The organism is Hathewaya proteolytica DSM 3090, assembly GCF_900142225.1.
In the GTDB taxonomy this organism is placed as follows: domain Bacteria; phylum Bacillota; class Clostridia; order Clostridiales; family Clostridiaceae; genus Hathewaya; species Hathewaya proteolytica.
This window is the reverse complement of sequence record NZ_FRAD01000004.1, coordinates 115,343-173,013: the sequence shown is the minus strand read 5'-3', so window position 1 is coordinate 173,013 and position 57,671 is coordinate 115,343. Positions and strand designations below refer to the sequence as shown.

General features: G+C 33.4%; 50 protein-coding genes and 3 pseudogenes (2 of these 53 running past the window's edge). 2 read left to right on the top strand and 51 right to left on the bottom strand.

The features are described from left to right. The 42 genes and pseudogenes from BUA73_RS02360 to BUA73_RS02160 all read right to left on the bottom strand — a co-directional run. Window positions 1-1,244: the 5' portion of an AAA family ATPase gene (locus BUA73_RS02360; RefSeq protein WP_072901901.1), read on the bottom strand. Its footprint begins 1,390 nt before the window's first position; 1,244 of the gene's 2,634 nt are visible here — the first part of the coding sequence; the start codon lies at window positions 1,242-1,244; its stop codon lies beyond the left edge, outside the window. Next, entirely contained in the window at window positions 1,241-2,353 is a 1,113-nt protein-coding gene (locus BUA73_RS02355; protein WP_072901899.1) for a metallophosphoesterase family protein, read from the bottom strand. Before BUA73_RS02355 ends, BUA73_RS02360 begins: the two co-directional genes overlap by 4 nt. A gap of 152 nt (window positions 2,354-2,505) precedes the next feature. Beyond that, window positions 2,506-3,477: an ABC transporter ATP-binding protein gene (locus tag BUA73_RS02350; protein WP_072901896.1), complete on the bottom strand. Its 972-nt coding sequence runs from the start codon at window positions 3,475-3,477 to the stop codon at window positions 2,506-2,508. After that, window positions 3,470-4,447: an ABC transporter ATP-binding protein gene (locus tag BUA73_RS02345; RefSeq protein WP_072901895.1), complete on the bottom strand. Its 978-nt coding sequence runs from the start codon at window positions 4,445-4,447 to the stop codon at window positions 3,470-3,472. Before BUA73_RS02345 ends, BUA73_RS02350 begins: the two co-directional genes overlap by 8 nt. A 12-nt stretch (window positions 4,448-4,459) precedes the next feature. Next, the gene (locus tag BUA73_RS02340) at window positions 4,460-5,320 is read right to left on the bottom strand and encodes an ABC transporter permease (protein ID WP_072901892.1); all 861 of its coding nucleotides are present in this window, start codon (window positions 5,318-5,320) and stop codon (window positions 4,460-4,462) included. Between the two features lie 11 nt (window positions 5,321-5,331). Further along, window positions 5,332-6,252, bottom strand: a complete 921-nt coding sequence (locus BUA73_RS02335; RefSeq protein ID WP_072901890.1) for an ABC transporter permease — start codon at window positions 6,250-6,252, stop codon at window positions 5,332-5,334. A gap of 66 nt (window positions 6,253-6,318) precedes the next feature. After that, window positions 6,319-7,974 (bottom strand): ABC transporter substrate-binding protein, encoded by a 1,656-nt coding sequence (locus BUA73_RS02330; protein ID WP_072901887.1) that lies wholly within the window; start codon window positions 7,972-7,974, stop codon window positions 6,319-6,321. A gap of 369 nt (window positions 7,975-8,343) precedes the next feature. Next, entirely contained in the window at window positions 8,344-8,532 is a 189-nt protein-coding gene (locus tag BUA73_RS02325; RefSeq protein ID WP_072901885.1) for a hypothetical protein, read from the bottom strand. A gap of 56 nt (window positions 8,533-8,588) precedes the next feature. Further along, window positions 8,589-9,695, bottom strand: a complete 1,107-nt coding sequence (locus BUA73_RS02320) for an alpha/beta fold hydrolase (protein WP_242942310.1) — start codon at window positions 9,693-9,695, stop codon at window positions 8,589-8,591. Further along, the gene (locus BUA73_RS02315) at window positions 9,661-10,524 is read right to left on the bottom strand and encodes a nucleoside hydrolase (RefSeq protein ID WP_072901882.1); all 864 of its coding nucleotides are present in this window, start codon (window positions 10,522-10,524) and stop codon (window positions 9,661-9,663) included. Before BUA73_RS02315 ends, BUA73_RS02320 begins: the two co-directional genes overlap by 35 nt. Window positions 10,525-10,534: 10 nt before the next feature. Then, on the bottom strand, window positions 10,535-11,227 hold the full coding sequence (locus BUA73_RS02310; protein ID WP_072901879.1) for a TIGR04283 family arsenosugar biosynthesis glycosyltransferase: 693 nt from the start codon (window positions 11,225-11,227) through the stop codon (window positions 10,535-10,537). Beyond that, window positions 11,217-12,215 carry an aminoglycoside phosphotransferase family protein gene (locus tag BUA73_RS02305; RefSeq protein WP_072902061.1) on the bottom strand — a complete coding sequence of 333 codons (999 nt, stop codon included), beginning with the start codon at window positions 12,213-12,215 and terminating at the stop codon, window positions 11,217-11,219. The genes BUA73_RS02310 and BUA73_RS02305 overlap by 11 nt, the downstream gene beginning before the upstream one ends. Next, entirely contained in the window at window positions 12,208-12,882 is a 675-nt protein-coding gene (locus tag BUA73_RS02300) for a TIGR04282 family arsenosugar biosynthesis glycosyltransferase (RefSeq protein ID WP_072901877.1), read from the bottom strand. The genes BUA73_RS02305 and BUA73_RS02300 overlap by 8 nt, the downstream gene beginning before the upstream one ends. 239 nt (window positions 12,883-13,121) lie before the next feature. Next, complete coding sequence (locus BUA73_RS02295; protein ID WP_072901874.1) at window positions 13,122-13,619, bottom strand: rhodanese-like domain-containing protein; 498 nt, start codon at window positions 13,617-13,619, stop codon at window positions 13,122-13,124. Between the two features lie 75 nt (window positions 13,620-13,694). Further along, a complete protein-coding gene (locus BUA73_RS02290) occupies window positions 13,695-14,807 on the bottom strand; it encodes a (Fe-S)-binding protein (protein ID WP_072901871.1) in 1,113 nt (370 codons plus the stop codon). 3 nt (window positions 14,808-14,810) lie between these two features. Continuing rightward, window positions 14,811-15,509 (bottom strand): TVP38/TMEM64 family protein, encoded by a 699-nt coding sequence (locus tag BUA73_RS02285; protein WP_072901869.1) that lies wholly within the window; start codon window positions 15,507-15,509, stop codon window positions 14,811-14,813. 17 nt (window positions 15,510-15,526) lie between these two features. Next, window positions 15,527-16,207, bottom strand: coding sequence for a TVP38/TMEM64 family protein (locus BUA73_RS02280; RefSeq protein ID WP_072901867.1), 681 nt, complete (start codon window positions 16,205-16,207; stop codon window positions 15,527-15,529). 233 nt (window positions 16,208-16,440) lie between these two features. Continuing rightward, the gene (locus BUA73_RS02275) at window positions 16,441-17,187 is read right to left on the bottom strand and encodes a class I SAM-dependent methyltransferase (RefSeq protein WP_072901865.1); all 747 of its coding nucleotides are present in this window, start codon (window positions 17,185-17,187) and stop codon (window positions 16,441-16,443) included. A gap of 51 nt (window positions 17,188-17,238) precedes the next feature. After that, on the bottom strand, window positions 17,239-17,634 hold the full coding sequence (locus tag BUA73_RS02270) for a hypothetical protein (RefSeq protein ID WP_072901863.1): 396 nt from the start codon (window positions 17,632-17,634) through the stop codon (window positions 17,239-17,241). Between the two features lie 54 nt (window positions 17,635-17,688). Then, entirely contained in the window at window positions 17,689-18,204 is a 516-nt protein-coding gene (locus tag BUA73_RS02265; RefSeq protein ID WP_072901861.1) for an adenylate kinase family protein, read from the bottom strand. A gap of 52 nt (window positions 18,205-18,256) precedes the next feature. Then, window positions 18,257-19,047 (bottom strand): annotated as a pseudogene (locus BUA73_RS02260) (AraC family transcriptional regulator). Window positions 19,048-19,433: 386 nt separating this feature from the next. Next, a complete protein-coding gene (locus BUA73_RS02255; RefSeq protein WP_072901859.1) occupies window positions 19,434-19,670 on the bottom strand; it encodes a hypothetical protein in 237 nt (78 codons plus the stop codon). A 195-nt stretch (window positions 19,671-19,865) separates the two neighbouring features. Continuing rightward, a complete protein-coding gene (locus tag BUA73_RS13995; RefSeq protein ID WP_178139204.1) occupies window positions 19,866-20,009 on the bottom strand; it encodes a hypothetical protein in 144 nt (47 codons plus the stop codon). A 128-nt stretch (window positions 20,010-20,137) separates the two neighbouring features. Next, window positions 20,138-20,407, bottom strand: coding sequence for an AlbA family DNA-binding domain-containing protein (locus tag BUA73_RS02250; protein ID WP_242942309.1), 270 nt, complete (start codon window positions 20,405-20,407; stop codon window positions 20,138-20,140). Window positions 20,408-20,584: 177 nt separating this feature from the next. Beyond that, on the bottom strand, window positions 20,585-21,325 hold the full coding sequence (qatD, locus tag BUA73_RS02245) for a Qat anti-phage system TatD family nuclease QatD (protein ID WP_072901857.1): 741 nt from the start codon (window positions 21,323-21,325) through the stop codon (window positions 20,585-20,587). Between the two features lies 1 nt (window position 21,326). Continuing rightward, complete coding sequence (qatC, locus tag BUA73_RS02240; protein ID WP_072901855.1) at window positions 21,327-22,643, bottom strand: Qat anti-phage system QueC-like protein QatC; 1,317 nt, start codon at window positions 22,641-22,643, stop codon at window positions 21,327-21,329. Window positions 22,644-22,645: 2 nt separating this feature from the next. Next, the gene (gene qatB, locus BUA73_RS02235) at window positions 22,646-23,458 is read right to left on the bottom strand and encodes a Qat anti-phage system associated protein QatB (protein WP_072901854.1); all 813 of its coding nucleotides are present in this window, start codon (window positions 23,456-23,458) and stop codon (window positions 22,646-22,648) included. 6 nt (window positions 23,459-23,464) lie between these two features. Beyond that, the gene (gene qatA, locus BUA73_RS02230; protein WP_072901852.1) at window positions 23,465-25,510 is read right to left on the bottom strand and encodes a Qat anti-phage system ATPase QatA; all 2,046 of its coding nucleotides are present in this window, start codon (window positions 25,508-25,510) and stop codon (window positions 23,465-23,467) included. A gap of 617 nt (window positions 25,511-26,127) precedes the next feature. After that, window positions 26,128-26,961 (bottom strand): annotated as a pseudogene (locus BUA73_RS14270) (BREX system Lon protease-like protein BrxL); the annotation flags it as partial. A gap of 38 nt (window positions 26,962-26,999) precedes the next feature. Next, a complete protein-coding gene (locus tag BUA73_RS14460) occupies window positions 27,000-27,296 on the bottom strand; it encodes a BREX system Lon protease-like protein BrxL (protein ID WP_072901845.1) in 297 nt (98 codons plus the stop codon). A gap of 570 nt (window positions 27,297-27,866) precedes the next feature. Next, window positions 27,867-28,154, bottom strand: a pseudogene (tnpA, locus tag BUA73_RS02210) (IS200/IS605 family transposase); the annotation flags it as partial. Between the two features lie 230 nt (window positions 28,155-28,384). Further along, the gene (locus BUA73_RS02205; protein ID WP_072901841.1) at window positions 28,385-29,938 is read right to left on the bottom strand and encodes an ATP-binding protein; all 1,554 of its coding nucleotides are present in this window, start codon (window positions 29,936-29,938) and stop codon (window positions 28,385-28,387) included. Window positions 29,939-31,042: 1,104 nt separating this feature from the next. Continuing rightward, complete coding sequence (locus BUA73_RS13990) at window positions 31,043-31,198, bottom strand: DUF6019 family protein (RefSeq protein WP_178139202.1); 156 nt, start codon at window positions 31,196-31,198, stop codon at window positions 31,043-31,045. 521 nt (window positions 31,199-31,719) lie between these two features. Continuing rightward, window positions 31,720-33,273, bottom strand: coding sequence for a glutamine-hydrolyzing GMP synthase (guaA, locus tag BUA73_RS02200; RefSeq protein ID WP_072901839.1), 1,554 nt, complete (start codon window positions 33,271-33,273; stop codon window positions 31,720-31,722). Between the two features lie 45 nt (window positions 33,274-33,318). Continuing rightward, a complete protein-coding gene (gene guaB / locus BUA73_RS02195; protein WP_072901837.1) occupies window positions 33,319-34,773 on the bottom strand; it encodes an IMP dehydrogenase in 1,455 nt (484 codons plus the stop codon). 343 nt (window positions 34,774-35,116) lie between these two features. Continuing rightward, entirely contained in the window at window positions 35,117-36,745 is a 1,629-nt protein-coding gene (groL, locus tag BUA73_RS02190) for a chaperonin GroEL (RefSeq protein ID WP_072901834.1), read from the bottom strand. A gap of 36 nt (window positions 36,746-36,781) precedes the next feature. Beyond that, the gene (locus tag BUA73_RS02185) at window positions 36,782-37,051 is read right to left on the bottom strand and encodes a co-chaperone GroES (RefSeq protein ID WP_072901831.1); all 270 of its coding nucleotides are present in this window, start codon (window positions 37,049-37,051) and stop codon (window positions 36,782-36,784) included. A gap of 216 nt (window positions 37,052-37,267) precedes the next feature. After that, on the bottom strand, window positions 37,268-38,152 hold the full coding sequence (locus BUA73_RS02180; RefSeq protein WP_072902058.1) for a DNA-3-methyladenine glycosylase family protein: 885 nt from the start codon (window positions 38,150-38,152) through the stop codon (window positions 37,268-37,270). A gap of 150 nt (window positions 38,153-38,302) precedes the next feature. Further along, entirely contained in the window at window positions 38,303-39,505 is a 1,203-nt protein-coding gene (locus BUA73_RS02175; protein WP_072901829.1) for a CD0519/CD1768 family membrane protein, read from the bottom strand. Between the two features lie 169 nt (window positions 39,506-39,674). Next, the gene (gene gltA / locus BUA73_RS02170) at window positions 39,675-41,060 is read right to left on the bottom strand and encodes an NADPH-dependent glutamate synthase (RefSeq protein WP_093426665.1); all 1,386 of its coding nucleotides are present in this window, start codon (window positions 41,058-41,060) and stop codon (window positions 39,675-39,677) included. A gap of 8 nt (window positions 41,061-41,068) precedes the next feature. Further along, entirely contained in the window at window positions 41,069-41,938 is an 870-nt protein-coding gene (locus tag BUA73_RS02165; RefSeq protein WP_072901825.1) for a sulfide/dihydroorotate dehydrogenase-like FAD/NAD-binding protein, read from the bottom strand. Window positions 41,939-42,127: 189 nt separating this feature from the next. Continuing rightward, complete coding sequence (locus BUA73_RS02160) at window positions 42,128-42,763, bottom strand: redox-sensing transcriptional repressor Rex (RefSeq protein ID WP_072901822.1); 636 nt, start codon at window positions 42,761-42,763, stop codon at window positions 42,128-42,130. A gap of 203 nt (window positions 42,764-42,966) precedes the next feature. Between BUA73_RS02160 and BUA73_RS02155 the strand changes: the two genes are divergently transcribed. Next, window positions 42,967-44,883, top strand: coding sequence for an ABC-F family ATP-binding cassette domain-containing protein (locus BUA73_RS02155; protein ID WP_072901820.1), 1,917 nt, complete (start codon window positions 42,967-42,969; stop codon window positions 44,881-44,883). Window positions 44,884-44,978: 95 nt separating this feature from the next. On the opposite strand, the gene BUA73_RS02150 is transcribed toward BUA73_RS02155, so the two are convergent. From BUA73_RS02150 to BUA73_RS02115, 8 genes are all read right to left on the bottom strand, one after another. Further along, window positions 44,979-45,515, bottom strand: a complete 537-nt coding sequence (locus tag BUA73_RS02150) for a hypothetical protein (protein WP_072901818.1) — start codon at window positions 45,513-45,515, stop codon at window positions 44,979-44,981. After that, window positions 45,516-48,698, bottom strand: coding sequence for a M4 family metallopeptidase (locus BUA73_RS02145; protein WP_072901816.1), 3,183 nt, complete (start codon window positions 48,696-48,698; stop codon window positions 45,516-45,518). 125 nt (window positions 48,699-48,823) lie between these two features. Next, window positions 48,824-49,804: a cellulose binding domain-containing protein gene (locus tag BUA73_RS02140; RefSeq protein ID WP_072901814.1), complete on the bottom strand. Its 981-nt coding sequence runs from the start codon at window positions 49,802-49,804 to the stop codon at window positions 48,824-48,826. A 558-nt stretch (window positions 49,805-50,362) separates the two neighbouring features. Further along, window positions 50,363-50,638: a hypothetical protein gene (locus BUA73_RS02135; RefSeq protein ID WP_143146963.1), complete on the bottom strand. Its 276-nt coding sequence runs from the start codon at window positions 50,636-50,638 to the stop codon at window positions 50,363-50,365. Window positions 50,639-50,743: 105 nt separating this feature from the next. Continuing rightward, a complete protein-coding gene (locus tag BUA73_RS02130) occupies window positions 50,744-51,310 on the bottom strand; it encodes a YfaP family protein (RefSeq protein WP_072901810.1) in 567 nt (188 codons plus the stop codon). An 824-nt stretch (window positions 51,311-52,134) separates the two neighbouring features. Continuing rightward, window positions 52,135-53,415: a M14 family metallopeptidase gene (locus tag BUA73_RS02125; RefSeq protein ID WP_072901808.1), complete on the bottom strand. Its 1,281-nt coding sequence runs from the start codon at window positions 53,413-53,415 to the stop codon at window positions 52,135-52,137. Between the two features lie 90 nt (window positions 53,416-53,505). Then, window positions 53,506-54,528: a tRNA (adenosine(37)-N6)-threonylcarbamoyltransferase complex transferase subunit TsaD gene (gene tsaD / locus BUA73_RS02120; RefSeq protein ID WP_072901806.1), complete on the bottom strand. Its 1,023-nt coding sequence runs from the start codon at window positions 54,526-54,528 to the stop codon at window positions 53,506-53,508. Window positions 54,529-54,592: 64 nt separating this feature from the next. Continuing rightward, window positions 54,593-55,843, bottom strand: a complete 1,251-nt coding sequence (locus BUA73_RS02115) for a deoxyguanosinetriphosphate triphosphohydrolase family protein (RefSeq protein WP_072901804.1) — start codon at window positions 55,841-55,843, stop codon at window positions 54,593-54,595. Window positions 55,844-55,960: 117 nt separating this feature from the next. Between BUA73_RS02115 and BUA73_RS02110 the strand changes: the two genes are divergently transcribed. Further along, entirely contained in the window at window positions 55,961-57,313 is a 1,353-nt protein-coding gene (locus BUA73_RS02110; protein WP_072901802.1) for an MATE family efflux transporter, read from the top strand. A gap of 66 nt (window positions 57,314-57,379) precedes the next feature. On the opposite strand, the gene BUA73_RS02105 is transcribed toward BUA73_RS02110, so the two are convergent. Then, window positions 57,380-57,671, bottom strand: partial view of a nitroreductase family protein gene (locus BUA73_RS02105; protein ID WP_072901800.1) — the 3' portion only. The gene runs 230 nt beyond the window's last position; the window shows 292 of its 522 coding nt (coding positions 231-522); its start codon lies off the right edge, out of view; the stop codon is at window positions 57,380-57,382.

The window sequence follows — 57,671 nt, the reverse complement described above, 5'->3', positions numbered from 1 at the left end:
TTGACTGTTTGCAAAAGATTACTCTTAGCATTAATATTGTTTTTTCTATTTTTTCTCTCCTCCCATTTTTCAATGAGACTGTCTAGGTACTGAGCATCTGGCAAGCCATTTTTGAAAACCTGTGATAAATAGTTTAGTTCTTTCATTTCATTCTGAGAAAGTGTGTTTTCATTTATTTGTTTTTCATATACCTGCAGAGTTTCTATTTTTTTCTCTAAATCATCCATCACTTCCTCATTAGGTATACCTTTTGAAAACTTTTTATTCAGTTCTATGAGCCTACTTTTTTGTGTCTCATCTAAAGAATAATTTGCTGCATTTTCCTTATATACCATGGCAGAAGTTTGATACTTTATATACTGATCCACTTCATCCATTTGTGGTATCCTCACAGGGAATAAATTTTGCTCTTCCTTTAGTCTATACATAGCCTGGAGCTTTACTGATTTCAATTCATTATATTTTTGTAAAAGTACCTTACTATCCTTTATAGAACTCAACTTTCTTATTTCATCTTGAATATTATTGTCGTCCTTTTGAAGTTCCTCTTTTCTAGAATTAAGCTTTTCTAATTGATTCTGCAAGTTGTGAAGTGCATTTTTTTGAACGTCCTTATTCTTAATTTCAGCATTTAATTTATTAATTTCATCATTCAGTTTATATAATTCGCCTGATTTCCTATGAGGTGTTAACCTATCCAATTCTTTTTTTAACTTTGATTGGACTATTTCATATTGACTCATATCAGATATATCACTAGACACATTTCCTATTTTCGCATAAATATCATCAGTAACTGATGTTTTGCAATTTAGTTGGGCAATAAAAACAGTGTTTCCAAAAGACTCTCTGTTTATGTTGAAAAGCTCTTCTCCTATATTGCCATTTCCCATTTTAAAATCATTAGTTAACAAATTAGTCACGTTATCGTATAAGGCAAAAGAATCCTCCTTTTCTTTACTTCCGAATGTCCTCTCTATACGATATTGTCTTCCATTACTCTCAAAGACGAGCTGTCCACCGTATACCTTGCCATTCCAAGGAGCAAACTTCCCTCGCTCCCTTTCAATTACCTTTCTTTTAGACTCATTTTCAAACCCAAAGAGCATTACTTTTATAAAGGTAACGAAAGTACTTTTTCCCCAACCATTATCCTTTAAAATTATATTAAGGTGTTCATTAAAATTATATGTAATATCATGTAACTTACCAAAGTTTTCTATATGACAGCTTATTAACCTCATATCTCAATTTCCTCCCCTTCTAGGGCTTGAATACCACATCTAATAATTTCAGCCCTCTCCTGTTCATCAAGTGATGTTTCGTTTTGCACTGCACGTACAAATTCACCTTTTAAGCTGGCATCTAATAAGTAATTTTGATAATTGATTGCTAATTTTGTATGGTCATATATTTTTATTTTATAAAAACTACTAGAGAATAACTGAACTAGTGCTTCTATGTCTTTTTCACATTCTACATCCACTTTGCCTTCAAGAACTATTTTTACTAAATCCCGTGGTTGGCAGCAGCTCATTTCTAGCTCTTTATTTATACATCTTTCCATATCAGAAGTGGTGTTACAACCCGTCACATCTACAAAAATACAATACAAATTTCTATAGGCAAAAGATACAAACTTTTTTTTGTAAATATGGGTTACTTCATCAATATCTAGCTCTACAAAACCATGCTCTCCACATTCATCGAAGCCTCTTCCCTCAAGGCATCCCGCATAACAGTACTCACCCCTTGGTGGCAATTCCCCCTCTTGGTATTCATGAACATGCCCTAGGGCTAAATAATCAATATTCTTATTTTTTAATCTAGATAAATCTATTATTTCTCCACCTTCTCTAGCTGTATACTCCGATATTTGACCATGAAGAACTACCACATTAAAGGCTTCATAATCTAGCTCCAATGTACTATATATATCACTTTCATTATCTCCACTTAATTCCACACCAGTAATGACTATGGGCCTCTTATTATTTTCTGTCAAATTATAGCTTTTCCATTCTTTTTCGAATAACTTAAGGTTATTTGGTATTTCAGAAATATTCGATATAAAACCATTCATTTCATGATTTCCTGTTAGATAATAAAAGTCAACTTGCGAATTTTCCCTTATTTGATCAATGACCATATTTTTCGCACTTAATGTTATATTTTTTTTATCGAATAAATCCCCAGCAATTATTATTGCTCTCACAGAATTTTTCTTTGCATATTCTACCATTCTTTTAAAAGTATTTAATAACTCAATACGCCTTTCCCTTGCCTTTTCTACATTCAAATTAGTTTCCATTTTTGAATCAAGATGCAGATCCGCACAATGAATTATCTTCATATTTTTCTATCCCTCCTTCTCCTAAATTCTACTCTAACAATATATATACTAGCACAACTATCAATAGAAATACAAAGATATTAAAAAACGGATTTAGGGCTTTTCCTCTAAATCCGTTTTTTCTATGTTGTAATTGCAACTACTATGTTTTTTTATAACCCATAGTGACAATAAAATTTTACTCCATGTATTTCTTCTTGTCTTGGCAACTCTTTTTTGCATATTTCAGTACTATACTTGCATCTTGAATAGAATGGACAGCCTGTACCCTGTTCCTTTGCATTGGCTTCACTAGCTATACAATTGCCTTCACTTACATTTTCATTCTGCCAATTAGGAATCTGCATTTTAGGAACTGACTGAATCAAATATTCCGTATAAGGATGTCTAGGATGATTATACACTTCCTCTGTTGGGCCTACCTCACATATTCTTCCTAAATACATGATTGCAACCCTATGGGCAATGTATCTTACCACGCCTAAGTCATGAGAAATAAACAAATTACTAAAGGTCTTTTCCTTCTGAATCTTTTTCATCAGATTAAGTATTTGAGCTTGTACAGATACATCTAAAGCCGACACAGGTTCATCGCAAACTATAAATTCTGGTTCTAATGCCAAGGCTCTTGCGATTCCTATCCTTTGCCTCTGTCCACCTGAAAATTGGTGTGGATAGCGTTTCATGTGAATTTCATCAAGTCCTACTATTTTTAATAATTCTTTTACCTTTGCTTTTTTTTCTTCCATGGTATTTCCGATTTTGTTCGCTATGAGTGGTTCTAAAAGTATATCTTGGACCTTCATTTTAGAATCTAAGGAAGCATAAGAGTCTTGGAAAACCATCTGTATGTTTTTTCGTACCTCTAACTCCATTTTTCCCTTATGAAATATATTTTTTTCACGAAAGTAAATATTCCCTTCCGTTGGTGTCTCAATTCCCATAATTATTCGACCTAATGTTGTTTTACCGCACCCTGATTCCCCAACTAAACCTAAGGTTTCATTTTCGTATATTGTCAAATCTACATTATGTAATACACTGTTTTTTTTCTTTCTGCCAAAAACTTCTCTACTGACAAATGTTTTACTAACACCCTTTACCTCAATCAAATTCTTACCCATTTGCTGTATCCCCCCTATACAAAAAACATCTCACAAAAGCTCCGTCTTTCTGTGAATACATTTCAAGATTTTCTTTTGTGCATTGTTCCGTTTTATATGGGCAACGTTCTGCAAACCTACATCCTTCAGGAATATCGTCCATAGTTGGTACTACACCTTCTATGGGATGAAGTTGTTCTATCTTTTTATCTGGATTAGGGCACGCCTCAATTAAGGCTTTTGTATATGGATGTTTTGGACTCTCCAGAAAAGTCTTTATGGGAGCAGCCTCAACAATTTGACCACAATACATTACATAGGTGTAATCACAATTTTCACAAATAACAGCTAAGTCATGTGAAATCAGAATTATTGATATAGCAAATTTTTTTCTTAACGAACGAAGCAACTGTAAAATCTGCGCTTGAATAGTTACATCTAAAGCAGTTGTAGGTTCATCTGCAATTAGAAGCGGAGAATCTAGTGCAATAGCCATGGCAATCATAATTCTTTGATTCAACCCCCCTGACAATTGGTGAGGGTATTGATTATACCGCATTTCTGGATTTGGGATTCCTACTGCCTTCATCAATTCCAAAGTTTTCTTTTTGGCATCTTGCTTTGATAAATTAGTATGAATTTTTAATGTTTCTTCAATCTGCTTCCCTACTCGATGAAGCGGGTGAAGAGCCCTTGTAGGTTCTTGAAACATCATTGAGATGTCTTTTCCCCTAATCTTTTTCATATCCTTCTCGCTTATCTCTACAAGGTCCTTTCCATTAAATAAAATTTGCCCCTCTCTAATTTTAATATTAGAGGGAAGTAGCTTCATAATTGCCTGACTAGTCATGCTCTTACCACAACCCGACTCTCCAACAATGCCAACGATTTCTTTTTTCTTTACTCGCAAATCGAGATTTTCTACGATGGCATTTTTAGATTTTGGATCACCAATGGTCATATTTTTAATTTGTAATAATATATCGTCCATCACTTTATACCTCTACTTTTCTTCTGTTCGGTTAGGATCAAGAATATCCCTCAAACTATCTCCAAAGAAATTTAAACACAACGAAATAACTAAAATGTATATAGCCGGTGCCAATGAAATCCATGGTGCATCAAAAAGATAATTTCTACCTTTGGAAACCATTACTCCAAGACTTGTCTGTGGTGGCTGAGCTCCAAATCCCAGGAAGCTTAATCCCGCCTCAGATAAAATGGCGGTTGGAATTGACATTGTGTATATTACCATTAACATGGGACGAATATTGGGCAGAATATGTCGGATCATAATTTTCCATTTGCTAACACCCATAGAACGTGCTGCCTCAATATATGTACTACTTTTTAACGACAATGTCTGTGCCCTAACTGTCCTGGCAACACCTGCCCATCCTACTAAAATCAACGTAAGGAATAAGTTTTTTGTACTCGCCCCTAGATTATAGACGATTGCCATTGCCAAAATCATAAAGGGATATGAAAGTACTACGTCAACGATTCTCATGATAATTGTATCCACTATTTTTGAGGACATACCTGAAATCATTCCAAGGATAGCACCAATAATCAAATTTATAGTAGTGGGTACAAAACCGATAACCAATGATACTCTAGACGCATATAATATTCGACTAAATATGTCCCTACTTAATTCGTCTGTGCCTAAAATATGTTGAGCTGAAGGTGCTTGTCTTACTGCATTATACTGGGTTTCATTAATACCATAAGGTGTTACATAGTCTGCAAATATGGCCAGAAGAATAAAAATGATAATCATAATACAACTAATAAATCCCACAGGATCTTTTTTCATATATTGCACCAGTATTTTTCCTGTTTTTTTGAAGTTTATTTTCATTGTCATTCCTCCTAATCGTAACGTATTCTTGGGTCAATCAATGCATAAATAATATCTGCAATTAGATTTCCTACGATAATAATCATGGTACTTAGAATAATTGTTCCCTGTAATAATGGTATGTCACGATTGGTAAGTGCAGAAATAGATAACGTTCCAATGCCAGGAATTCCAAAAATATTCTCGGTAATCAATGCCCCTCCAAGTAATGAAGTAAATTGTAACATCATAATAGTTATCACTGGAAGAATAGACATTTTTAATGCATGAAACACCACAATCCCAAGGTAACTTTGCCCCTTTGCTTTTGCAGTTGTTATATAATCTGCATTAATAACATCAATTAAGTTTGTACGAATTAATCGTGAAATCTCTCCTGCCATGCTCCACCCAAGTACTATAGATGGAAGTATTAAATGTGCTAAAGAGGAGAAGCCACTAATGGGAGTCCATTTTAATTTGTAGGCTACTAAATACTGCAAAATAATACCCACTGAAAAAGTTGGCATAGAGATTCCCACTAATGATACTCCCATAAAAAGTTTATCCAACCATGTATTCTTGTGTAATGCCGTAAAAACCCCAATGGGAATGCCAAAAACCCAAGCAAACAATATAGCGGACATTGCTAGTTTTAAAGTATTAGGAAATGCATTTTTAATTAACTGCGATACGGGTTGATTCATAATTATAGACTTTCCCAGATCTCCATGCATAAGGTCTTTCACATAACGACCAAACCGCACTGGTATAGGGTCATTCAAATGCATTTGGGCTTCTACACGGGCCACCGTTTTATTGTTTATTTTATTTTGCATCATTGCCGTAACTGCATTACCAGGAATCAAATTCATGAGGATAAAGGTAATCAAGATAACACCTAGAATGATTGGAATTGATACCAAAATTCTTTTCGCTATGTATTTTTGCATTTTCTTCTCCTAACTATAATAAAAGGTCATCACAGAGAATGACCTTTCAATTATTGATACTCTATTTTATTTATTGTATGACTTGTCAATTTCCACATCATGAGTTGAACAGCAAACCCATCCTTGCCAACCAAGCTTGAAATTCTTAAGTCTTGGGCTAATAATGTAATTCATTTTTTTGCCAACTATAGGAAGGTACAATGATTTTTCGCTTGTAATAACCTTTTCCAAATCCTGCAAAGCCTTTATTCTCTCATTGGCATCTAAAATTCCGTTTGCTTCTTCAATTTTTTTACTTAAATCTTTGTCTTTTATGTTGTATCCATTAGACTTACTATTTTCAACTGTGAAAGTTGTAAAGAACTGACCTGGATCTGGCACGTCTGCAGTTACAGGCCCTAGGTACATAGAAAAACCTTCGCCCTTTGATACTGTATCCCAGAAGCTTGTCATATCCATATTTTTAATCTCAACTTTTATTCCAACTTCAGCTAACATAGATTGTACCATTTCATTCATTGGGTGTGTGTATTCACTTTCACCATTCTGAAGAAGTGTCAATTTCACATCATTTTCATGACCTGCTTTTTTCAATAAAGCCTTTGCTTCTTCTAGATTGTATTGTATTTTAGGTTGTTTATCATTGTATCCAGGAATTGCTGGTGGAAGTACACCATTTAATATTATACCCTCGCCATTATAAAAAGTCTTATTCATTAAATCACGATTAATTGCCAGTTGAACTGCTTTACGAATGTTTTCATCTGCAAGGAATTTGTCATTCTGATTAAATAGGAAGTAATCCATGCTTGGTGGAAGATGTGTACCAATATTTTTCTTCCATAATTCATTTCCCTTAAAATAATCTAGATTTTCTGGACTAAGTTTCATGTAATCTAACTCACCATTTTCAAACATCATTCGCTCTGTAGACTTATCAATATTCATTAAGTATCTTACTCCGCCGATTTTTGCTGGTCCATTGAAGTAATCATCATTTTTTACTAAATTAATTTCTTTATCTTGTGTCCAATCTTTGAATTTCATATATCCAGTACCAACTGTGTATTTAGGTTCAAAGCCAAACTTATCTTTTCCTTCTTCAACAGCTTTACGGTTAAATATAGATGCTGGTGCACCTGTAAGACTTGCTAAAAATGAAGATGAAGGTTTCTCTAGAGTTATCTGCACTGTGTAATCATCAGTTACCTTTACCCCTTCAATAACCTTTGATTTTCCATCTAATCTATCCTGATATCCTTTTATATCTGCAAATTGAGAAGCGTTAACACATGCTTCATCTGGATTTACTGCCTTATCAATAGTAAAAAGCACGTCATCTGCCTTGAACTCTTCACCATTATGGAATTTAACTCCCTTTCTTAAATGGAATGTATATACTAATCCATCATTACTGATATCCCATTTTTCTGCTAAACTTGGTATAACTTCTGTTTCTCCAGAATCGCTTACTTTTACTTCAACCAAACGATCATAAATCTGAAGTGGGATAAAATAATCAGCATTTGTTTTTTGAATATCAAGCGTCTTTGGATTTTGGAATAGTGTTAACACCATAACATCTCCATTTTTACTTGAATATTGTGTCTTCTTAGTGTCGTTTTTTGTCGCTCCATTTTTATCCCCTGCTGCATTACATCCAGTACCTATGGCTAATACAGCTGCTAAAAGAACCGCCAAAACTTTTTTTCTTAGTTTCATAAATTTCCTCCTAAGTATAAGTATTGTTTTTCCACGGTTATTATAGACCCTACCTTCAAAGTTTGTCTAATTGAATATTTCTATACTATTTGACTTATCTATTTATTAAATCTATACGAATGATATTATTTTAACAAAAAAATAACATATTCTATCATTCAAAAAAATCTTTTATCTTAAATATTTTTTTTCAATGAACCCAAAGCTTGTATCTACTTAATTGCAACAATTCTACTTTTTATCACATCATATTTACCACTGTCATATGGTATATTTTACAGAATTGTATACTTGCCACTTTGTTAAAATAAAATTAATATATTTTTAATATTATACTTACCATCATCATATGCATTCAAAGGATCACAATCATAATATAGTGCCAATGCCAATTGGTAAGTCATCATTGTAAATGAATAATGCCCTGCTTCTATCATTTCGATAAGCATAAGCTCTAGCTAATAATGACATATCATTTGATACAAAATCTTTCTGTGACTGAGCAACTTTCAACTCTTCTCTCCAATTATCTGGTGTTATTTCTTCTAATCTAATCATTATTCCACCTCAACCTATTTTAAATTTACCACCGATTCATTTTGGTATATCTTATCCTATTTTGCAAATGTATCACATATCCAATTGTAGAACTTTTCTTTTTCTTCTAGTTGCGGATAATGTGCAGCTCCTTCATAAATAATAAATTCTTTTTGTGGAGCCACAATGGAATTAAAGTATTCTTGTGCAGCTGCAGTTGAAGTCATGTGGTCATATTGTCCCATAATAAAGTAAACAGGTATTTCAACATGTTCCACTAACTTTCTTAATGGATTTTTTAGCTGATTTTCCAGTAAAATATCCTGAAATCTTATTACACCCAAAGCATATCCAATTGTATCTAGTAAATTGTATTCTGAGTTAAAAAGTAGACCTGTGGTCATATCCTTTGTTTCATTAATTTTACGTGCCGCACCACCATATTTTCTCACATAATTTCGCGGTGTATTGATTTCACCCCTAGCAATTGAATTCCGTAATCCTTCAAGATAAGCAACGTCAGATTCATTATGTTTTGCTTTTGCTATTTCTATGCAATAATTAAGATTATCTAACTCTCCTGTAATTTGATCAGCAACCTGTCCAATTCCCGCATATGCTTTGTATAATTCAGGAGACTGTGCTATGGCTTGCATGGAAAGGTATGTACCAAAAGAATGACCCATTAAAATAATTTGCTTATTATTAAATCGTTTTGATATTTCCTGAGATAGTTTAACCAAGTCTTCCACTAACAAAGCTGAAGATATCTTTGAATAATCCTCCAAAAAGTGATATGATTTTCCGCTTCCCCGCTGATCATAGTGAATAATGGTAAACTTTTTTTCAAGTTCTTTTTGATATTTTCTGATGTATGGAATTTCTGAACAGCAAGGACCACCATGTACAACCATAATAATAGGATTATCCTTTTTATATCCTCGTATCATAACAGCTAACTTTGTTCCATTAATCTCAATGTAGTCAAGCTGACTAATACTATTTTCTCCTTTAATTCTAGGAGTCCAAGTAGGAAAAATTAGACCTATTAATATCATAAATAGTATACCTAGTACACAACGTTTAAATAGTTTAATAGTTTTTCTTTTTATGATAACACCTCTTTTCATATTGTATTTATTATTCAAACTAAAATTTCTCTCCAAATTTCTTATATTGTTCATATACATGCTCTATAAACTCATCTGCATTTTTTATTTTTGGTATAATAACTTTTCGTTTTTCTCCTTTGCCTATAAGCATACCTTTTTTTATACTCTTTTTATCTGGAGAAATTTCTACATTTTCTTCTATAAATAGTTGTGGATTTAGCATTGCTGCCGCCGCTATAATGTCCCATATGTATATCCCTTTATTTTTGTAAACCTTTTTTTCTCTCTCAAACCAATAAACACTTTCATGGTATAGCCATTTTTCAAATTTGCTTCCATCTTTTAACTTTTCAAATCTTTCTATAGTGAAAAAACAACTTAAACAAGTGTTGCCAGTGGCTATTATAAGGTTTCTACCATGTTCCATTACGTTTAAAGCTGCTTTGTGATTACAGGAAAAATTCAATTCATTCAACAATTTTGTATTAATGATTAGTGGTTCTGTAATTCCCCCCATTAAAACTATACTTTCTATTTTGTCATAAAAACTATTGTCAATTTGCCAAGCATGATACAAGTTTGTTAGTGAACCTGTAACAATCAAAGATAGCTCACCCTTATAGAGATTAGCCATTTTCACTAAAAATTTTGCTGCCTCATTGTTCTTATGAAAATATTTTGCTCCTTTATAAACTGGAATATTTGAGCAGCCAATATCTTTCATAAACTTAATTGTATTTGGATAAACCAAAGATATTTTATGGTTTCCAAAGGTTGTATTTATTCCTAAAACTTCTACATTTTCTTGTGCTAATGTATATATTATTGCATGTCCATCATCAATATCACAGCCATCTATTGCGAAAGTATTATCACAATCTATTATTATTTTTCTAGACATTATATTCCTCCTATGGTTTATATAAATCTACGATTTTATCAATATCCACACCTTTTCTATACATATGTTGGGCTTTTTGCATCTTGATCATAGTCTTAAGCCTACCTTGCTTTATAAATCGCCTGGCTGAAGTTTCAATTATAGAATTTGCTACTACAATCTTCTCCCCAGTTTTTTTTATATCAATTGATAATTGATAATCTTCCATTAGAGGAATTTCCGCAAACCCACCTAGTTTATAAAAAAAGTTTCTTTCTATGAATATGCCTTGATCACCAAAAGCTATATTCCTTAATCTAACTCTAAGATTAGACATAAAACCACATATTTTCATAATAGGACTTTTACTATTGAATTTTATTTTAAAGCAACCTACCTTATGACCTTGAGACATTATTACGTTAATTTTATCTAATGCATCATGAGATAAATAACTATCTGCATGTAAGAACAATAAAATCTTTCCCTTTGCTAATGTGGCTCCATAATTCATTTGGTAAGATCGACCTTTTTTAGGTGAGTAAACAAGCCTGTGGTATTTTTCAATTATTTTATTAGTACCATCATTACTACCACCATCAACAAATATAATCTCGCTATAAGCTTTAAATTGCTCTATATTGTGCAGTAATTCATTTATTGTTTTAGCCTCATTATATACTGGTATTATGATTGAAATTTTATTTTTTTCTTTAATATCCATATAAATATTCTCTCTTTATCATATCTAAAAACTCAGTGGATAGATATGATTTAATTTTTTCATAAGTATATTTATTGACTATAAGTTTATCTGGATTCTGATACTCTGCGTAAGCCATTGAACACCAAGTTATTCCTCTCAGACAGTTTATAGCAATATAATTTTTAACTGACTTCCATAGTTCATTTTCATCTTTATATTCATTAGAATTTTTACAATACTCTTTTATGAAAAAATCTATTTCATCCCTGGATAAAATCTCATCCGTTTTCCAAAAGGTTGTTGTAGGTGCTAAAAAATGTCCTAAATCTTGAGCTGGATACCCATATACAGGTTTCTCCCAATCTATCAAGTAATTGTCTTTATTTTCACCATTTATAAGGAAATTTCCTGAATTCAATTCTGTATTTATTATGGTTCTGTGTCCTATATCATCATTGCTTATATTTTTACCTATTTCCAATAAATTTTCTATTTTATCTATAGTACTTTCATCCGTATAATTTGATTTCTTATAATTCCCAAACATATTTAAGCATTCTTCATATATAGCTTTTACTGGATTTTCTGGTTTTATTAAATTATTAACCTCTGGAACATTTTCATTGTGAATGTCAGCTAAAATTTCCGCGGCAATTTTTAAATGTTTTTTATAATCCAAAGAATTTCCTGGCAGATACTCCATGATCAAGAATCCATAAGGTAACAACCTTTTACTATCATCATAATAAATAGGCTTTGGAGTTCTTTTAGTATTTTGTAATAGCTCTAAGGCTCTATATTCGTATTCAATCTGATTGTTTAAATCCATCTGACTGTCTGTTGCAATTCTAAGGACTAATTTTTTATTATATTTTTTTGAATTGAAAATATAACTTATATTGTATTCCCCTTGCCCCAAAATTGAAAACTCTTCATTCTCTTCTATTCCAAATTCATCTATGAAATTTTTATCTTTTCTTATTTTATCTAGATTAATTCTACACATTTTTATCACATTCCCTCATAAATTTATTAACTATAATTCTAGTGTTTTCACAAATAATATTATCATCTTCTTTTAAAATTTTATATAATTTCATAAAATCTTTTTTATCATCTATATCCAATTGAATATGTCCCTCTCCGTAACTTAACCCTAAACTTTTGATTTTTTCTATAGTTTCTTCATATACAGAACTAGTACTGTACTTCATTTTGAATAAATCTAAATTAGCTTGCTTCATTCCTATTAAATAATACCCACCATCGTAGGTTGGGGAAATTACCACTTCATTTTTCTCAAGAATATCAAAAGCCAGTTCTATGTCTTTATGATTTATAAGAGGAATATCACTGCCTATAAGAACTACTCTTTTATAGTCTTTTAGTGCGGTAGATATGGCATTATACATCTTGTCCCCTATATCATTTCCTTCTTGTTTTATAAACTTTGCCTCTCTATGTGTAATATTCTTTAGTTTGTCTAAATCTCCTATTGCCGAATAATTAATAATTATATTTATTCCCATAGTGCTTATACAATTATAAATATCCTTAATAAAAGCCGTCTGCAATTCTACACAAAGCTCTTTTGTCAAAAATGGTTCCAATCTTGTTTTTATTCGGCCTAGCTCAGGGGCTTTTGTAAAAAAAACTATTGCTTTATCTTTCATTATTACCACCTCCCTTCCTTAATTTTTATCTGATGGCTAGCCGTTGTAACACACCCTCCTAGGAGGGCGATGACATGAGCCACGCCCCTAGATAACGACTTCTAACCTTCACGTGGGGTTAAAACTCCACGTGAAGCTAAGAATTCTGTTTATTCTATCATTTAATTGTTTATTAGCAACTAAAAAATGACTATTCACTGATTGTTGTAAAGTGAATAGTCATCATTCATCATTTAAAGTTATTTTTCTAATAAATCAGTATACTCGCTGCCGCCTGCTTCCCAAGCCTTCATACCGCCTTTTAATGTGAAAATCTTATCTTTTGATACGCCCATTCCTATCAATAAATCAGTAGCTTTCTGTGCATATGTTTTACCTGAATAGCATATTAAAGCGTATTTTGCATCTGCTTTTCCAGTCTTGCTTCCAGTTGCTTCTAAAAGTCCATCCTCAAGACTAGCTATTCCAGCTTTATCATCTCCACCCTTGTTAGCAGCATCAACATCTGCTTCAAAAGCGCCTTTTATATGAGATTTTTTATAATCCTCAATCTTTCTTACATCAAGAATCACATATTCTTTTGTCTCATCAATTGATTTTTTTAGTTGTTCAATGGAAACATACTCCATAGGGTTGTTGCTTGCAACTTCTTCCTTTTTTCCGCATGCAACTAATACTATTGATAATGATAGTATTACTAACATAGGAATTACTTTAAATAATCTGTTTTTAGTCATAATATCCCTCCGTTTTTTATTTTAAAATAATTTTATAATAAATCTATTAAATTATTAAATAGATATATTTTATAACTAATGTTTACCTATATTTTTAACCTTATATCGATTTATCCATCTGCTAAGTAACTTTTGATTTATTTGTTTTGTATTTCTAAAATCATCGCGGAATAACAAGTCTAATATATGATATGATTTTTTTCCACCTTTTCTCATTGATTCAACGCATTCTTGGCAATAGGTAATAATATATTCTGTTTTTGCCTCATTAGCTCTCCTTAGTATATGTTCATTAGCTATTTGGCTCTGAGTTACTTGTACCATACCTCCTGAACCACAACAAAGGGTCCTATCTTTGTTGAATGTCATCTCCTCTACCTTTAATCCCAAATCATCCAGCACTTTTCTCACAGAGTTATGGACAATTTCCTGTCCCCTGGTAGTGCAAGGATCGTGTATTGTAAATACAGTTTCCACATCCTCACATATATTCTTTTTCTCTTCTGGAATACCTAACTCCGCTAATACTTGCCATAAAGAAATAACTTCTATATCCTTGCTATTACAAGATATAGTATTAAAGCAATTTTGACATCCTGTTATTATTCTTTTTACTCCTTTATCTTTAAATTCTTTATCCAGAATTGAATAATATTCGTTAAATTTATTTTCTTTTCCTAGTGCGTTGGTTGGTTTCCCACAGCACTTTGTATATATACCAATGCCTTGTATCTTACTCCTAAGATATTCGTATGTATTCTCTACTATACTCTGACTATATGAAAGAAGGCCGCAGCCTGGAAAAAATATAGTATCTGACTGTAGGTTTTCAATATCAGAAGTAAATAATTTAGAGAAACTAAACTTCTGATGAAAATCTAATACAAAAGTATTTAAATCCCTTGGAAGCTTACCATTGTATATATTTACAGTATCTCTCCTCAATTGCAAAAACAAGTTTGTTAAATCCACCGACGCTGGACATACCTCAGTGCAGTACCCACATAACATGCATGAATATGGTAAAGAATAATTGAACTCTCCAGTATCTTTAAGTCCGCCTAACAGTTCCTTTGGAGAACTACAAAACTTGTCCAACATTGGACAGCCTTTCATACATTGTTTGCAACCAATGCATTTCTCTTCTTCTTTAATTATTAACTCCATTGTTTTATCATATATTTTCATAGGTTACACCCTTTTGTTTTTATCAGCCTTCTTATTTCTGTCCATCCAAATCATTCTAACTGTGTACACTAAAGCACTAATACCAAATAAGATTAACAATCCACTTACAAAAGTTGAAGGATTAGAGGATTTTGCTGCAGCATATGAATAAACAATAGTTGCGGGTAATTGACCTAATCCAGTAGCTAAAAAGAATCCCCAAAATGTCATAGGAGTTAACCCAGCTGCATAGCTTATAGGGTCAAAAGGTACAAAAGGTAGCAATCTAGCTACAAGAATTGTATTCTTACCATACTTTTCAAAGAAAACCTCAACATCATCAAGAGCCATCTTGCTAGCAAATTTTTCAGCAATATTTCTACCGTAAAGTCTTGAGATTCCAAAACATACTGCAGCTCCAATCATTGCTCCAGACCAAGATAATATGGCGCCCTTCCACCATCCCCAAATTGCTGCATTTGCAAAAGTAATTAAAAATGCAGGTATTGGAGCAGCTATAGATTGCAATACCATCATAGTAATAGATATTACTACTGCCCAAGCTCCAAAGGATCTAATATACTCTTTCACAGATTCTAAATTTTTAAATGCGCCGACCATGTTTTTCAAACCTTGATTTAATGGTTTCACAAAAACAAATGCTAGTACTACTATAATTAAAATGGCAATTTTTATAATTGTAGATTTCTTTATTTTATTCATCTATACCCTCCCAATATCTACTTATACTTATTTTTCAATATGTTTTTGTTCTTCATTGCGACTACCTTTTTTATAATAAAAGACACAACAAATAAAGCTATTAATATAATTATAGCTTTATAAAATTCCGCAGATCCAACATTATTAGTCTTATCTCCAAGATTTGTATAAACAATAATCCCAGGGAGTGATCCAATTACTGTTGCAATGGAAAAATCTTTTAATTTAATATTGGATAATCCTGCACTGTAGCTAACAACTTTAAAAGGAAATAAAGGTATCAATCTAAGCATTAGAATCACAAAAAATCCGCCTAGCTTGTTATCTTCTTTAAACATAACTAAGTCTTTCTTTGTTATTTTTTTAACAAAGTCACGTCCAAGTTTCCTAGACAGCATGAAAGCGATAATACCCCCTAAAAGAGAGCCTATGGATGTAAGAATTGTTCCCCAAACTAATCCGTAAACCATTCCTCCACCTATTACAAGTACTGAATCTGGAAATAACACAAGTGGTAACAAGGTAAGCAATATTATGTACACTACTGGGCCTAAATTCCCTTTACTTAAAATGAAATTTTTTATATCGCTAGGGCCATAGTCATTCACCTTAAGTTTACTAAACAGAAAAAAGACAGAAATCATAATGATTGCTAGGGCAAGGATTTTTACTAATGAATTTTTAGTTTTTTTATCCATAAGCTCCGAAGCTCCTTTTCATTGCAATTATAATGTCTAGTTCTTAATTGTTTTATGTTAGATGTTAGATGTTAATTTTTAAGAATATTCCTATTAAATACACCTCATTTAGTATATCACTGAAATTTCTATATGTACAATAGATAAAATCGATTAAAAACTTTTTTATCATTGATTTTATCTATTAACCCATTATATAAACTATTGCAATTATCTTGTGCTTTTAATAAAATTTACAGTTTTTCTACATAAATAGTTGCTGAATATAGTATTTCGTTGGATATGTCCATTTCAACAAAATTTTTAACAACAAACCCAGCTGCTTCTAATTCGGCAATATAACCTTCTTTATCATTGGCTCTTGCTGGAACTAGTGGAATCATCACTGTAGTCTCACTATTCCCCACATTAATTGTGCGGGCTGCTGGCGTTGTATAATCACTGCCTGAAATAAGCTTCCATTCCTCATATGAATTTACTTTTCCCTTGCAAATACCCTCATTATTGTTATCATCTCTATATGATTCACGGAAGAAAAGCATAGGGCTATTATTTTTTAATGAATTGTAAGCATTTTGAAGATATGATTTTCTGTCTGAATCTGTAACAAGCATATGAAAACCCATACAATCAAGTGCGGCATCATATGTATCTCCTGTTGTTTCTTTTACCATGTCAAGTAAATCTACTTTTGCATTGGGGTATTTACTAATGGCTTCTTTTGTTTTTGCAACAGCAGATGGAGCAATATCAACTCCGTGATAATTACAACCAAGTTCTGATAAAATAACACCACATGCACCCTCACCACAAGCAAATTCAATAATATTTTTTCCTACTAGATTATTTGAAATCACCCATTCTTTAAGAGTTTCAAAAAGCACTTCATCCTCTGGAGAATGCCCCCAGCGGTCTGCCCCTGCTTCAAAAACAGTTTTGTAACGCTTTTCATAAACTAAATAATACGGTTCCTTTTCCATTGCCACCTCTCCTGACTATATAAAATAATTATCATTTTTCTATTCATCTGATTACTTACTTTCCAATGACAGCAAGTAACCATCTGTTTCTTCTGCAACTCTGTCTCCAACTGAAAATTTTTCTTCATCCATCTTTTCCTTAGTAATCCTATATTCTTTTTCTTCTCCATTCTTATCTATAGCGTAAATAAACATATCAAATGATTCATCCACAGCTACAATTCTTACTATTTCCATCATATTTTCAGAAAGTCTTTTATCCTTAGCTGAACCTATTGCTATACCAACACACATTCCTATTGGAAGCCCAAAACTCATTCCAAGTATCATATTGTCAGGAAATAAAATCATGCCATATACTAATCCGCCTGATACTCCAAAGCACATTCCAAGACTCATATATAGAGTCATATATTTTTGAATTTTCTTTTTGTCTTTATCGTTCATTATTCTCTCCCCCGGTTTAATTTTTATCTATAAAAAACACAAAATGCATCACAATCAAGCATCCATATCAATGTTAAAATTGTAGTTTTTCTCTATGAATACATAGTCACAGCTATGCTTTATACATTCCTTAAGTGCCTTAGTATTATCTGATATCATGATTTCTTTTGGATAATGATCGCTTAAACGTTTTTCAATAGCACACGCATTATTCATGATAATATCATAATTATTCTCAACATAATTTTGGCTAAAGATAAGGCATCTATATTTGATAAATTTAAGGTATTCATCGGCAAAATCATTTTTATAATCAAAAGGGATGTAACATCCCTCAATAATAAGATCCTGTTTATTTTCAATGGCTGTTTTAACTATTTCGCAAACTATAGGCCAAAGATAATCAGTAAGTTTATCATCATCCTGTGGCGTCAGTATTGTTTGTCCACTGCGTATTAATCCCATTTTCAGATGGTCAATAGATAAATAAGGATATTTATATTTTTCAAGTATCTTTTGTGCTAGTAATGTTTTCCCAGTATGTGAAGCACCAGCAATTAAAAATATCATAAGTCATACATCCCCTCAATTTTGTTTCTAATTTTAGATAATCCAGTTTTATTTACTTTCTCACTGGTCTGATATACTTAAAAAACCGCTCCGGATCATGATAAAAGTAAATTATTCTACCGGGTGAAGTATCAAAGCAGTAACCGGTGCCTGCAAATTCAAAAGTTTCCATTGCCTTTTCAATCTTTTCCTCCACACTACGATTTTCCCACTCATAATCGAATGGTCCATGTTCAAAAACAATATACTCGGCTTCTGGAACGTCAATCATACACATTGGTTGTGATATTTCGCCTTTATAATCAAAAGGAAGACGTGCACCATAACACTCTATACGTGGAATACCCCAATCACAAAGTCTGCCATCTGGGTCATTAATGTACGCCATAATCTGACCACTGCTGCTGTTAGATTCGCTCCCTCCCTCATCATCCAATTTGCCCTTAATACTATCCAGTAAGCCGCAAATTGTTTCGCAGTCTTGTCCTGGAATAAGACTTTGCTTTTGCCAAAAATCCCAATAACCATTACTCTCATAGTTTTTAATGTGTAAAAATTTGTGTGCTGGAATTGTTACAAAATAAATTTTAACATCATCTTTAGATTTCATCATACCAATCTCTCCCAATCCTAAAAAGTAGGTGCAAAGGCTAATTTTCTATACCGCAGATAATCACTAAATTGCATACACGATATTTCTTTGAATTTTCTCGTTGTATAAAATTCAGAATAACCAAGCCTGTGAGAAGGAAAGCTTACTGTCAAGGCTTCATCATTGTAATTTTTAATACACTTGTCAATTTCATCAACAATTATTTGAATTTGTTTCTGCCACTCGTACATTTGTTTGTTCACCTCGTTTCAACCGTTCTCCATTTATTATAAAGAAATAAAGAGCCTACTGCTTGATTTTACTTGCTGTTATTTCATCTCAAATCATATTCCCCTACTTTGCCATACCCTTTCCAACCATCTGGCATATACTTTTCGCTCATCATGTATGGTTATATTAACAGCTTCATGATCTATGATGTTGTTCCTTTTCATTGTCCACACTAAAATCTAAGTAACCACCATGGGCTCCGTATTCTGCTTGAACTGTAATACCATCCTGTCCAAGCGTATCCATATCTCTCATACTTGTTCTTACCGATACTTCAAATCTATGTCATAATATCAAAATAACTATGACACCATTATGCCATAGTTATAATATACTATATTTTAGCCTAAATGAGTTCTTTTTCTTCCATAAACCTATCGGCAATATACTCTGCTGATTCTGCCCATAACCCATTTTCTGTATTCTGTAATATTGCATATGTTTCCGAGTTATAAAAACGCTCAAGTGCTTCTACAAAACCAATATTTAAACGTTCCTGAAATACATCTACCACTCCTCGAATCTGGATAAAGACATTCATGGTGATATCTTTTCCATTAAATTTATATATAATATCATTCATAATCGTGCCTCCCAATTAATTTCAAATGTTCCAATGCTTTTACTGTATGAAACGAAATATGATTATTCACTTTATTATATTTCAGGCTTTCAACTGTTTCATCTGCTGCCAATATTCCCAAAATATATAATTGAATATTTTATCACTAAATTTCTATTTCCTCTACCATGTATAGCAATAAAAGCTTTTTCAAACTTACTTCTTACTCAAAATAATATGATGAAAAGAAGAAATACTCACATATTCATCTTTCTCAGAAACCCTCTCTTCCAATTGTAACATTTCGTTTTGCCACTCTTCATTCTGAATTATATTAAAGATTTCTTGACGTTGATACATAGCGATTTCCTCCTTATTGTTTTTATATTATGTGTGGTGATATAGTATAATTCGACAAGAATGTGACGAAATCCTATGATATATGTTTGAGTGATAAAAAAAAAGTTAGCCCTAACGGGCTAGTAATATCAATGCCTTGGAATTATGCTCAAGGCTATAGAAAGATATAATGTAGGTGACATTCTATCAGGATTATTAAGCTGATTCACAAAATTTTTTCTCATGTCTTTGCTCATGTTTCTATTAATTCCTATAGGTGTACCATCGTCCTCTACCCCCATAATAATATATCCACCATATCTATTAGAAAACGAGAACACAGTTTCATAAACATCCTCCTGAATTCCATTCTGATATGTTTTGTATTCTACTGTTATTTTTTCTTCATTTGAAAGCAAGTTTCTCATCAATTCAGTTGTAATTTAATCGCCTCCAATTAATTTGCATATAAATATAATCATTTTTCTCATCTTTTAAGACTTACAATTTAAACCTTACTTTTCCTTTTTATTAGTAAAGCTTCAACTCGAGTTTCAAAATTGAATCCACTTTGGGTAATTTGACTAATTCTAATACTATTGGTTATTCTCAAATATTCTCATAGAATTATCCTCAATTTGCGAAATTACATCCTCATTTCGTATACTACAAATTCCTCTTGCAATTCTATTTAATTCTTTATCTAAATCTTCCACAGAATTGCATTTCATGGTAAAAGGTGCATCTGTCTCTAATAATATTCTATCTTCAGGAATATTGCATATTAAATCCTTTCCACCTTTTGTTTGTAACATCTTAGGATTAATAGAAAAATACGCGCCATTACTTATAGCTAATTTTCTCTCTGATACACTTCCTGTAAACCAGTGAAAGATACATTTACAATTATTAAAGACTTTCTCTTCTTGTAGTATTTCAATAGCAACTTTTGACGCCTTCACACTGTGAATCGATAATACTTTTTCCCCTTCTATAGCACATTTTCTTGCAATTTCCCGAAAACAATCGATTTGCATCATCTTCGATTTCCCATAGTCTTTATTAAAATCCAATCCAACTTCCCCAATATATTTAGCTTCTTGTGATAATTGTAAAAATAAATCAATTTCTTGACTTCTTTGTTCCACTAACTGAGGATGTAATCCCAGTCCAACTTTAATAAAATTTCTATTTTCATTGATAAACTTGATTTCTTGTCTATAAGCCAATGGTGTTGTCCCAACAGCTATAATTCCAATATTTGCATCTTTAACTTGCTTTATTAACAATTGCATATTCTCCATCAAATCAAGGTGAAAATGAGTATCAACTAACATATCACTTCTCCTTATTCGCTTGAATCCATTTGTCCACTTCCATAAGTCCTCGATAATAAATATCAGAAAGTTCAACTAAATATTCCTCATTGGCATCAAGAGGGCCTGTCTTATGAATCAAAATTTTTTCCGAATTTGGATTCTGTCTTAGTTTCTGTATTGCATACTGGAAAGAACGCAATTGTTCTCCAACCAATCCACGATTACTCTCAATTGCATATATATCTGAATATAAGTATTCCGAAGGATCATTCTTTCCAAAAGCATGATACATTGCTGCTCGTCTAATAATACACGGTAAACAATGACCGCAATGCTGCGAATGACCACTACGAATATTGGCATTATTTACAGAAGAACATGAATATGATTTTCCAATTGCAGCCATTTCTCCCTTCGTTTTATTCCAATACGGATTTGAAATAGAAAAGCCAAAAATACTCATACTGATTTCATTCCATAATTTTAAATAAAAAGGGTGTGTGGTTCTCGTACTGTGAGAACCAATTCGAGTACTATCAAGAGGAACATTCAATGCTATTAATCCATTCTCTGGCATATATAAATGATTACACCCTTTTGTTCCACTCATTGCACATATTGCAATAGCGATAAACAAAAAGGATCTACTTCTTTGATTTTTGTCTTCATCAGCCTCTGGCAACTCAATATCACTTAAATTTGTCCACAAATACGCATTATCATGCGAAACACTTGAATACTCTTCATCCAATATTTTTAATAAATCAGTTTGCCATTTTCTAACTCTTGGTTCTCCTGCGTGGCTAATCAATAGAGTTTGTTGACCTTGCTCCATATAATTTATAGTCGCAATGAGACTATCCATTCCACCAGAAAACAATGATGCAAATCTATAACTGTCTGTACGATTCTTTTCTTTATCATTGACTGAAAATCTTTCTTCTCTCTTACAAAAATCTATTACCCATATATCACCAGTCAAAAATCTTAGCATTCTTTCAATCGTTTTTCTCTTATCCAGCCATCTGTTATCATATACAGGTATAGAAAGTATAATTTCTCTTGTCCATGAATCTTGAGATTGTTTTCTTCTTGATATTTTCATATCTGCAATATATACCATTAATCCTATTATTATTGCATCAAACCCACTTTCAGATGGATAAATATCTGCTTTTTGAAGTTCATTAACCATCGTTTGAAGACCATATCGAAAACGTCCATTTGATTTTCTCATAGGAAGTGACACTTCTATTATGCTTGATTCAGGAATATATTTATCTTCGATAGCACGTTGTTCTTTCGAAAATGAGGCAATTAAATGATATCTATACATTTTTACTCACCTTGACCTTCCAAAATATCATAAGTTTTCTTATACACAGAATCCGTTATTTGTTCAGCCTTAATATTTGTCATCTGGGCACTATTTTGTTGCACTTCAGCAAATGCATCAGAAACACTTTGCTGGATCAACTGTTCCACTGAACCTTCTATACGTGAAATTTCATCAATATCATTGGGTAGAATGATTATTTTATTTGCAATATCATTCTTAATATGTTCCATAATTACCTTACACATATACTTTTGCAGAACTGTCATACAATCTTGAGCCGTAAGCTCTTCTATTTTCTTTTCATTTAAGATTGGATTCTCTGCTATAGTATCAAAGTATGCTGATCTCGCCATCCCTTCATCATTAGGACCTCCATCTGGACAGACAAACGAAGAAATATTTGTAAAAAAACTAGATGCGGATAATCCTTCTAAATTATCAATTGATAACTGATGTGCTACTTCACTAACTCCACCATTCCTAGACAATGAACTTAATACATTATATAATCGGGCAGTACTATGGCGAGCAGCACCCAATCTTGTTGTGGCTCTAGAACTTCCACCTAGTGAATGACTAACATATTGTGAAATACTACTTCGCATAAAACTTCCATCGCGTCCACCGCTCGACAAATATCTTGTAAATGTTCCTCTAGGAGCTGTAAATCTATTAACATCTCCTTCTGGTGGAATTGGCATATTTCCACCAACATTTTGTCCCTCATTTCCGTTAGTGTCATCTCCTTCTAACCATGATGGGACTAAAGGAGTATGTCCTGACTGTCCTTTGTTTCTTGTAGATGTTCCCATATACTATCACCTCTGTGCGCCTTTTGCCGCATTTTTTATAATAAGATCTGTAGTGCTCTCTTCAACTTTTTTAAAGAATAAATTCAATTCTCCACGAACACTTGATGTTTTTGGAATACAAGAATCCCAACCTCCAACAGCCCATATTCCTAATTTATTAAATGGCAAAGTTAATAAGAAATTTACAAGATTATCTTGAAGTTCGGGACGATATTCTACCAAGCATCTAATACCTTCTACACTTCTTGGTGGTTTATTATCTGATAAATCTCTAATAAATACATCCTGAGATACTATGTTAAATAATTTTTTTGCACCAGAAAAATTAAGTGCAATAATTTCTTCCTTTTTACTTGATGTACTAAATGTTCCTGCCCGAACAACCGAAACTAGTTCTCTTAAACGTTCTTCTGAACTACTAAAGAAGAAATCTATTCTTTCGGTACAGGCAAAATAGTATGGTCTCAGGTCAATATCAACTAACGATGGCTCTATCTGCATCCATTTCTTTATATCATCTTGTTGCAAAAAAACTATAAACTGTTCATTTCTTACAATAATAGACGACTTATCTTCCTTATCGATTAATTTATCAACTTTCTTGATTTCTTTTTTTATCTTTACGTTCTTTCCCTCCTCTTTCTCCTTATCATCTATTTTAGCCCCGTCTGTTTCTATATCCGAAATACTATTAAAAGCTTTGCAATGACCTTCTTCATCCAATTCATCTGCCAATGCTTTATAAAAGTCATTATTATATTGTTCAATTAACATCATCTTGGCTAATATTCCCATCTTCAATTCGCTTGGATCAAATCCTCTATTTCTTGCAATTTCAGTTCTTAATAAGAGCATATTAATGAATCTCTTTATATTTCTAGGATTACCACCCGTGTGTTCAGCCAATATTTTATCAATGTTTTTTGCAATTTTAACATTCTCTATTGCTTCATAATATTTTTCACTTAATGAATTTTTTATTTCTTCTGTCGAAAGCTGTTCCAATGCCCACGGCTTATGAAGCTTGCTTATTACTTCATTATTTAATTCTTTTAACTCTTTTGTTTCACCCAATTCTGATTCTATCATTAAAAGCATAATATAAAGCTGTGCTTCAGCAATTCCAATTCTAGGAATATGTAATGGTACCTGTATCAATTTTTCTAAATACTTATCTGCAAAATTATTATATTCTTTCTTTGTAATAGAATCTTGTTTATCATTTTGTTCTTCTATAACTCTCGGGAAATACTCTTTTACCGAATATCTAATCATTGCATCATCGGCAGCAATTATAAATGCAGTATTTTCCAATGTTAAAAAGATTCGCACTGCTTCTAGAGTTTCAATTGCAACCTTTGGCAAGCATCGATCCAAATCATCAATAAGCACAACGATTTTCTTAATATGTGCTTTTTCAAATAGTTCCTTAAAGTTTTTTCTAAAGTCTTCCATTTCACTATAACCAGATGTTTCTTCTTTAGAATCATCGATCAAACTGCCAATTTTTTCTATTGCATTGCTTGCTTTCTCCTCATCCGTTACACCACCTTTTATTGTACTAATAATCCCTTCCATTATTGCTAATGGAGCTGTTCCAGTGGCCAGGGAAACTCCTATTTTCCCCATATTTTTTGCCATACTTAACTTATCAAGATTTTTCCATAATCTTTTACCAATATCTTTAATTTCCTTAATTCCGTTCTCAATTGGATGATGTTTCAGATATACCTTTGCTACCTCTTCCAACTGACACACTATTGCTCTCATAAGAGCAATTTTAGCATCTTCAAACCCTTGATATTGCCAACTATTAAATCGTATTACACAATAATCTGATACATCATCTTCCACACCATTTTCACCTGTATCACTTGTTTTTTTTATTTCATCTTCAACCATTGCAAGTACGCTTGATTTTCCTGCACCCCAATCTCCATGTACGCCAATTGAAATGGATTCATTATTTTCTTTTATAATTGATACAATTGTTTTCGCTATTGCCATATTATTAAAACGATCAATTCTTGTTTCATTATCCGATAAAATCACGAATAAACCTCCTCTCCATCATTTACATTTATGAGTAAACTAACACATACAGTATCTGCTTAGGCATCGAATCCATTCCGTATATTCATATAAATCATCTAAAGTTCAATAGATTTTTTACATCTTTCTGAGTACCTTCCGTAGTAATTGATACTTCTTGGATATGCTTCTCCTACTCCAATTCAAAAACCTTCCTCATCAAGTCTTCTGCACTTCCATAAAAGAAAATAGATAACTTACTCCAAATATCCCCTGGCATTGTTATTGTATCCGGTTGATTAGCAATCGGAACATATACCGACTTTGCACTTGTTCGACAATATATTCCAGTTTTTCATACAAATTTGTTGTCTTAACAAGATTTCCGTTTATAGTCCTGCTTCCAAGAATGACTGTAAACTCTTTATTGGTTTCTTAAGGAAAACAAAAATCATACTTAAATAGCATGTAGCTCCAATTTCTTGGTTTCCACCAGAAGTATTTTCTTCAATTAATTGTGTAGCAAAAGTATTTTCTTCAATGATATTTTATATACCCATATTGCCAGAATTTAATTTCATATAATTTTAAATATTATTAATTGTTTCTTTGGTTTCAGCACTAGGTCTACCTGTAATTTAGTATGTCCCTCCACCAACAATCAAATTAGTTTCAATTTTAACTGGGAACATTCTTTCATCCTTAGTAATTACAGTATAAACTTCACCAATATCCAAAGGAGCAATCATACTTCCCACACCACTAACCATTTCTTTGAGGAATATTTGTTTTGCCATTTGAGTTTCTTTATCTACATTTCTAAAGTTTACTCCAAAGAATTCTAAGCCTCCTCTTCTCTTGAGTTGCTCTTTCACTCTCATTCCTCCTTCCATGGCAAATTCAAGGTACTCTTGAATTTCTTCTTTAGTAACATCCATATCTGGATGAATAAGCTTAAGAATACCTGACATTGTTTTCTTTATGGCCTTTGTGTCTCTACCACTCAAACTATTATCCAACACAAAATACTAGTCCATAATATCTGCATATCCTCTTTTTCTAAAGTCATGCAAAATCTTTGAAAAGTAATCAGATATAGACTCATAATCTGAGGAGTAATTTTCAGTCTTCATTTTTGCCATTTCCCAACCAGGCAAATAGTAGTGAAATCTATCAATGATTGTTGGTGTCTGCAACTCATCAGCAAGTGTCATAAATAGGTTTCCACCTTGTCCCCATTTTTGAAATTGATTATTAATATTTCCAATAAATACTATTAAGACTTTCCCCTCAACTCTCATGTTATTTCTAGCAAAATTACCAGGCCCCATATATGTTTGCAACATTGCAGGACCTTGAGGGTCATTAAACTTAACATTTGCAACCTCGTCAAATGATACAACATCCCATGTACCAACAAGTCCAACTTCTTTTTTAGTGAGATTATAAAATAATACAAGAACCGTAGCCTTTCCACCCGCAACAGCAAACTATATGGAGAAAGCTCATTCTATGTATATGATTTACCTGTTTCACTAGGTCCTAACTCAATGAGGTTATAATTTGTTTCACAATGTGGAATGACTCTCAACAAAATAAGCAATTCCTGTCTAAAATCAAACTTTTCAGGATTTAAACCTATACTATTGATTAGAAGGTCTAACCACTCATCCCTTGTAAATTCAGCTCTTTTTGCTATAAAATCATCCATTTCATCAGCAGATACTTGCATAGCCCTGAACTTTCCTATCATTACGGGATATCTTGAACTTTCCTTATTTCTTTCAAGACCAAACAGTCCCCACATTCCACCCTCAAGTAACCCCTTATATTTTCTAATCCATTCCTCATCTACAAGAATGTCCTTTACCCTGCTGTATTTAAGGAACCAATGTACATATCTTTATTAAGGTCAACATCAACCATAAAAAACAAAAAGTATGTTTATTACCTTGAATTCAATTGTAATGCATCTGATTTTATTCCTCCTACAATAATTGTAAGCCTTTATTCTATTTTTTTAACTATTTCGACAAAACTAGATATTTAGTATTTTGGGGTTACTTTTATAATTCTATAGCCATTTTTATTTAACCTCTTGGGCAAGAATTTAATCATTTGCCCTCTGCGTTAATTCCTTTTTCTTTGCAGCTTTATCCGTATATTCTATCTTTTTATTCATCCTAAAATGCTTTTGCAATTTTTTAGTACATTTTTAGCTTACGTATATATACTCTTTAAAGTATGATTGATATTTGAATACATCCTACACCTAAAGTCTGGTATAATCTCATCACAACTAAATAAATGTGAGGTGCTAGATGAAAAACGTGTAGTTAAGAATGAAATATCAGAAAAAAATGATGTAATAAATGAACTAGTAGATATCAATGGAAATCATCGCCACCCGTAAACAGGCTATATATTGTTTCAGACTTATCTGCTCATATGCTATGTCTTCTTGTATTTGATTTTTTATATACTCTTCTATTATTTTTTTATTCCTGGCAACTGTATCAACATAATATCCTTTACACCAAAACTGTCTATTTCCATACTTATATTTTAAGTTTGCATGTCTATCAAAACTCATCAAGGAACTCTTCCCTTTTAAATATTCCATAAATTGCTCCACACTTAGTTTCGGTGGTATACTTACAATCATTTTATACGTGCGAACCTATTATTATCCATAATTAATGTCTAATGTGGTTTCTGATAAACAGACTAGTGGGTTACCTACGGCTTTCCTAAAATTTCACCTCACATGCCTTCGGTCATAAATTTTCCACTACCAAGATTCATTAAGGACTTTTACCAATTAGATTCCGCCCATGCTTTGCAAACTAAAAACACGCCACAGACATTTTCTGTGGTTTTTGCTCTAAAATATAATTAAGGCTCACTTATTGATTGTGTCGTAGCAATATTATTTACAAAATCTCTCATTTCATCAATTGATTGCTTAAGTTCCTCAATGGTATACCTTACATTGTGATGATTTTCTGGATGATGAATTTGATGTCTTATATATTCTGTCAAAATTTTTTGTTCCTCATTAATACTACCATCTGATTTTTGGCGATGATATAAGCGTGTTGGTTTACCTGTAATATAATTATTTTTCCAACCTTGAAATTCTATATATGAGTATAGTTCATCATGATATTCTTCCGTAACCTCATTAAATGCTACATAATTAACTTCATTTAAAGATGGATATTGAAGTTGACCTGGTAAAACATTAATAATTTCTTTGCAACCTTGATTATTAATTATCATTCTTAAATTAGCAAAATCGAGCTGTTTAACTATAAATGCACTATGAGTTGTTAAGATTACCTGTACATTTGCAGCTTTAGCCAAGACTTTTAAGGCATCAATTAATTTTCTTTGATTATCTGTATGTTGAGATGTCTCTGGTTCTTCTATTGCATAAATAACTCCAGTATTATCACCTTCGTTAAATCTTCTTTCAACTTCCCCTCTAAAAAAGTTTAATAAAATTAGTCTCTTAACACCACTACCTCTTTTATTAATTGGAATATCTTCATCCCCCGATATCGATACTCCCTTAAACACATCTTGCCATTTCAGACTTTGAGCTGTTGGAATAACAGGATTAAGGCTATTTGCAATATCAGAATCCATATCTCTTAGCTTATCTAGTGTTCTGTTAGCTACTTCTTGAAGCTTTGTTTGTACTTCATTTGCTATATTTATAAGAGTATTTTGAAGTTTCTCATCGGCTAGAATTTGTTTCACAGCTTCTTTTAATGGATCTTGAACCTCATTATCGCCATCACTATTTTTTCTATCGGATTGAAACAGCGAGTAAATTGGCAAATATGTAGATAATTTATCCCATATTTTTTTTGCATCTTCCTTGGATGCATCTATTTCTATTTCTTCTAAATTAAGTTCTTGAGAATAATGTTCCCAAATCGCTTTTCTCAAAAGAGAATTTACAGTTTGATTATTACAAGTTATTCCTTCTGTCTGCACAATTTTTTTTAACTCCGTATTTTTCTTCAATAATAATTCTGTACATTTAACATTTGTTGGATGTCTTGCCCTTATAAAAACTTTTGGAGTTCCACCATTTTTATATTTCTTTTCAACTTCTAAAAATCCATCTTCATTCAGTAAATATTCTTTTTCTAATGTCGTTTCTACAGTCGAATCAATAATAATTCTTTCTGGTAAATTTTTAAAACAAATTGTAATTATTGTTTCTTGATTTACCTGTCTCTGTTCTTGAATATTAACATCAGATTTCTCTAATTTGACTACTCCTTTTCCATCATTAAAAAATATATCCAAAGCTTCTAGTATCGTAGATTTTCCAATATCATTTTTTCCTACAAACACAGTTAAATCATTAAAAAATATTTCTACTTCGTTACTGTACCCTCTGAAATTTTTAACTTTCATTGAATGTATCTTCATCTTCAACCTTCTCCTTTATAATTGTTAGTGTAAAGTTTTTCACATTATATTTTTTACCTTTTCTTTATATATCAAGGGTTACCAGGTTTTTTTGAGTAAAAAAACAATAACCCTCTTTTTTCTATTATAATTGAATCATCGAAAAACAAAAAACAACATAAAGGAGGTCATTGTCATGAATTCAAATATAACTTATTTACTTTTATATATTCAATACCAAAATAAATTTGTTAAACAACTATTCTTATTTATTCCACCCATATTCCTCTTAAGCAATGGGCTTTTGATGATTCATACAGTCTAGAATATCAAAAGTTTAAAGTAAATAAACTTATTACCTTACACTTTATCTATCCACTAGACAAACTGCACACGACTTAGCAGAAATGCATAGTATAAAGATTTACATATAATGTAACCAATTATGCACTAAGGACGTAGTATCTATTAAATTTGGTTGGGTAAATTAATTAATAGAAAGACAAACTAGTACTTTCAAATCATCTCATCATATTACCTACAGTTACGAAAACGCCCCTGCATAACTTCATATTATGTGTTCATTTTTATTGTCTATTATAATTTTATACAGTGCCATCTTTACCTTCTCCAAAAAGCTTTCTTTAAGATGCAAACTAAAAACCCCATTTATCTGTAAAATACACATATGGAACTTGACAATCACTGCGTGGATAAATTCTTCTAGTGATTAGCAAAATCAAAATTTTTTTATCCGAAGTTTTTTTGCCATACTCAAAATCCTTTATTTTATCTTAAAATCATAATTTATTTTACTATTTACACCCTTCGGGTAATATTTTTTTTGACTTAAAATACGGCATCCATCTCTTTTCTATTATAATGTAGTTAACGTATATAATCCAAAACAAAAAGTATGTTTATTACCTTGAATTCAATTGTAATGCATCTGATTTTAATCCTCCTACAATAATTGTAAACCTTTATTCTATTTTTTCAACTATTTCGACAAAACTAGACAAATAGTATTTTTTTGGTTATTTCTATAAATCTATGGACATTTTTATTTAATATTTTATAGAAATTCACTCAATCATCTTATATGTTAATTCCGTTTTCTTCACACTACTCCCCATCTTCAATTTCTTCAACTACTTTCTTCACTGTTATATCCTTATACGCTTCTTTAATTCCATTTCTAACAGCCCACTTCACTATAAAATATAATGCAATTAAAACGATAAGTGCTGTACCACCACTAATGCCTAATTCTTCCCACATAAATATATCCCCTTTCAAAATTCCGATTTTTCTCTCTGTGTAACTGCTCAATAAACTTCTATTTCCAGTTTATCACTCGCCATCCCTTTTCTCAATAAAAAGACATAATGTAAAGCTAAGCTTACATCATGAATTCTTGTGTATTTTAAAACACCCTTGCAATTTTTTAGTACGTTTTTAGTACGCTTTCTTTTTTTTAAATAAAATTCAGTAAAAAAATCCTCGTTCCATAATAGGAACAAGGACTTTTTGTTTATGCACTTCTATTTAAAAAATTGAGAGTTACTCCCGCAGTAGACTGGTGGACTCTAGTCTCGTTATCACTCGCTACAGTCCTACCATTCCTTGCTGTAGGTGACACCTTAATTTTATCTGATTTCTTCGAAATTGATAAAATTGGTGTCTCTCTCGCAGTAGGCTAATGGCCTCTGATTTCGCTTTCGCTCGTCACAGGCCTATTATCCCTTGCTGTGGGTAGTACCATAATTTTGTCTACGCCTTTAGGCTTGACAAAATTGGTACTACTCCCATTCAATCGTTGCTGGTGGTTTGCTTGTTATATCGTATACGATTCTGTTTACTCCTGGTACTTCGTTGACGATACGTCTAGAAATTAGATCTAGTACTTCATATGGGATTCTTGCCCAATCTGATGTCATACCGTCGGATGAGTTTACTGCTCTTAGTGCTACTGTGTGACAGTATGTTCTCTCGTCGCCCATTACTCCTACGGAACGGATGTTTGGTAGGCAAGCGAAGTACTGCCATATAGCTCTGTCAAGACCTGCATTTGCAATTTCTTCTCTAAGGATTGCATCTGCTTCCCTTACTATGTGAAGTTTTTCCTCTGTGATTTCGCCAAGTACTCTTATTGCAAGTCCTGGGCCTGGGAATGGCTGTCTCCATACAAGCTTTGTAGGAATGCCTAGTTCTTCACCTACTGCACGAACTTCATCTTTGAATAGGTCTCTTAATGGTTCGATTAATGTAAACTCTACATCTTCTGGAAGTCCTCCAACGTTGTGGTGACTCTTGATTACTGCAGAGGATTTTGTACCGCTTTCGATGACATCTGCATATATTGTTCCTTGAACAAGGAAGTCCATGTGTCCAAGTTTTTCTGATTCAGCTTCAAATACTCTTATGAACTCTTCGCCGATTATCTTTCTCTTTCTTTCTGGATCAGTTACTCCAGCAAGTTTGCCTAGGAATCTTTCCTGAGCATTTACTCTTACAAGATTCATGTCGAATTGCTTTCTGAAGATTTCTTCTACCTGATCGCCTTCATCTTTTCTTAGTAGGCCGTGGTCAACGAATACACATGTAAGTTGTTTGCCTATGGCTCTATGAACAAGTACTGCTGCAACGGATGAATCTACTCCACCAGATAATGCGCATAGAACTTTTTTGTCTCCTACGATTTCTTTTATAGCTTTAACCTTTTCATCTATAAAAGATGTCATAGACCAATCGCCAGTTACTTTACATACATTGTATAAAAAATCTCTTATAAGTTCTTTACCAAATACAGTGTGCTCAACCTCTGGGTGGAACTGTACGCCGTACAATTTTCTTTCTTCATTTTCGAAAGAACCTACTGGACATTTATCTGTCTTTGACATGATTTTGAAGCCTTCTGGAATTTCTGCAATGTAGTCGGTGTGGCTCATCCAGCACTGTGTTCCTTCACAGTTTGCAAATATCTTGGAATTCTTGTCTAATTCTACGTCAGTTTTTCCGTATTCTCTATATGTTGCTGTGCTAACTTTTCCACCAAGAATGTGTGCCATAAGCTGTGCACCGTAGCATATGCCTAGCACTGGTATTCCAAGGTTGAATAATTCTTTGTCTACCATTGGAGCGCCTTCAGCATATACGCTGTTTGGTCCGCCTGTGAAGATTATGCCCTTAGGACTTTTAGATTTTATTTCTTCAATAGTGATATCGTTGGAAACTATCTCGCAATATACGTGATTTTCCCTGACTCTTCTACCAATTAGTTGCTTATATTGACCGCCAAAGTCAATTATTAATATAAGTTCTCTATTAGTTATCAATTGTTTTCCTCCGTACATTAATTTGAATAGAATTTGTTCTTAACTATAATATTATACTTCAAATTAAGCGTTAATGCTATAGTTTGGAGCTTCCTTTGTGATATTTATATCGTGTGGATGGCTTTCTCTTAATCCTGCTGATGTCTGAACTACAAATTTTGCTGTAGATGAAAGTGTTGGGAAATCTTTGGAACCAAGGTATCCCATACCTGATCTTATTCCTCCTAGTAATTGGAATATGGTGTCTGTAACAGAACCCTTGAATGCAACTCTTCCTTCTACGCCTTCTGGTACAAGCTTTTTGTTGCCTTCTTGGAAGTATCTATCTTTGCTTCCACAAGCCATAGCTCCTAGGGAACCCATTCCTCTGTACACTTTGTAGCTTCTGCCTTGGTATATTTCTATTTCGCCTGGTGCTTCTTCACATCCTGCAAACATTGATCCCATCATACAAACTTGTGCACCTGCTGCAAGAGCTTTTACAAGGTCTCCTGAGTATTTAAGTCCACCATCTGCTATAACTGGTACTCCGTATTTTGCAGCTTCTTCTGCACAGTCCATAACTGCTGTAAGCTGTGGAACTCCAACGCCTGCAACTACTCTTGTTGAGCATATTGAGCCTGGTCCAATACCAACTTTAACGCAGTCTGCTCCTGCTTCTATAAGGGCTTTAGTACCTTCAGCTGTTGCAACATTTCCTGCAATAACCTGTAGTTTTGGATAGTTTTCCTTCACTTTTTTAACACAATCCATAACTCCTTTTGAATGACCGTGAGCGCTATCAAGTACTATAACATCTACCCCAGCTTTAACTAGTGCTGATACTCTGTCTAGGATATCTGCTGTTATACCAACTGCTGCCCCACAAAGAAGTCTTCCTCTCTCGTCTTTTGCGGCGTTAGGGTACATTATAGCTTTTTGGATGTCCTTTATTGTTATAAGGCCTACAAGATTGTTTTCTTTATCTACTAATGGAAGCTTTTCGATTTTGTGCTTCTGTAAAATCTTCTTTGCTTCATCCATTGAGGTTCCTTCTGGAGCTGTAACTAATCCTTCACTTGTCATAATTTCTTTTATTTCTTTATCATACTCAGTTTCGTATACTATATCTCTGTTTGTAATTATTCCAACTAGCTTTCCCTCTTGTGTAACTGGTACACCTGATATTCTATACTTTCTCATCAGTGCTAGAGCATCTGATATTTTATCTGTTGGAGCTAAATAAAAAGGATTAGTTATAACACCATTTTCCTGTCTCTTTACTGTATCAACCTCAGCAGCCTGAGCTTCAATGGTCATATTCTTGTGGATTATTCCGATTCCACCCTCTCTTGCCATGGCAATTGCCATCTTTGATTCAGTAACGGTGTCCATGCCTGCACTCATTAATGGAATATTTAGATTTATTGTTTTTGTAAGACTTGTCTTTAGTGATACCTCTCTTGGTAGGATCTCTGATTTGTTTGGTACTAATAATACATCGTCAAATGTGTAAGCTTGTTTTAAAATAATAGCCATATTTGTTTCCTCCTTCTTTGTATTTTTGTATTTTAATGTACTCATTTGAGTTTATTTTTGAATATTGACGGTTAATATTCTATTTCTCATTCTTTTTGCAAGTTTTCTTGCAAATTCGTCAAAATAAATATTATACTTATTCTATTTAAGTTCGAGGCATTTGTCAATAGCTTTATGCAAAAAACTTTATATACCTTAGTATACCTATTTCTCATAGGTATTATAAGTAAAACTTATATCGTAAAAAGAGGTATTGCATTTTAGCAATACCTCAAAAAAGGAGTGTTACAACGATTTAACTCTGTCTTTCTTTAAATTAAATATTTTTATTTAAATGTATCTATTAATACATTCCGTCCATGCCGCCCATGCCTGGCATTCCTGCTGGAGCTGCATTCTTTTCTGGTATATCCACTACTGCTGCTTCTGTTGTAAGGAATGTAGCTGCAACTGATGCTGCATTTTGAAGTGCTGATCTTGTAACCTTTGTTGGGTCTACTATACCAGACTTAACCATATCCACGTATTCCTCTTTGTATGCATCGAATCCTATGCCTAAATCGCTATTTATAACTTTTTCTATAACTACTGAACCTTCAAGTCCTGCATTCTTTACAATCTGTCTTAATGGCTCTTCTAGTGCCTTTGCAATTGTATTTATACCAACTTGTATATCTGAATTGTTGTCTGTTAATTTTGCTACCTCATTGATTGCGTTAACGTATGCAGTTCCGCCACCTGGTACTATTCCTTCTTCTACTGCTGCCTTTGTAGCTGCAAGTGCGTCTTCTATTCTAAGCTTTCTTTCCTTTAATTCAGTTTCAGTAGCTGCACCTACTTTTATAACTGCTACTCCACCTGCAAGCTTTGCTAGTCTTTCCTGTAATTTTTCTTTGTCGAAATCTGAAGTTGAAGCTTCTATTTGAGCCTTTATCTGTGATACTCTTGCTTTTATAGAGTCTTTGTCTCCCTTTCCGTTAACTATAGTTGTTGTTTCCTTTGTAATCTTAACGCTATCTGCTCTTCCAAGCATATCTATAGTTACGTCTTTTAATTCTGTACCTAGATCATCGGAAATAACCTGACCGCCTGTAAGTGTAGCTATATCACTAAGCATTTCTTTTCTTCTATCACCAAAGCCTGGAGCTTTAACTGCAACACAAGTGAAAGTTCCTCTTAATCTATTTACAACAAGTGTTGCAAGAGCTTCTCCTTCAACATCATCAGCTACGATAACAAGCTTCTTTCCCTGCTGAACTATTTGCTCTAACACTGGTAGTATTTCCTGTATATTGGATATTTTTTTGTCTGTTAAAAGAATGTATGCGTCGTCGATGTTTGCTTCCATTTTCTCTGTATCAGTAGCCATGTATGGGCTTAAGTAACCTCTATCAAATTGCATTCCTTCAACTACGTTAAGCTCAGTTCCCATAGTTTTTGATTCTTCAACTGTTATAACGCCTTCTTTTCCTACCTTTTCCATAGCTTCTGCAATAAGTTGACCTATGGTCTCATCTGCTGCTGATATTGCTGCAACTCTAGCTATATCTTCTTTTCCTGAAATAGGCTTTGAGAAAGTTTTTATCTGCTCAACAGCTTTGTCCACAGCTATTCTTATTCCCTGTCTGATAAGCATTGGGTTAGCCCCTGCAGTGACATTCTTTAATCCTTCTCTTATAATAGCTTGTGCTAATAATGTTGCTGTAGTAGTACCATCACCTGCTACGTCATTAGTCTTTGTAGCAACTTCTTTTACTAGCTGTGCACCCATGTTTTCATACGGATCTTCTAAATCGATTTCCTTTGCAATGCTTACACCATCATTAGTGATTAGTGGTGCACCGAATTTTTTATCTAAAACTACGTTTCTTCCCTTAGGTCCAAGTGTTACCTTTACTGTGTCGGCTAATTTGTCAACACCTCTCTGCATAGCTCTTCTTGCTTCTTCATTAAACAATATTGTCTTTGCCATATTTATCACCCTCCATTAATATCTAATATTCATTTTCTATTCGATAACTGCTAATATTTCAGACTGACTTACAATGATATACTCAACACCATCAAACTTAATCTCGTTTCCTGCATATTTAGAGAATAGCACTTTTTCTCCAACCTTAAGTTCCATTTTAACTTCTGCAGTTCCTGGTCCTACTGCTACAACCTCTGCCTCCTGTGGTTTTTCCTTTGAAGCTCCTGGTAGGACTATTCCGCTTTTTGTAGTTTCCTCTGCTTCTAATCTTTTAATTACGACTCTGTCTCCAAGTGGTCTTATCATTTTTAAAAACCTCCTTAAAATATATATTATTTAGTTAAATACTAGTTTTTTGTTAGCACTCATTCAGTTAGAGTGCTAATACAATTATTATATTAATTAATTAATCCTTTAGTATCAAATGCCATATTTAATTATAAACCAATGTATGCACAAATTATTCAACGTATTCTCAATTTTTCTTTACTTTTCTTACTTTCTCTTATAATCTAATATATCTTAAATTATACGATTTTCTCTGGCCCAATAAAAAAGATATTGTTGTGCAAAACCCGACAAATCTCCAAACTTTTCTCTAGCAAAAAGCCGTATTTTAGGCAATGAAATATCTGGGGCTAAATAAAAATGCTGCATAGCACGTTTTACCCACACGTCCACAGGAAAAGCTGAATACTTCTGCATAGAAAACAAGATAATGCAATCCGACACTTTAGGACCTACTCCCATGAATTCTTGCATTTTTTTATGACATTCATCATCATCTAGCAGCTTAATTTCCTTTAGATCCATTTCATTTCTATTTATTTTGCCTATGGTATCTATAATATATTTTGCCCTAAAACCTGTACCACACTTTTCCATATCCTCCACCGTTGCATCCTTCAACTCCTGGGCAGTGGGAAAAGTATAGTAGATTTCACCATCATATTCTAAGGGTTTTCCCCAAGTTTCGCATATTTTTTGTATAGCCTTTTTTATCATAGGTATTCTATTGTTGGCTGAAATAATAAAACTAATGGTTAGCTCAAAGGGGTCTTGTTTTAGTATTCTTATACCCTGTCCAAACTCAATACTTTCTTTAAGTACAGGGTCATTACTTAATATACGTTTAATATCACCGTAATTTGTTTTTAAATCAAAATATTCTTCCCATATGCTATGAAATTCTTCTATGGATGAGTTCTTAATTATTACATCCTGACAAACTTTCCTTACTTCTACTACTCTCCCAAAGGCAACACCAACATAACTACCAGTTTTTGTTTCATGCCACCTGAAACACTGGCCACATTCAAAAACATGGTGTAAGTTAAAATTCTTAACATTTTTTATAATTATACCCTCTATATTATTTTTTATACATTGGTAGTCTCTACAATCCATGATATTCTCCTTAACTTTTAAAAATAGCTGAATTTTTTCCTCACCATTATAGTTTACCATACTTGTTCTATTAATATCCATTATATATTCATTCTATTTATTTTAGGCAAAAAAATACTGATGAATATTCTCCATCAGTATTTTTATCTTCTAGAAAATTAAGAATAATAAATTTGCTACAATACCGGATACTAAGCCACCAAGGAATTGTGTAGCTATTGCTTTGTTCGTAAGGTTTCTTTCACCTATGGCATCCATCATTCCAACGTGTACACTAAGGAATCCTGCATTACATATACCCATAGCAGTAAATACAGCTATATCTCTAGCCCCTATAATGCCTGTTTCAAGCATATTCTTTGCAATTCCTATTGAAGCTCCTACAGAACCTAGCGATGTAACTGGGAATGCTATGGCCTCAGGATTGCTAAAGCCGAATAGTGGTTGTAGAATAAAGTTAAGTTTTCTACCTATCCAAGGGAATAATTCTATTCCTTCGTAAGCTGCTCCAGTATAAACTCCACCAGCTCCTGGCCCTTTAGCTAACATCATAACTAAAGTACACATAATTACTACTCCTGGGATTATGGTGAGTGCTGTTTCAACTCCAGTTTTTCCACCGTCTAGAAGTGCTTGAAGTATTCTTTGTGCCACGTTACCATTTCTTATTTCTCTGTAATTCATGATGTCGTAGCCTTCATATTCTTCATTCAACACATCTGCATCTTTTCCATAGGCTTTTTTTCCAAACATGATCATTAGTCTTACACTGACTATACCACCTATTAATGCGGCTATATTACCAATAATAATTGCTTTTCCAAGAGGAACTTCACTGCTTGACAATGCAAATAATCCTGTAGTTACAATAAGTCCCATACCAAAGGTTGTACCGAAATTTACTAATGCAGGAACTTGATACTTCTTAAAATACTTTAAAAAACCTTTATCCTGAGCAATTGGCACAATTGAAGGATTGTCTGACAGATAAGTTGTCACTGCTCCTACAGATGCGGCACCTGGAAGGCCAAACAATGGCTTCATAAGAGGATACAAAATTTTGTTTACTACTGCTACTATACCAAATTCAGATAACAGAGCTGTAAAGGCACCAGCTATGACTATAACACCCATGAGAAACCAAATTGTATTCAAAATCAAATCATGGGCCGTGGCTGTCATGGTTTTAAACATGTTGTTTAAACCCATTTTGCTTGCAAAAATTACTCCAAAAATAATTATTCCCACCAACGCAATATACGTTTCTTTTGTTATGGATTTTACTATGCGTTTGTCAGGTTGGTTAGTATTATTCATAGTTTTATCCTTTTCCTTTGCCTGTCCATTTTGCATACAAGCACCTCCTATTATTTTTTTAATGATAGTGTAAGAAATTAAATAATCATTTATTATAATAATCGTATTGTTATTAATTTTGTTTATATACGATTTTAAAAAAAATAAAAGATTACTACATATATACTAGTAACCTTTTATTTTTATTACACTATTTGATTGTGAATTATTTGCTTAACATTTCATCTATAGCTTTTGCTGCTTTTTTACCAGCTTCCATAGCAAGTATAACTGTGGCAGCACCTGTTACAGCATCTCCACCTGCAAAAACTCTATCCTTTGTAGTTAGGCCTGTCTCTTCTTCAGCCACAAGACATTTTCTCTTGTTTGTGTCAAGACCTGGTGTTGTTGAAGCGATTAGTGGATTAGGTGAAGTACCAAGGGACATGATAACTGTATCCACGTCAAGTATAAACTCAGATCCTGGAACTTCAACTGGTTTCCTTCTTCCAGATTCATCTGCTTCTCCAAGTTCCATTCTTACGCACTTCATTCCTGTAACCCAGCCTTTTTCATCACCTATGATTTCTACAGGATTTACTAGTAGATCAAATATAACGCCCTCTTCTTTTGCATGGTGCACTTCTTCAACTCTTGCTGGAAGTTCTGATTCAGATCTTCTGTATACTATATGAGCTTCTTCTGCTCCTAGTCTTAGAGCTGTTCTTACTGCGTCCATAGCAACGTTACCACCGCCAACAACAGCAACCTTATTGCCAGCTTTTATTGGAGTTTCATAATCTCCTTTAAATGCTTTCATAAGATTAGTTCTTGTTAAGTATTCATTGGCAGAGAATACTCCGTTTAAGTTTTCTCCTGGTATTCCCATAAATTTTGGAAGACCTGCTCCTGAGCCTATAAATACAGCCTCAAAGCCTTCTTTTTCAAGCAATGAATCTACAGTGATAGTTCTTCCTGCTATTACGTTAGTTTCTATTTTAACGCCTAATTTTTTAACGTTTTCTATTTCATATTTTACTACAGTGTCCTTTGGAAGTCTAAACTCTGGGATACCATACACTAAAACTCCACCTGGTTCATGAAGTGCTTCAAATATAGTAACATCGTATCCAGCTTTTGCAAGGTCACCTGCACAAGTAAGTCCTGCAGGACCACTTCCTATAACTGCAACTCTTTTGCCGTTCTTTGGTTTTGTTTCACTTAAATCTACATCGTGTTCTCTAGTCCAGTCAGCAACAAATCTCTCCAATTTACCGATAGCTACTGCTTCACCCTTTATTCCAAGAATACACTTGCTTTCACACTGAACCTCCTGTGGACATACTCTTCCACACACTGCAGGTAATGCACTGTATTTTGCAATAACTTTTGCCGCTTGTTCAAATTCTCTATTTTTAACGTGAGATATAAATTCTGGTATAGCTATGGATACTGGACATTTTGTAACGCATAGTGGGTTTTTGCAATTTAAGCATCTTGAAGCTTCCTGTACTGCTTCTTCTTCAGTATATCCAAGACATACTTCTTCAAAATTTTTAGCTCTAACCTTTGGATCCTGTTCTGATATAACAATTCTCTTCATTCTATCAATAGCCATTATTAGTTACCTCCTAAGCACTTGCAGCCAGACTGAAGGGCTTCAGTTTCCTTTTGCTCTTCATCTTTGTACATTCCAGCTCTTCTCATAGCTTCGTTAAAATCTACCTTGTGTCCATCAAACTCCGGTCCATCTACGCAAGCAAATTTAGTAACTCCATCAACAGTTACTCTGCAAGCGCCACACATACCAGTACCATCCACCATGATTGGGTTTAAACTGATAATTGTCTTGATTCCAAGTTTTTCTGTTGTAAGGCATACAAACTTCATCATTATCATTGGTCCGATTGCAATAACTTCGTCGTATTTCTTACCTTGATTGTTTACTAATTCCTCAATAAGGTTAGTAACAAGGCCATGGAAACCATAAGAACCGTCATCAGTTGCTATGTAAACATTTCCGGCAACCTTTTTCATCTCTTCTTCTAAAATAACAAGTTCCTTTGTCTTTGCACCGATTATTACATCAGCCTCTACTCCATGTTCATGTAACCACTTTACCTGTGGATAAACTGGTGCTGTTCCAAGTCCACCTGCTACGAATAGTATTTTTTTCTTTTTAACCTCTTCTAAATCTCCTGTTACTAACTCAGAAGGCTGTCCCAATGGTCCTACAAAGTCAGCAACATAGTCTCCAACATTTAAATCCATCATTTTTAATGTAGAACAACCTATAGCTTGAATTACGATGGTAACAGTACCTTTTTCCCTATTGTAATCGCATACAGTTAAAGGGATTCTCTCTCCTCTTTCATCCATCTTTATGATGATGAATTGCCCTGGTAATGCTGATTCTGCTACTCTAGGTGCCTCAATATCCATTAAGAATATCTGAGAAGACAATTGTTTTTTTTCCACAATCTTAAACATCTTCATTCCTCCACAACATTTAAAAAATATTTAAACAACATTGAATTAATGCTACACACAGAAAAAACACAGGTAAAGAAAAGCCCCCTTTGCCTGTTTCATTCTTTTAAAAAAGAGTGAAAAAAATCACATACTCTCTATTATATATTCTATATTTTTATAAATCTTAAGTCAATACATGTAAACAAACTATTCTACATCATTTAGCACACAACTTAAAGTCAGAAGACTATCACTTAGGTGAACATTCTCCACTTTTATGTTTTCTGGAACCACAAGATCTGCAGGGGCAAAATTCCATATACCCTTGACTTTGCCAGCCACCATGGTATCGCATATCCTTTGAGCATTTTCCTTATTAACGCATATTATACCAATATCCACATGGTTGTTCTTTAAAAAGCCTTCTAGTTTTTCTATATCCATGACTTCTTCATCTCGAATTTTCAAACCCACAAGTTTGGGATTTTTGTCGAAGATACCACAGATATCAAATCCAAGTTTTCTAAAATTATCATAATTTATCACGGCCTGACCTATATTGCCACAACCTACCACAACCATTTTATAGTCTTTGCCAAGTCCAAGTATACCACATATTTCTTCGTATAACGCTTCCACATTATACCCATAACCTTGCTGTCCAAAATCTCCAAAGCAATTGAGGTCTTGGCGTATTTGGGATGCAGTAAAGCCTATTTTTTCGCCAAGTTCTTTAGAAGATATTCTATCAACTTTATTGTTCAAAAGTTCATTTAAATATCTATGATACTTAGGCAATCTCTTTATTACAGCTTTTGATATATTTTCCTTTTTTCTGTCCATGGAAACACCTCCCCATTTCTTATTCCAAGGAATAACGTAATATTAAACTTAGTCATAATACAATCTTATTCTTTATATAAGCCTTTTGTCAAGTTTTTTCATAGAAAGAACTACAAAATATATGACTTCACTGAGATTATTATGTATAATATATACTAGGGTTGTTTTGCATTGTGATAATAATATGAAATGCAGGTGATAACATGACAGTACTTAGCTGTAAAAATATAAAAAAAGCCTATGGAATAACTGAGATATTAAAAGATGTTACTTTCAGTATCAATGAGGGTGACAAGGTAGGTCTTGTTGGTCCCAACGGAGCTGGCAAATCTACACTTTTTAAAATACTCACAAATGCTTTAGAACACGATAGCGGTGAGATATATATAGACAAGAATAAGGAGCTTGGTTATCTATCTCAAGATCTCTCTCTTGACTCCGATAATACCATCTACGACGAATTGCTTCTCGTATTCTCTGATTTAACTAAATTAGAAAATAAAATAAAAGCCATGGAAGCAAAGTTAAATTCCACTTATGATGGTTGCAATGAAGATGAGTACAACAAGCTGATTCACAACTACACCACTAGTCAAGAACTCTTCGAAATTCGTGGTGGCTATACATATAAAGCTGAAATATATAGGGTGCTATATGGTCTTGGGTTCGAGGAAGATGATTTTACAAAACATATTAATATATTGAGTGGTGGCCAAAAAACAAGGGTGGCTCTTTGTAAACTTTTACTCCACAATCCTCAGATACTACTTCTAGATGAGCCTACCAACCATTTAGACCTTTCTGCCATTGAATGGTTAGAGGATTATCTTAAGAGCTACAAGGGCAGTGTGCTTATAATCTCCCATGACCGTTACTTCTTAGATGCCATCACCAATAAGACCATTGAGTTAAACGATGGTTGCATAGATGAATACAAGGGCAATTATTCTTCATTCATAGAACTTAGAAAAAAGAAATATGAAGAAAAACTTAAGGCGTATGAAAATCAGCAATTAGATATAAAGCGTCAAGAGGAAATCATAAAGAAATACAAATCCTTTAATAGAGAAAAGAGTATTCGAGCAGCTGAGAGCAGACAGAAAGCTTTAGACAAGGTAGAACGTCTGGATGCCCCAAAAAACGACTTAAAACTTAAACATTTCTCCTTCCAGACCCAGATTCAAAGTGGAAATGACGTGCTCATGGTGGAGAATTTAAGTAAAAGCTTTGGAGATAAACAATTATTCACTGATCTTTCTTTCCAGCTCATTCGAGAGGATAAAGTAGCACTTATAGGCGATAATGGCCGGGGTAAAACCACATTTTTTAAGATTCTCATGGACACATTAAAACCTGATAGTGGCCGTAAATTTTTAGGTAAAAACGTAGAAATAGGCTACTACGATCAGGAACAATCAAACTTACATCATAACAAAAACATCCTTGAGGAGGTGTGGGATGATTACCCTGAACTCACCATGACGGAATTGCGTTCTGCCTTGGCAGCATTCCTTTTCTTTGGTGACGATGTATTTAAGGAAGTAGGAAAACTTAGCGGTGGTGAAAAATGCCGAATAAATCTTTTAAAGCTTATGCTTAGTAAATCAAACTTACTTTTGTTAGATGAGCCTACAAACCACCTTGATATAATGTCAAGGGAAGCCTTAGAAAGTGCCCTACTTTCTTATGATGGCACTATATTAGTAATATCCCACGATAGATACTTTTTAAATAAGGTGGTAAATAAGATTTACGAGCTACAATTGAATGGTGTTACCGAATACCTAGGAAATTATTCTTATTACGTGGAAAAGAAGAGAAACCCTATGCGTTTTCAACCTATGGAAGAGGAAAACAATGGTATAACCAAAACTCAATTGAACAATGACAAGAAAAAGAAGCGCGAACTGGAAAAGGAAGCAAAGCAAAAACAACTACAGCTTAAAAACACTGAAAAAGAAATAGCAAAATTAGAAGAGGAAATAGAAATATTGCACTGCGAACTATGCAAGGAAGAAATCTATTCCAACCCAGAAAAATCCATGGAAGTCAATGCCTCCATTGCTGAAAAAGAAGCTTCCCTAGCTGAGCTTTACGAGAAATGGGAAGAACTTTGCTAAAAACTATCATATTATTTTCAACTAAATCAAAAGTTCCCCACATTGTTGTCATAAATCATCATGTGGGGAACTTGTAGTTTTTATTGTGGTATTGTTTACTTTGTCAGAAGATATTTAATTTCATCAATATATCGGCATACTGCTTTTACATTCTTGTCATCACTAGTATACTCCATTTGTCCCAACTCTTGAAGTAGGATTAATCTACCAGTATCATTTCCCATAGCACATAGATACTTTCTAGCTCCGGGATCAACTATGAAATTAACATTTAGCATTTTGCCTTTTAATTTAACTTCTGATATTTTTTTTATTTTATCTAATATATCATCAGGAATTATCCCCACATTTGCAACAATGGGAACATCCGAACTTTGCATACATTCCTGCAGATAAGAATCATAATATTCTTCATCCTTTTTTTTATCTACAAGACTTATCTTCTTAACATCACCGTACCCATTTACAACATAAGCATAATTAAATTCGGGGTATGAAAAATTTTCAACCTGGTAAGAGAGTATTATTTCAGACATATTTAAAGTTTTTTTAGGTTCATCATTATCAGATAAACTACATCCTATCAAGAAACAACTCATTAGTATAAGCACTATGATTACTATTTTTTTCATCTATCTCTCCTCATTTATTGTATTATTCTCAACTAAATTAATAGGAATAATTATCTTTGTTGCCCCATTATACCTAAATACAGTCCAAAACCTACCATCACCTGTTGGTATATTAAATGTATATACAGGTGTCGCTGCTCCATTCATATATACACTAACTGTTGCCTGTGACCTATTTATATTCTCCTCTCCACTGTAATTATATACGTAGAAAGTATACATTCCTACTTCGCTATGATATATTGTAGTAGTCTCCGGACCATACCCACTTGTATCATCAAGATCTAACATGCACACTAAATTATTTTCATTATAAAAACTTTTGTTTCTATAATCTACGTGCCCAGCTAAAGTATTTAGCAAACTACATAACATATGAGAATCTAGGTCGCGCGGTGTATCTCCCCACGATAAAACAACTCTAATTTGATTTCGTTCTAAACTACTAGAAATCACTCCATTCTGTTCACGTATCAAATGACCACCCAATACTTTTATATTTATAAAAGTAGATAGATATTCATCACCATTTTTTACTTCATCGACAATTTCCACACAATAGTTTCCAGATTCTAAGGAATCTATGATATATTCGCCATTATCATCTGTTTTTATTGTTTTAGTTATATCTGTATATATGTTGTTAATACCTCTTCTTACATTTAAGGTCACTCCACCTACCCCTAAACCTGTTGATGCACTAATAACTTTACCACGAGCTCCTCCCATTCCTTCGTATTCTTTAGGAACCAACGCTACAGTTCCACAATAATATTCTGATTTGAATATTGAATCAATATCACTTAAATACATTTTTTCAGATACATAACCTTCCTTGTCGAAATTAATTAAATATTTATCCTCCAATTTTATTTGTGATATATATATGCCGCTATCCTCTGTACTTGTATAACCATATTTCTCTGTCTTATTAAAAGAATAAACATTTATGTTTACATCTTTTATCCCTTTGTTATTTCCAATTATGGTGTCTAAATCCGCAGTTACAACCTTGCCATTTAATTTTATACTATTGCAAAAATAGTCTTGTGTTATGGATATTTTATCTAATCTTTTAAAATATGACTTATACGTTTCGTTGCAATCTTCTGTAACATTTACCTGTTTAAAGCTTTGCTCTATTATACCAATTTCCGCCTTAGAAAAACCCAAGTTTTTAGCTGCTTGTATAACATTTACTCTAACATCCCAGAAATCAGAATGCACCTCATATCCTAAACATAATGATTCATACCATAAGCTTTGAAGTCTTTCAAACCCTATACCATTTTTATACATCAAATATGCTGCATGGGATATAATAGTTGAATTTTGATGTACACCACCAAAATCATTCCCTTTAGTATAATACTCTGGATTACTGTAATCTTGAAAATATTTACCATTAAACTCAGCACAATCTCCTAAACTATTAGGATCAGAAACATCTCGTATACCTTTTCCACTACAAATATCCTCTCCAACTATCCAATCCTTGTAACCCTTTTTGTTGCTATCATAAAAACATGCAAAAATATCTGCGTATGCTTCATTTATTATTCCTGGTAATCCTTTATTAATTTCCCCCAAATTTGTTTCATAACCAACAATAGCATGAGTAAACTCATGACACAATACATCTTCTGCCGCTGCAAGTGATATCTCTTTAAATCTATCTCCATCGCCTTTACCCATTGCTATTAATTTCCTTGTTGAATCCCAATAGGCATTGTTCTCTATGCCTGTGTTTAAGTAGATTCTTATATTGTTCCCAGTTATTTTAGTCCAAGCATCATCATAAGATATTCTATCAAATGTATTGAGATAATACTCATAGATATCTTTCATATTAGCCATAGCTGAAATCTGTTCCTCTGTCCATTCATTCTTACTGCTTGACTGGTAAATATCATTCTTGAAAATTTCAGCACCATGAGCATCACAGATACGTATATTCCTTTTCATATCTTCTAGCATATACTCTACTTTATTACTAAACCAATGAGTATTCTCTATGATGTTAAATGTTCTCTCCTTATTATTTAAATCGGTTCCCTTTACCTCTATATTAGAATCATATTGTGTAGTACATGTTTTATAAATAACATCATCATTTATAGCACTTACTAGTGCTCTATATTCACCTTTATTTAAATCACCATTATCCTCTAACAAATCAAAATAAACCTTCCATACTAATTCTACTTTACCATAATAATTAGATATATATAATCTCTTACTCTCATCCTCATCTCCATATGCCTGTGCTCCAATATATTTTTCCTCTACAGATTTTAAAGCCTCTTCGTATGTTGTTTTAGGTATTACATTAATATCTTTATTTATAGGGAAATAGTTCGATCTTAAATAACGTGTTTTCCCTTGAGGATCTACCGAGAGAACTACTGTTTTGCCATAAACTTCTATACCATTATATACCTGATTAAATTTATATATACTTCCTTTTTTATTTGATTTTACGGAGGTTGATTTTAATTCCTCAAATGGATTACTAATCCCCATTGCAGTCTTCAAACTATATAGCGAATAAAGTGCCGTTTCATACGAATCTACCTTTATATCACTATAGCTCCCTGATATATTTGTAATGTATCCGAATTCACTTATTTCTATATTATAATTATCATATCCACTGTTCATTTCCGCCAAATCATCTACTGATAAATCTTTTACATTTGATGGATCAAAATTTCTTGTATTCATAACAGTTACTGCGAATTCCTTTACCAGTGTTCTACCTTCGTAAGTAAGCTTAGCTGTTAATTGTACACTCTTTGGCTCACTGGATGGTCTATTAACTTTTCCACTTAAGTCTATTATCTGTTCATCACTTGATGTCCATTCAATATCAGAACCATATTGTCCACTTTCAACAAGCATTACATCCTGTGTAACGGCAGAATCACAATCTCCAGGATTGTAACCAATTCTAAGATATTTAAAATCATCTTCAAGTGGGTCAATTACTTTTCCCATATTATCATATAAAACTAATATATGTTCTGGATCCACTACCTCATCCTGTGTCTTAAATATATAACTTACTTTTATAGATGCTCCTACCTCAATGTTAGCATTTACACCATTATTAGTAATAAGGTAGCTTCCATCCTCGCATTTCGAATATCCATTATCATAATTTTCCCATGCACCGTTATACACAGAATCTATTCTGCCTGATGGCTAGCTGTTGTAACACTCCCTCCTCATTAGAATGGAGTTAACAACAGACACGCCCCTAGATAACGAATTCTAACCTTCAGTTGGAGTTAAAACTCCACTTGAAGCTAAGAATTCTGTTTATACGGACAATCAAATTTTAAGCTCCAATTGTTTATTGGTTCTTCTCCAGTGTTAGTTACAGTGATAAAAGTCTGGTATTCATCTTTTCTGTAGTTATTCACATCATACTCCATGGTATAACCATTACCTTGAGTATATATTTTCTCTTTTTGTATTAATCTTGAATCCGTAGGTTCTGTAACCACTTCATCTGTTCTAAATGTGCAACTTAACTGCACACAACTTCCTGGCTCTATATCTGCATTATCTACATGATTTGTTATGATATAACTGCCATCTTTACATCTCTGGTATCCACTTTCGTAAGTTTGCCATTCTCCATTGTATATTGCATAGATCTCATAAGGACTATTGAACTTTAAGCTCCAATTGTGTATCACCTTATCACCTGTGTTGGTTACGGTAATATTGTCCTGATATCCATTGGCTTCGTAATTGATAATGTGGTGGTCTATGGTATATCCTTCCCCTTCAATATTTAGCATACCGCTATGCAACAATTGAAATTCCGTAGGATCTACTACCCCATTATCAGATTTAAATGTGAAGCTTAGTTGTACACATCCTCCAGGCTCTATATTTGCATTCCGTCCTTGGTTTGGAATAAGATAAGTTCCATCTGAACATCTCTGGTATCCATTTTCATATGTTTCCCATGTTTCATTACATATAGCATCTATATTGTATGGTAGATTGAACTTAAGTTTCCAATTTTCTATGGTCTTATCTCCAGTGTTCGTTATCCAAATTTGTTCTTGGTATTCACCTATGTTGTAATTATCAACGTAGTACTTTATTTCGTACCCTTCCCCAGTAAAATGTGATGCATTTTCCGCTCCTTCACTTGCTTTTTGACCATTAATCTTGACTTCACCAGCGCTGGCTACTATAGTATTGCATAATGTCATCAACCCCATAACCAAAGTCAATACTAATGACATTAACTTTTTTGTACTGTGTTTCATTATACCACCCCTCATTTAATATTTTATTTAACATAATATTATTTAATAATTCATTTATTTAATAGTTCTGTTACAATTATTTATTTCTACATTTTATTCTGAATTCCTTTATTTCCTTAACACATTTTTCATGTTTTTTCTTATATTTATCTATTTTTCACAATAATCCTTCGCACTATATACATAAAGTCCTTTATTCTTTTTTAATTCATTGGCATTGCGGAAATGTTTAATTTTAAGATTCGATGATAAAAAATTATTTGAAAACGTAAAAGTTCCTCACATTGTTGTCATAAATCATCATGTGGGGAACTTGTAGTTTTTATTGTAAATACATTGATTTTGTGAAAAAATAGTTCATTACATCCTTTAAATCCTGATTATTACTTGAATACGATTCATGCTTTAAAGGTGCATATCCATCGATTAATTTCAAATGACCAGAACCATCTCCGAGAGCACAGTAATAATAATTTGTATCCTCTATCTTATTTGTTACTCTACCCTTAGGTAAGCTATTACATGTTAGTTTAATATCTGTTATTTTTTTTATTTTATCTAGAATTTCCTCAGTACTTTACCTTCGGTTTTAACCACGCTAATGCTTTCATCTCTCATACACTTTTGCAAGTATTCATCCTTGTTGGGTTCTATTAATAAGTGTATATCTGTCAAATCAATGTTTTTGATATCTCCGTGTCCATTTCTTATTGTTACAGTATGTTTTACTAGGCTATTTCCATAATACTGTTTTTCCTCATATGCAGCCATTATACCCGATAGATCCAATTGTACTTTTGAATAATCTTTAGTAGGTCTACTTGGGGTAGTCACTTATGGTTTTTTTATTTTTTCTTGCTTTTTGTTATTTAAAAGTATACACCCTATCAATAAACAACTCATTAGTATAATTGCTATAACCACTGATTTTTTCATTCATTACTCTCTTCTTATAACATCGTTTGACATATCATCAACTGGACATATAGTTCTAGTTGCACCGTTATATCTAAACACAGTCCAATATCTTCCCTCACCATCTGGGACATTAAATGTATATGCTGGATATGCCGAACCATTTACATACACTTTGACTGTAGCCCTTGATAAAGATAGCTTACTTTCATTGCTATAATTGTAAACATAAAAAGTATATGATCCTGATTTGGATTCATATATAGTTGTTGTTTCTGGTCCATATCCCGATGTATCATCAATATCTAACATACATACCAATTCCATATTATTATATACACTCTTATTTTGATAATATACATGTCCTTCTGATAGATTACTAAAATCACATAGCATGTGTGAATCTAAATCACGTGGTGTATCTCCCCATGACAAAACAACTCTAATCTGATTTTCCGATAACTCTGTTGATACCACTCCATTCTGTCCAGTAATAGATTTACTACCTAACACTTTTATATTTACAAATATGGAAATATACATCTTATTCTCATCAACAATTTCTACACAATAATTGCCACCTTTTAACATATCAAAAAAATAGTTTCCATCATAATCTGTTTCGGTGGTTTTAATTGTTTCTCCATAAATATTGTTAATTCCTCTTCTTATGTTTAATGTTAATTTTCCTCCTCAAGCTCTAACCTGTACTGCCTAGCATTTTCTATGTCCTTAACATACGTTCCATTTGACTCCGTCATAATGCTATCGCATTTGGTAAAGTCACTATCTTTTATTATCAGATTTAAATTTAAAACTTAACTGTACACATCCTCCAGCCTCTATATTTGCATTCCATCCTTGGTTTGGAATAAGATAAGTCCCATCTTTGCATCTCTGGCAGTAGGATAATGACCTCTGCCTTCGCTATGCTCGTCACAGATCTATTATCCCTTGCTGTGGGTAGTACTATCATTTTATTTAACAGAATATTATTTAATAACCTAATTCATAAACAGACTTCTTAGCTTCACGTGGAGTTTTAACCCCACGTTAAGGTTAGAAGTCGTTATCTAGGGGCGTGTCTGCTGTTAACTCCATTCTAATGAGGAGGGAGTTAACAACAGCTAGCCATCAGATAAAATAATTCTGTTATTATTAATTTCTACATTTTATCCTAAACTCCTTTATTTCTTTAACATATTTTTCATGTTTTTTCTTATATTTATCTATTTTTTACAATATTCCTTCACACTATATACATAAAGTTCTTTATTGTTTTTTAATTCATTGGCATTGTAGAATTGTTAAATTTAGCAGACAAGAGTGAATTGGGAAATTAAATATATAATAAGACCTCATGACAAATGGCATATAAAGCTGTAAATCATGAGGTCTTGCTTTTCATATCATCTTTATTCTGTTATTATAGCTGCTTCCATAAGAACTCCCGCGTTGTCTCTGTAAATTTCACAGATTTGGCTAAGGGGCAATGGATTTTTCCCTAATCCCACTTCTACAGTATATCCTGGCCTATTGAATTCCTTTATAAACCAATCTTTGTATCCTGCAAAAGATGTAATTCCAGTGGTTTCGCTTAAAGAGTAGCCACTAATTTTTGCAAAAGTCTCTCCTATTGGCAATGCCTCTTGTGGAGCTTCATCTAGATATTGCCAATATATAACTTCTCCTTGACTATGATAGGCGAGGACAAGCCTAAAATCATGTTCTCTTGTAAAGTTAACTAAATTGTTGCTCTCCGGTTCTGATTGTGGGTAAGGGCCTCCATATCTTGTAGGTCCAGGTCCAAATACTCCATAAGATTCTTCAGCTTTTTTTGACTCCTCAAAGGATGCGTCGTAATTATGATTTAAATCTACGCCTCTTATATTTGCACTCCATGTGGTGGAAAAATCTTTACTTCCTTTATTCCATTTAATTAGCTTATCATAATAAGGGTTGCTCTCCTCTACTCCATTGATGACAAGATCTACCCCATCTGGGTTCACCATGGGCACAATATACATACTAGCTTCGTTCCATATTTTTTCTGGCGAATACCCAAAAAACTCTTGTTTTTTGCTGTATACTTTTGAAAACTCCTCAATGAATTTCATTAAAAATGTAGATGTTATCCACTCAATGGCATGATGTGCTCCATTATATCCTACTTCTTTTTCACCTGTTCCCAATCTTAGGTAGTACATTTTTTTCCCAAGTACACTTTCTCCTATGGTTCCCACCTGAAGAAATGGGTATAGAACTTTTAGAGATTTTATGTTTCTCTCCAATACTTCATAGTCATATTTTACATCCGTAGGAACTATATTTATACCAGGGTAGGGTATTATCAGTTCCTGACCAATGGTTAATATGGAATCATCCTCTAGTTTATTAATCATTACAAGCTGCTGCAATGAAACACCATATTTTTCGCCAATGCCGCTCAGTGTATCCCCTTTTTCAACAGAGTAGATGAAATATCCATTTCTATACCTGTCTATGGCATCCATGGTGAGGTCATCTACGATTCCTGTATCTAAAAGTCCATTAGATTTTTGAAAATTTATAACTGCCTCCTTAGTCTTTGCTCCAAAAATCCCATCCACGGGCTCTTTGTAAAATTTTAGCTGTCTCAATATACTCTGTAGCTTACTAACCTTGTTTCCTCTGTCATTTTCCTTTAAAATAATCATTTTTCACTCCAAAAAAAGTACTCTATATTATTTTATACAGAGTACCTTGTTTTGTTGCCATAGCTATATTATTTTATTTAAATGAATTCTTTATCTCTGTCCTAATTTCAAATTTGGCATGGCATTTATCTTTAAGTCCGCAGTTCTTCCCTTTTCATATTCAAAATAAGCGGCACTGCCTATCATTGCAGCATTATCTGTGCAAAGTATTGGCGATGGGTATAATATTTTCACACCATTTTTCCTGCCAGCTTCATCTAAAGCTGCTCTAAGATGTGTATTGCAAGCAACTCCACCAGCTATAACTATTTTATCTGCTTTTCTCATGTTGCAAGCCTTCATGGCATTTGAAACCAGTACCTCTACCACTGCTTTTTGAAAGGATGCAGCCACATCTGCTTCAACTACTTTTTCCTGTTTCATCTCCATTTTATTGAGATAATTTAACACTGCAGACTTTACACCGCTAAAAGAAAAATCAAGGGTATCCTCGTCAAATTTTGCCCTAGGGAATTCTATAGCATTTTCATCGCCCTCATAAGATAATTTATCCACCTTTGGCCCACCTGGATAGCCAAGTCCAATGGCTCTTGCTATCTTATCAAAAGCCTCTCCAGCAGCATCATCTCTTGTCTGCCCAAGAACTTCAAATTCTCCATAATCTTTCATATAAACAATAAAAGTATGTCCTCCAGATACCACAAGGCATATGAAAGGAGGCTGTAAATCCTTGTGTTCAATGAAATTGGCACAAATATGCCCTTCTATATGGTTTACACCTATTAAAGGCTTATGCGTTGCATAGGCAAGTCCTTTTGCATACTGTAGTCCAACTAACAGTGCTCCCACAAGCCCTGGTCCGTAGGTAACTCCTATGGCATCTATATCTTTCAATTCAAGATTTGCATCCTTAAGAGCCTTCTCCACCACCACATTTATAGCTTCTATATGTTTTCGTGATGCGATTTCTGGCACAACACCACCGAATTTTTCATGTATATCAATCTGGGATGCTATAACGTTAGATAACATATTTCTTCCGTTTTCAATGACTGCTGCCGCCGTTTCATCACAGCTGGATTCTATGGCAAGTATTTTAAATGAATTTTCCATAAGATTTCCTCTCCTTACAATTGTGACTTATATAATTATAAACCACATAGTTGCAGTAATCAATTTAAAATGTCACTAGCTCTTCGAAACATTTTATAGCATAGCTATCCGTCATACCTGAAATATAATCAACTACAGATTGCATATAATCTTTTCGACTTTGAAGATTGCCATAGATTTTTTCGTTTTTATAGGTAGCTTGTTTCCCTCCACTCTTTCCATGCTGCTTATTTTCTTCTATATCACAATATTTTGTCAGCCAGTCTGCAAATCCTCCCATAAGTTCATTATAATATTTTTGATTTTTCCTTAAAATTAGCATGGTGCTTGTTGCCCCCTTTTCGTCATAGCATTGAAAAAGAGCCTTGAATAGGCTTTTAACTATTAAACTCGAATACTCATGAAAATATTTCATTCTTTCATTGCCATATATTACTCTATAGTTGAAAGCTTTTATATTTTTTATCATGGTCATAGTTTTATCGCTGAAAACTATTCCATTATCCGGTGAGCTGTGTTTTACAAGATCTGATATGAGTTCATGGATTACCTTAGATGTGTTTATATAACCTATATCACAAGGGGCAATTATATCATTAAGTTCTTTTAAATTTTCTCTAGATATTAGTCCTACATCTATGGCATCCTCTATATCCCTTCCTAGGTATGCTATTTTGTCCGCCACCTTCACAATGCAGCCTTCCCATGTATAAGGGTTAAATTGCCCCGGATTTTGAAAATCTATGAAATCTATGGCCTCTGCTCTAGGAAACAAGCCATTATCATCCACCTCACCACAATGGGATATTATGCCGTCGCGTACAGCATAGGTAAGATTTAAATTGCAATGTTCACCGTTACAATTTTCCAAAAGTTCTATTTTATCTACAAATCTCAGCCCATTTTTTTCATGCCAAAACCTTTCATCTGGAAACCCCTGTTCTCTGTACAACTCTTCTATAATTTTTTCACAGGTATGTCCAAAGGGGGCATGACCTAAATCGTGGGCCATGGCAATGGCTTTGGTGAGTTCAGTATTTAGCCCTAGTTCCCTGGCTATGGAATAACTGATGGATTCCACGTGGGCAACGTGCTCCATTCTTGTACATATATGATCGTTCTGAGTATTGAAAAACACCTGTGTTTTATGCTTTAACCTTCTGTAGGCAAGGCAATGGAGAATTCGAGTGTAGTCCCTGCCAAATTCTGTTCTTATATCATCCTGGCGATGGTATATAGCTTTTTCCCTTCCAATACAATGCTGCCATTTTTCATTATCTTTAGTCATGGCAACCTTAGCGAATTTATTACACATTTTCACACACCCCTTTTTCCTTGCATTTTATATAATATAATGGTATCTTAATAATGGTTTTATACATACCTACTATTTTATTATAGTATAATACTAAAAAAGAAAGAAGGAGTTATTATGAGACGAGCCAATGATTTAGGGAAAGATCCCATATGGTCCTTAGTTTTAAAGCTATCAATCCCTTCTATGATAGCTCAATTTGTAAATGTACTATACAGCATCATCGACCGTATGTACATCGGTAACATCCATGCTATAGGTGAGCTTGCACTAGCGGGAGTTGGAATCTGCGGTCCCATTGTAACGCTTTTATCGTCCTTTGGAACTCTAGTGGGCCTTGGTGGTTCTATTCTTATGGCCATGAAAATGGGTGAGGGAAATAGGAAAGAGGCAAAGCACATATTATCAAATTCCTTTTTAATGCTTACAGTATTATCCCTTATTTTAACAGTGATTTTTCTTCTTTTTAAGAATAAGCTGCTGTTTTGGTTTGGAGCTAGCAACGTAACCTTTGAGTATGCAAATACTTATATGACAATTTATACTCTTGGCACCTTCTTTGCTCTTATGGCTGTGGGACTAAATTATTTTATAACTTGCCAAGGATTTCCCACTATTTCTATGTTTACAGTGTTACTGGGGACAGTTACCAATATCATATTGGATCCCATATTTATCTTTGTACTCAATATGGGAGTTGCTGGGGCTGCCATTGCTACTGTCATCGCCCAAATATTTTCTTGTTCCTTTGCACTGTGGTTTTTATTTGGTAAAACTATACCTATAAAAATCACCTTTGGAAATTACTCTAAGAAAATCATGAAGGGAATTGTTAAAATAGGCGTTTCCCCTTTTTTAATATTGGCTTCTGACAGCATAATAATAATTTTAATGAATGCCATATTGAAACACTATGGTGGCAAAAATGGAGACATGCTTATATCCTGTGCAACTATTGTGCAAAGTTATCTTATGCTGGTAACTGGCCCAATGTTAGGTATTACCGGCGGTACTCAAGCAATTATAAGCTATAATTATGGAGCTCAAAATCACGATAGGGTGCTAAAGGCTGAAAAGTATATACTTATACTATGCGCCTCCTTTACCACTATTATGTTTGCGATTTCCCGTATTATCCCTCAATACTTTGTGGAGATTTTTACAAAGGAACCTGAATACATCAGCCTTTCAGTTTGGGGTATAAAAGCGTTTACTTTAGGCATTATTCCCCTTGCGGCACAGTATACCTTTGTAGATGGCCTAACAGCCCTTGGATGCACTAAAGCGGCATTATGCCTGTCTATGTTCCGTAAATCTGTATATGTAATTTCCACCTTCTTTTTGCCAATGTTCTTTGCCACAAGAAATGTTTTCTATGCACAGCCCATTGCAGACATGATAAGTACCGTGGTTAGTACAGTAACATATCTCCTATTATTTAAAAAACATCTTTATAGGAAAAGCTACTAAATTATATTTTAAAAATAGCCTTACAGATAATCCTCTACGGATACCATAAGGCTATTTTTTAATGCTTTATTTTACATATACAATGGCGTTTTCATTTCTTTCTTTGTCCTGAAGTTCTACCGCTGCATGACCTAGGGATAAGGTTGCCCACACCACATGATTTTCAGGGATATGGAAGGAATTTAAGATTTCCCTTATCTCTTCTCTATCACAAATAGTCTTAAGCTGATTTATCCAACATGAACCTAGATTTAGTTCTGTGGCCATGAGCATCATGTTTTCCATGGCACAAGCACAATCTGCAAGGCCGTTTGTATTGTCCTTTTCGTTAGAGACAAGAATTATAACTGGTGGATTG

What these genes read in the sequence shown, in the direction of transcription:
- BUA73_RS02180 (WP_072902058.1), bottom strand. Translation starts at nt 38,152, where the DNA reads ATGGATTGTAGAGACTACCAATGTATAAAAAATAATATAGAGGGTATA.
- BUA73_RS02165 (WP_072901825.1), bottom strand. Translation starts at nt 41,938, where the DNA reads ATGTTTAAGATTGTGGAAAAAAAACAATTGTCTTCTCAGATATTCTTA.
- BUA73_RS02175 (WP_072901829.1), bottom strand. Translation starts at nt 39,505, where the DNA reads ATGCAAAATGGACAGGCAAAGGAAAAGGATAAAACTATGAATAATACT.
- BUA73_RS02150 (WP_072901818.1), bottom strand. Translation starts at nt 45,515, where the DNA reads ATGAAAAAAATAGTAATCATAGTGCTTATACTAATGAGTTGTTTCTTG.
- guaA (WP_072901839.1), bottom strand. Translation starts at nt 33,273, where the DNA reads ATGTACGGAGGAAAACAATTGATAACTAATAGAGAACTTATATTAATA.
- BUA73_RS02315 (WP_072901882.1), bottom strand. Translation starts at nt 10,524, where the DNA reads ATGTCTAGAAAAATAATAATAGATTGTGATAATACTTTCGCAATAGAT.
- BUA73_RS02265 (WP_072901861.1), bottom strand. Translation starts at nt 18,204, where the DNA reads ATGATATTTTTAATTGCTGGTGCTTCACATACTGGGAAAACATTACTA.
- BUA73_RS02320 (WP_242942310.1), bottom strand. Translation starts at nt 9,695, where the DNA reads ATGAACAATATAAGAAATTTGGAGAGAAATTTTAGTTTGAATAATAAA.
- guaB (WP_072901837.1), bottom strand. Translation starts at nt 34,773, where the DNA reads ATGGCTATTATTTTAAAACAAGCTTACACATTTGACGATGTATTATTA.
- BUA73_RS02335 (WP_072901890.1), bottom strand. Translation starts at nt 6,252, where the DNA reads ATGCAAAAATACATAGCGAAAAGAATTTTGGTATCAATTCCAATCATT.
- BUA73_RS02270 (WP_072901863.1), bottom strand. Translation starts at nt 17,634, where the DNA reads ATGAACGATAAAGACAAAAAGAAAATTCAAAAATATATGACTCTATAT.
- qatC (WP_072901855.1), bottom strand. Translation starts at nt 22,643, where the DNA reads ATGTATAGATATCATTTAATTGCCTCATTTTCGAAAGAACAACGTGCT.
- qatD (WP_072901857.1), bottom strand. Translation starts at nt 21,325, where the DNA reads ATGTTAGTTGATACTCATTTTCACCTTGATTTGATGGAGAATATGCAA.
- BUA73_RS02310 (WP_072901879.1), bottom strand. Translation starts at nt 11,227, where the DNA reads ATGGATATTAAAGAAAAAAATAAAATTTCAATCATAATACCAGTATAT.
- BUA73_RS02355 (WP_072901899.1), bottom strand. Translation starts at nt 2,353, where the DNA reads ATGAAGATAATTCATTGTGCGGATCTGCATCTTGATTCAAAAATGGAA.
- BUA73_RS02295 (WP_072901874.1), bottom strand. Translation starts at nt 13,619, where the DNA reads ATGACTAAAAACAGATTATTTAAAGTAATTCCTATGTTAGTAATACTA.
- BUA73_RS02185 (WP_072901831.1), bottom strand. Translation starts at nt 37,051, where the DNA reads ATGATAAGACCACTTGGAGACAGAGTCGTAATTAAAAGATTAGAAGCA.
- BUA73_RS02280 (WP_072901867.1), bottom strand. Translation starts at nt 16,207, where the DNA reads ATGGATAAAAAAACTAAAAATTCATTAGTAAAAATCCTTGCCCTAGCA.
- BUA73_RS02205 (WP_072901841.1), bottom strand. Translation starts at nt 29,938, where the DNA reads ATGAAGATACATTCAATGAAAGTTAAAAATTTCAGAGGGTACAGTAAC.
- BUA73_RS14460 (WP_072901845.1), bottom strand. Translation starts at nt 27,296, where the DNA reads ATGTGGGGACTGTTTGGTCTTGAAAGAAATAAGGAAAGTTCAAGATAT.
- BUA73_RS02115 (WP_072901804.1), bottom strand. Translation starts at nt 55,843, where the DNA reads ATGTGTAATAAATTCGCTAAGGTTGCCATGACTAAAGATAATGAAAAA.
- BUA73_RS02155 (WP_072901820.1), top strand. Translation starts at nt 42,967, where the DNA reads ATGACAGTACTTAGCTGTAAAAATATAAAAAAAGCCTATGGAATAACT.
- BUA73_RS02125 (WP_072901808.1), bottom strand. Translation starts at nt 53,415, where the DNA reads ATGATTATTTTAAAGGAAAATGACAGAGGAAACAAGGTTAGTAAGCTA.
- qatB (WP_072901854.1), bottom strand. Translation starts at nt 23,458, where the DNA reads ATGGGAACATCTACAAGAAACAAAGGACAGTCAGGACATACTCCTTTA.
- BUA73_RS02255 (WP_072901859.1), bottom strand. Translation starts at nt 19,670, where the DNA reads ATGAATGATATTATATATAAATTTAATGGAAAAGATATCACCATGAAT.
- BUA73_RS02130 (WP_072901810.1), bottom strand. Translation starts at nt 51,310, where the DNA reads ATGTTAAAAGGTGGCAATTATTGTGTAGAAATTGTTGATGAGAATAAG.
- BUA73_RS02160 (WP_072901822.1), bottom strand. Translation starts at nt 42,763, where the DNA reads ATGGACAGAAAAAAGGAAAATATATCAAAAGCTGTAATAAAGAGATTG.
- BUA73_RS02300 (WP_072901877.1), bottom strand. Translation starts at nt 12,882, where the DNA reads ATGAAAGATAAAGCAATAGTTTTTTTTACAAAAGCCCCTGAGCTAGGC.
- BUA73_RS02340 (WP_072901892.1), bottom strand. Translation starts at nt 5,320, where the DNA reads ATGAAAATAAACTTCAAAAAAACAGGAAAAATACTGGTGCAATATATG.
- BUA73_RS13990 (WP_178139202.1), bottom strand. Translation starts at nt 31,198, where the DNA reads ATGTGGGAAGAATTAGGCATTAGTGGTGGTACAGCACTTATCGTTTTA.
- BUA73_RS02325 (WP_072901885.1), bottom strand. Translation starts at nt 8,532, where the DNA reads ATGATTAGATTAGAAGAAATAACACCAGATAATTGGAGAGAAGAGTTG.
- tsaD (WP_072901806.1), bottom strand. Translation starts at nt 54,528, where the DNA reads ATGGAAAATTCATTTAAAATACTTGCCATAGAATCCAGCTGTGATGAA.
- BUA73_RS13995 (WP_178139204.1), bottom strand. Translation starts at nt 20,009, where the DNA reads ATGTATCAACGTCAAGAAATCTTTAATATAATTCAGAATGAAGAGTGG.
- groL (WP_072901834.1), bottom strand. Translation starts at nt 36,745, where the DNA reads ATGGCAAAGACAATATTGTTTAATGAAGAAGCAAGAAGAGCTATGCAG.
- BUA73_RS02110 (WP_072901802.1), top strand. Translation starts at nt 55,961, where the DNA reads ATGAGACGAGCCAATGATTTAGGGAAAGATCCCATATGGTCCTTAGTT.
- BUA73_RS02305 (WP_072902061.1), bottom strand. Translation starts at nt 12,215, where the DNA reads ATGTGTAGAATTAATCTAGATAAAATAAGAAAAGATAAAAATTTCATA.
- BUA73_RS02285 (WP_072901869.1), bottom strand. Translation starts at nt 15,509, where the DNA reads ATGAATAAAATAAAGAAATCTACAATTATAAAAATTGCCATTTTAATT.
- BUA73_RS02275 (WP_072901865.1), bottom strand. Translation starts at nt 17,187, where the DNA reads ATGGAAAAGGAACCGTATTATTTAGTTTATGAAAAGCGTTACAAAACT.
- BUA73_RS02290 (WP_072901871.1), bottom strand. Translation starts at nt 14,807, where the DNA reads ATGAAAATATATGATAAAACAATGGAGTTAATAATTAAAGAAGAAGAG.
- BUA73_RS02345 (WP_072901895.1), bottom strand. Translation starts at nt 4,447, where the DNA reads ATGGACGATATATTATTACAAATTAAAAATATGACCATTGGTGATCCA.
- BUA73_RS02330 (WP_072901887.1), bottom strand. Translation starts at nt 7,974, where the DNA reads ATGAAACTAAGAAAAAAAGTTTTGGCGGTTCTTTTAGCAGCTGTATTA.
- BUA73_RS02350 (WP_072901896.1), bottom strand. Translation starts at nt 3,477, where the DNA reads ATGGGTAAGAATTTGATTGAGGTAAAGGGTGTTAGTAAAACATTTGTC.
- BUA73_RS02140 (WP_072901814.1), bottom strand. Translation starts at nt 49,804, where the DNA reads ATGAAACACAGTACAAAAAAGTTAATGTCATTAGTATTGACTTTGGTT.